This window comes from Microbulbifer mixtoriginis (SeqCode), from assembly GCF_052467235.1.
In genome coordinates this window covers 2854341-2907500 of the sequence record NZ_CP174305.1, presented here as the reverse complement: position 1 = coordinate 2907500, position 53160 = coordinate 2854341, and the positions used below count along the sequence as shown (strand labels likewise).

46 protein-coding genes (2 of these 46 running past the window's edge) are annotated in these 53160 nt (G+C 51.9%); 14 read left to right on the top strand and 32 right to left on the bottom strand.

Translation table 11 applies throughout. The features are described 5' to 3' along the window. The 3 genes in view from ilvC to ACJJIO_RS12805 are tightly spaced (at most 24 nt apart) and all read right to left on the bottom strand, a layout consistent with a single transcriptional unit that may run on beyond the window. Window positions 1–137, bottom strand: the start of a protein-coding gene (gene ilvC, locus ACJJIO_RS12815; RefSeq protein WP_444891386.1) for a ketol-acid reductoisomerase. It extends 889 nt beyond the left edge of the window; only the first 137 of its 1026 coding nucleotides appear in the window; its start codon is at window positions 135–137; the stop codon falls past the left edge of the window. Between the two features lie 24 nt (window positions 138–161). Then, on the bottom strand, window positions 162–653 hold the full coding sequence (gene ilvN, locus ACJJIO_RS12810) for an acetolactate synthase small subunit (protein WP_252084471.1): 492 nt from the start codon (window positions 651–653) through the stop codon (window positions 162–164). An 11-nt stretch (window positions 654–664) separates the two neighbouring features. After that, window positions 665–2401 (bottom strand): acetolactate synthase 3 large subunit, encoded by a 1737-nt coding sequence (locus tag ACJJIO_RS12805; protein WP_444883732.1) that lies wholly within the window; start codon window positions 2399–2401, stop codon window positions 665–667. A 459-nt stretch (window positions 2402–2860) separates the two neighbouring features. Here ACJJIO_RS12805 and ACJJIO_RS12800 point away from each other — a divergent pair, with 459 nt between their 5' ends. Next, complete coding sequence (locus ACJJIO_RS12800) at window positions 2861–3340, top strand: DUF4124 domain-containing protein (RefSeq protein WP_444908680.1); 480 nt, start codon at window positions 2861–2863, stop codon at window positions 3338–3340. A gap of 10 nt (window positions 3341–3350) precedes the next feature. Here the strand turns inward: ACJJIO_RS12800 and ACJJIO_RS12795 are convergent, their stop codons facing one another. Together ACJJIO_RS12795 and ACJJIO_RS12790 are read right to left on the bottom strand one after the other, a co-directional pair. Then, on the bottom strand, window positions 3351–4430 hold the full coding sequence (locus tag ACJJIO_RS12795) for a DUF4785 family immunoglobulin-like domain-containing protein (protein ID WP_444908679.1): 1080 nt from the start codon (window positions 4428–4430) through the stop codon (window positions 3351–3353). A gap of 19 nt (window positions 4431–4449) precedes the next feature. Beyond that, window positions 4450–5667: a hypothetical protein gene (locus ACJJIO_RS12790; protein WP_444903786.1), complete on the bottom strand. Its 1218-nt coding sequence runs from the start codon at window positions 5665–5667 to the stop codon at window positions 4450–4452. A 252-nt stretch (window positions 5668–5919) separates the two neighbouring features. Here ACJJIO_RS12790 and ACJJIO_RS12785 point away from each other — a divergent pair, with 252 nt between their 5' ends. After that, the gene (locus tag ACJJIO_RS12785) at window positions 5920–6984 is read left to right on the top strand and encodes an AraC family transcriptional regulator (protein WP_444908678.1); all 1065 of its coding nucleotides are present in this window, start codon (window positions 5920–5922) and stop codon (window positions 6982–6984) included. 20 nt (window positions 6985–7004) lie between these two features. On the opposite strand, the gene ACJJIO_RS12780 is transcribed toward ACJJIO_RS12785, so the two are convergent. The 5 genes from ACJJIO_RS12780 to rluD all read right to left on the bottom strand — a co-directional run bounded on the left by ACJJIO_RS12780 (window position 7005) and on the right by rluD (window position 16310). Next, window positions 7005–10076: an efflux RND transporter permease subunit gene (locus ACJJIO_RS12780; RefSeq protein ID WP_444908677.1), complete on the bottom strand. Its 3072-nt coding sequence runs from the start codon at window positions 10074–10076 to the stop codon at window positions 7005–7007. 18 nt (window positions 10077–10094) lie between these two features. Next, complete coding sequence (locus tag ACJJIO_RS12775; RefSeq protein ID WP_444908676.1) at window positions 10095–11192, bottom strand: efflux RND transporter periplasmic adaptor subunit; 1098 nt, start codon at window positions 11190–11192, stop codon at window positions 10095–10097. Between the two features lie 345 nt (window positions 11193–11537). Further along, window positions 11538–14141 (bottom strand): ATP-dependent chaperone ClpB, encoded by a 2604-nt coding sequence (clpB, locus tag ACJJIO_RS12770; protein ID WP_252084463.1) that lies wholly within the window; start codon window positions 14139–14141, stop codon window positions 11538–11540. Window positions 14142–14499: 358 nt separating this feature from the next. Beyond that, a complete protein-coding gene (gene pgeF, locus ACJJIO_RS12765) occupies window positions 14500–15273 on the bottom strand; it encodes a peptidoglycan editing factor PgeF (protein ID WP_444908675.1) in 774 nt (257 codons plus the stop codon). 80 nt (window positions 15274–15353) lie between these two features. Beyond that, the gene (gene rluD / locus ACJJIO_RS12760) at window positions 15354–16310 is read right to left on the bottom strand and encodes a 23S rRNA pseudouridine(1911/1915/1917) synthase RluD (protein WP_444908674.1); all 957 of its coding nucleotides are present in this window, start codon (window positions 16308–16310) and stop codon (window positions 15354–15356) included. A gap of 118 nt (window positions 16311–16428) precedes the next feature. Between rluD and ACJJIO_RS12755 the strand changes: the two genes are divergently transcribed. Then, entirely contained in the window at window positions 16429–17361 is a 933-nt protein-coding gene (locus ACJJIO_RS12755) for an outer membrane protein assembly factor BamD (RefSeq protein WP_444908673.1), read from the top strand. 58 nt (window positions 17362–17419) lie between these two features. Here the strand turns inward: ACJJIO_RS12755 and ACJJIO_RS12750 are convergent, their stop codons facing one another. Then, window positions 17420–19048 carry an NAD+ synthase gene (locus ACJJIO_RS12750; RefSeq protein WP_444883720.1) on the bottom strand — a complete coding sequence of 543 codons (1629 nt, stop codon included), beginning with the start codon at window positions 19046–19048 and terminating at the stop codon, window positions 17420–17422. A gap of 89 nt (window positions 19049–19137) precedes the next feature. On the opposite strand from ACJJIO_RS12750, the gene ACJJIO_RS12745 reads away from it, so the two are divergent. After that, the gene (locus tag ACJJIO_RS12745; protein ID WP_444908672.1) at window positions 19138–20718 is read left to right on the top strand and encodes a sensor histidine kinase; all 1581 of its coding nucleotides are present in this window, start codon (window positions 19138–19140) and stop codon (window positions 20716–20718) included. A gap of 131 nt (window positions 20719–20849) precedes the next feature. After that, window positions 20850–22256: a sigma-54-dependent transcriptional regulator gene (locus ACJJIO_RS12740; protein ID WP_444908671.1), complete on the top strand. Its 1407-nt coding sequence runs from the start codon at window positions 20850–20852 to the stop codon at window positions 22254–22256. 58 nt (window positions 22257–22314) lie between these two features. Here ACJJIO_RS12740 and ACJJIO_RS12735 read toward each other — a convergent pair whose 3' ends face one another. Genes ACJJIO_RS12735 through ACJJIO_RS12710 form a run of 6 tightly spaced genes read right to left on the bottom strand, consistent with a single transcriptional unit; the run spans window position 22315 to window position 29068 of the window. Continuing rightward, a complete protein-coding gene (locus ACJJIO_RS12735) occupies window positions 22315–22755 on the bottom strand; it encodes a type IV pilin protein (protein ID WP_444908670.1) in 441 nt (146 codons plus the stop codon). 10 nt (window positions 22756–22765) lie between these two features. Next, window positions 22766–26347, bottom strand: coding sequence for a pilus assembly protein (locus tag ACJJIO_RS12730; protein WP_444908669.1), 3582 nt, complete (start codon window positions 26345–26347; stop codon window positions 22766–22768). A 23-nt stretch (window positions 26348–26370) separates the two neighbouring features. Then, window positions 26371–26919 (bottom strand): pilus assembly PilX family protein, encoded by a 549-nt coding sequence (locus ACJJIO_RS12725; protein ID WP_444908668.1) that lies wholly within the window; start codon window positions 26917–26919, stop codon window positions 26371–26373. A 14-nt stretch (window positions 26920–26933) separates the two neighbouring features. Next, window positions 26934–28067, bottom strand: a complete 1134-nt coding sequence (locus tag ACJJIO_RS12720) for a PilW family protein (RefSeq protein ID WP_444908667.1) — start codon at window positions 28065–28067, stop codon at window positions 26934–26936. Window positions 28068–28070: 3 nt separating this feature from the next. Further along, window positions 28071–28499: a type IV pilus modification protein PilV gene (gene pilV, locus ACJJIO_RS12715; RefSeq protein ID WP_444908666.1), complete on the bottom strand. Its 429-nt coding sequence runs from the start codon at window positions 28497–28499 to the stop codon at window positions 28071–28073. 11 nt (window positions 28500–28510) lie between these two features. Continuing rightward, window positions 28511–29068: a GspH/FimT family pseudopilin gene (locus ACJJIO_RS12710; protein ID WP_444908665.1), complete on the bottom strand. Its 558-nt coding sequence runs from the start codon at window positions 29066–29068 to the stop codon at window positions 28511–28513. Window positions 29069–29276: 208 nt separating this feature from the next. Here ACJJIO_RS12710 and ACJJIO_RS12705 point away from each other — a divergent pair, with 208 nt between their 5' ends. Next, complete coding sequence (locus ACJJIO_RS12705; RefSeq protein ID WP_444908664.1) at window positions 29277–29789, top strand: GspH/FimT family pseudopilin; 513 nt, start codon at window positions 29277–29279, stop codon at window positions 29787–29789. Between the two features lie 27 nt (window positions 29790–29816). On the opposite strand, the gene ispH is transcribed toward ACJJIO_RS12705, so the two are convergent. From ispH to murJ, 6 genes are all read right to left on the bottom strand, one after another. Then, a complete protein-coding gene (gene ispH / locus ACJJIO_RS12700; protein ID WP_444908663.1) occupies window positions 29817–30749 on the bottom strand; it encodes a 4-hydroxy-3-methylbut-2-enyl diphosphate reductase in 933 nt (310 codons plus the stop codon). A 51-nt stretch (window positions 30750–30800) separates the two neighbouring features. Further along, on the bottom strand, window positions 30801–31241 hold the full coding sequence (locus ACJJIO_RS12695; RefSeq protein ID WP_252084449.1) for an FKBP-type peptidyl-prolyl cis-trans isomerase: 441 nt from the start codon (window positions 31239–31241) through the stop codon (window positions 30801–30803). Window positions 31242–31247: 6 nt separating this feature from the next. Continuing rightward, window positions 31248–31775, bottom strand: coding sequence for a signal peptidase II (lspA, locus tag ACJJIO_RS12690; protein WP_444891400.1), 528 nt, complete (start codon window positions 31773–31775; stop codon window positions 31248–31250). Continuing rightward, window positions 31768–34572 (bottom strand): isoleucine--tRNA ligase, encoded by a 2805-nt coding sequence (gene ileS / locus ACJJIO_RS12685; RefSeq protein WP_444908662.1) that lies wholly within the window; start codon window positions 34570–34572, stop codon window positions 31768–31770. The genes lspA and ileS overlap by 8 nt, the downstream gene beginning before the upstream one ends. A 49-nt stretch (window positions 34573–34621) precedes the next feature. After that, complete coding sequence (ribF, locus tag ACJJIO_RS12680) at window positions 34622–35605, bottom strand: bifunctional riboflavin kinase/FAD synthetase (protein WP_444908661.1); 984 nt, start codon at window positions 35603–35605, stop codon at window positions 34622–34624. A gap of 112 nt (window positions 35606–35717) precedes the next feature. After that, complete coding sequence (murJ, locus tag ACJJIO_RS12675) at window positions 35718–37328, bottom strand: murein biosynthesis integral membrane protein MurJ (RefSeq protein ID WP_444908660.1); 1611 nt, start codon at window positions 37326–37328, stop codon at window positions 35718–35720. A 4-nt stretch (window positions 37329–37332) separates the two neighbouring features. Between murJ and ACJJIO_RS12670 the strand changes: the two genes are divergently transcribed. The 5 genes from ACJJIO_RS12670 (at window position 37333) to rpsT (ending at window position 41883) form a co-directional block, all read left to right on the top strand. Next, window positions 37333–37641, top strand: coding sequence for a hypothetical protein (locus tag ACJJIO_RS12670; RefSeq protein WP_444887970.1), 309 nt, complete (start codon window positions 37333–37335; stop codon window positions 37639–37641). 152 nt (window positions 37642–37793) lie between these two features. Further along, complete coding sequence (locus tag ACJJIO_RS12665; RefSeq protein WP_252084444.1) at window positions 37794–38480, top strand: OmpA family protein; 687 nt, start codon at window positions 37794–37796, stop codon at window positions 38478–38480. A gap of 220 nt (window positions 38481–38700) precedes the next feature. Continuing rightward, the gene (gene pdsR / locus ACJJIO_RS12660) at window positions 38701–39390 is read left to right on the top strand and encodes a proteobacterial dedicated sortase system response regulator (RefSeq protein WP_252084443.1); all 690 of its coding nucleotides are present in this window, start codon (window positions 38701–38703) and stop codon (window positions 39388–39390) included. 49 nt (window positions 39391–39439) lie between these two features. Further along, window positions 39440–41473, top strand: coding sequence for an ATP-binding protein (locus ACJJIO_RS12655; protein WP_444908659.1), 2034 nt, complete (start codon window positions 39440–39442; stop codon window positions 41471–41473). Window positions 41474–41616: 143 nt separating this feature from the next. Then, window positions 41617–41883 carry a 30S ribosomal protein S20 gene (gene rpsT / locus ACJJIO_RS12650; protein ID WP_020411431.1) on the top strand — a complete coding sequence of 89 codons (267 nt, stop codon included), beginning with the start codon at window positions 41617–41619 and terminating at the stop codon, window positions 41881–41883. 70 nt (window positions 41884–41953) lie between these two features. On the opposite strand, the gene proB is transcribed toward rpsT, so the two are convergent. From proB to rplU, 4 genes are all read right to left on the bottom strand, one after another. Continuing rightward, window positions 41954–43090: a glutamate 5-kinase gene (gene proB / locus ACJJIO_RS12645; RefSeq protein WP_444887968.1), complete on the bottom strand. Its 1137-nt coding sequence runs from the start codon at window positions 43088–43090 to the stop codon at window positions 41954–41956. Window positions 43091–43211: 121 nt separating this feature from the next. Then, the gene (gene cgtA / locus ACJJIO_RS12640; protein ID WP_444908658.1) at window positions 43212–44417 is read right to left on the bottom strand and encodes an Obg family GTPase CgtA; all 1206 of its coding nucleotides are present in this window, start codon (window positions 44415–44417) and stop codon (window positions 43212–43214) included. A 200-nt stretch (window positions 44418–44617) separates the two neighbouring features. Continuing rightward, the gene (gene rpmA / locus ACJJIO_RS12635; protein WP_067086922.1) at window positions 44618–44875 is read right to left on the bottom strand and encodes a 50S ribosomal protein L27; all 258 of its coding nucleotides are present in this window, start codon (window positions 44873–44875) and stop codon (window positions 44618–44620) included. A gap of 17 nt (window positions 44876–44892) precedes the next feature. Next, window positions 44893–45204, bottom strand: a complete 312-nt coding sequence (rplU, locus tag ACJJIO_RS12630; RefSeq protein ID WP_252084438.1) for a 50S ribosomal protein L21 — start codon at window positions 45202–45204, stop codon at window positions 44893–44895. A gap of 247 nt (window positions 45205–45451) precedes the next feature. On the opposite strand from rplU, the gene ispB reads away from it, so the two are divergent. Next, window positions 45452–46414 (top strand): octaprenyl diphosphate synthase, encoded by a 963-nt coding sequence (ispB, locus tag ACJJIO_RS12625; RefSeq protein WP_444908657.1) that lies wholly within the window; start codon window positions 45452–45454, stop codon window positions 46412–46414. A gap of 142 nt (window positions 46415–46556) precedes the next feature. Here the strand turns inward: ispB and ACJJIO_RS12620 are convergent, their stop codons facing one another. Continuing rightward, window positions 46557–47906: a phosphohexomutase domain-containing protein gene (locus ACJJIO_RS12620; protein WP_444908656.1), complete on the bottom strand. Its 1350-nt coding sequence runs from the start codon at window positions 47904–47906 to the stop codon at window positions 46557–46559. Continuing rightward, on the bottom strand, window positions 47907–48755 hold the full coding sequence (gene galU, locus ACJJIO_RS12615) for a UTP--glucose-1-phosphate uridylyltransferase GalU (protein ID WP_444908655.1): 849 nt from the start codon (window positions 48753–48755) through the stop codon (window positions 47907–47909). Window positions 48756–49032: 277 nt separating this feature from the next. On the opposite strand from galU, the gene fabA reads away from it, so the two are divergent. Next, window positions 49033–49557 (top strand): 3-hydroxyacyl-[acyl-carrier-protein] dehydratase FabA, encoded by a 525-nt coding sequence (gene fabA / locus ACJJIO_RS12610; protein WP_444883698.1) that lies wholly within the window; start codon window positions 49033–49035, stop codon window positions 49555–49557. A 65-nt stretch (window positions 49558–49622) separates the two neighbouring features. After that, complete coding sequence (gene fabB, locus ACJJIO_RS12605) at window positions 49623–50846, top strand: beta-ketoacyl-ACP synthase I (protein WP_444887964.1); 1224 nt, start codon at window positions 49623–49625, stop codon at window positions 50844–50846. 65 nt (window positions 50847–50911) lie between these two features. On the opposite strand, the gene ACJJIO_RS12600 is transcribed toward fabB, so the two are convergent. The 3 genes from ACJJIO_RS12600 to ACJJIO_RS12590 form a co-directional block, all read right to left on the bottom strand. Continuing rightward, entirely contained in the window at window positions 50912–51760 is an 849-nt protein-coding gene (locus ACJJIO_RS12600) for a sugar nucleotide-binding protein (RefSeq protein WP_444908654.1), read from the bottom strand. A 14-nt stretch (window positions 51761–51774) separates the two neighbouring features. Then, the gene (gene ssb / locus ACJJIO_RS12595) at window positions 51775–52362 is read right to left on the bottom strand and encodes a single-stranded DNA-binding protein (protein WP_444908653.1); all 588 of its coding nucleotides are present in this window, start codon (window positions 52360–52362) and stop codon (window positions 51775–51777) included. Window positions 52363–52523: 161 nt separating this feature from the next. After that, a protein-coding gene (locus ACJJIO_RS12590; protein ID WP_444887961.1) for an MFS transporter crosses the window boundary here: on the bottom strand, window positions 52524–53160 show its 3' portion. Its footprint extends 545 nt past the window's final position; the window shows 637 of its 1182 coding nt (coding positions 546–1182); its start codon lies beyond the right edge, outside the window; it ends in the stop codon at window positions 52524–52526.

Sequence of the window (53160 nt, the reverse complement as noted above, 5' to 3'; positions counted from 1 at the left end):
CCGACAACAATATTTTCTACACCGGAATCCTTGAGGTTATTGGCGTGGGCATGCCCCTGAGAACCGTAACCGATAATCGCAACATTTTTCCCGCGAATTAAAGACAGTTCACAATCTTTATCGTAATAAACTTGCATGACTAAATTCCTATTTCCTGCTATCTAAACACTTAATACTTTTTCACCGCGGGCAATTCCAGAAACCCCGGAGCGCACGACTTCCATAATGGTGTGCTCTCCCAATGCCTGTAAAAATGCATCGAGTTTTTGACCTGTGCCGGCAACCTGAACCGTGTACATACTGCTGGTAACATCCACTATCTGCCCACGAAAAATATCTACACTTCGTTTGACCTCATCGCGCTGGGCTCCATTGGCGCGCACCTTTACCAGCAATAATTCCCGCTCAATGTGAGAGCCTTCAGTAAGGTCAACCAGCTTCACCACATCAATTAATTTGTTGAGGTTTTTTGTTATCTGCTCGATCTTGTGATCATCACCTATGGTCACCATGGTGAGACGTGACAAAGTGGCGTCTTCTGTAGGCGCCACAGTCAAGCTCTCAATGTTGTAGCCGCGCTGGGAAAACAATCCCACAACTCGGGATAGTGCTCCCGGCTCGTTCTCCATCAAAACCGAAATAATTCTCCGCATTTCCCTAACCCCTATGTCCGTTCGGTTTTGCTCAGCCACATATCACGCATGGAACCACTCGGCATGACTTGCATCGGGTAGACATGCTCAGAGGGATCGACATAAACATCGATAAACACCGTGCGGTCTTTATGCGCAAAGGCCTCCTGCAGTTTTTCATGCAGGTCTTCTCTTCGCTCAATCTTCACACCCAGGTGGCCATAGGCTTCTGCAAGCTTGACGAAGTCCGGCAGAGACTCTTCGTAGACACTGTTGGAAAGGCGCCCTTCGTACTGCATTTCCTGCCACTGCTTCACCATGCCTAGTGCCTGGTTATTGAGACACAGAATCTTAACCGGCAGATGGTATTGAGTAGCGGTGGACAATTCCTGAATACACATCTGGATACTGCCCTCACCGGTCACACAGACAACTTCTTTATCTGGGTGGGCAATCTTCACCCCCAGGGCAGAAGGCAGACCAAAACCCATGGTGCCGAGCCCGCCGGAGTTAATCCAACGGCGCGGCTTGTCGAAATGGTAATACTGGGCGGCAAACATCTGGTGTTGTCCAACATCAGAGGTCACGAAGGCATCGCCCTCGGTGATATCGTAAACCGCACGAATGACCTCCTGCGGCATGATCAGGGCGCCGTCAGTTTTGTATCGCGGAACGGTATAGAGGCCGTGACGTTCACGCCAGTCGTCTATCTGACGCCACCAGTCAACGATTGCTGACTGGTCCGGCTGTTCCTCACTGGATTTAAAGGCTTCCAGCATATCAGCCAGTACTGACTGCACAGTACCAACGATGGGAATATCGGCGACGATGGTTTTGGAAATAGAAGCCGGGTCCACATCAATATGAATAATCTTGGCTCCCGGACAAAATTTGCTGGGTGTATTGGTAACGCGGTCATCGAAACGCGCTCCCACCGCCAGAATGACATCTGCATGATGCATAGCGGTATTAGCCTCGAAGGTGCCATGCATGCCGAGCATACCGAGAAAACGTTTATCGCTACCGGGAAAAGCGCCGAGTCCCATCAAGGTATTGGTCACGGGATAATTCAAATGGCGAGCCAACTCAGTGAGCAGTTCGGAGCCATCCCCCTGAACCACCCCACCGCCAGCGTAAATTACCGGTCGCCGCGCCGATAGCAACAACGCCACCGCCTTGCGAATTTGTCCACTGTGGCCCTTGCCCGCCGGAGTATAGGAGCGCATGCGCAGCTTATCCGGGTAGCGATAGGGAAAGCGCTCGGCGGGGTTGGTTACATCCTTGGGTACATCAATCACCACAGGGCCAGGGCGGCCAGTCGTGGCTATATAGAAAGCTTTCTTAACGATCTCGGGAATATCCTCGGCGTTCTTCACCAGGAAACTGTGCTTTACGATTGGCCGCGAGCACCCAACCATATCGGTTTCCTGAAAGGCATCTTCACCGATCTTATCGCTGGGCACCTGACCCGAAATCACCACCATAGGAATCGAATCCATATAGGCGGTCGCAATTCCGGTAATCGCATTCGTGGCCCCTGGACCCGAGGTCACAAGTACAACACCCGCCTTGCCTGTTGAGCGGGCATAGCCGTCTGCAGCGTGGGTAGCACCCTGTTCATGCCGCACCAAAATGTGTTTGATGGACTTCTGCCTAAAGATGGCGTCATAGATATGCAGTGCCGAACCGCCCGGGTAGCCAAAAATCAGATCTACCCCTTCATCCTGCAGCGCGCGAACCAACATATCGCCGCCGGAAAGTAATTCCACTTGAGTCTCCTCAATTCACCTAGTTGGTAGGATAGCCATCATCAAAGAACCGCTAACCGAACGAACAACAAGAATGTTGAACGGCAATTGTAAAGGAAAATGATGACAGATATCAGCCTGTTGCGTGTTTACATGCCGATTTTTAGGATGAGAGCATCGCGCGCAGTAAAACACCCAGCCTGAAACCGACACGGCGGTGTCCGAATTGCAGGCTAGCAGGCCTCCAGGGGTAGGGAGAGCCTCTCGGCGGAATTGCGGCGGAGGGGTGGTCCACCTGTGCTAGTGTCCTGGCCGCGGGTGTGCGGAGACGACTACTCGCCGAGGAAACAGTCGATTTTGCCAATCCAACATTGACTGTCAATAGACATGACTGAAAGTGTTAAGAGAGTTACAGGAAAGTCCACCGTTACCGGTACAATATGTCGGGTAAGGAAAGATACAACGATGAGGGGTAATCCGATGCGCATCGCACTCGCAATGCTATTCTCCGGCCTGGCACTGGCCGCTCAAGCCAACGGCATCTACAAGTGGGTGGATGAGAACGGCGTGGTGCACTTTGGGGAGCAGCCACCCAGTAGCACTGAAGTTGAAGTTATAAAGAAGCCGAAGTCGGAGCGCTACAAACAATGGGAAGCGGAACAACAGGCTGCGATAGCTGCAGAAAAAGCCAAACAAGTGGCTGCCAAGCCCACTCCCGAGAGAAAAAATACCACAAAACAAGAAGCCCTGGGCCCCTCAAAAGTGGATGAGCAAGTAGCCCGCGCCCAGGCAGCAGCACGCGCACAACGCTGTGAGTCCTCCCAGAAAAACCTAAAAGCCCTGACTACCCACGCTCGGGTACGTGAAATCGACGAAGAGGGCAATCACCGTATGCTGGGAGAAGATGAACGCCAGGAACGCATTACCAAGGAAAAACAGAGTATTCGCGATAACTGCTAAGCCCTAGCTTTTAAAGCTCTTTATAAGGCGTTTCGTTAAACTGCTCCAGGCTGTAACGCTCGGTGTAATAGCCGGGTTCAAACAGCCTATCTGCCCTGGGCACCGTCACCCGCGCAATACTCAGCTGCTTAACCAGATAGGGGCCATCCTGATCGGCATCGCGGATCATCAGACCGTAAAATTCGAAGGGGATCCAGTGGCGCCCTGGAGAAAGCTCAACCGCATATTGGGTGCTGCCAATGGGCGTCTGCTCATCGTTGTAGAGGGAACCACGGAAGTAAAAACGGCCCTGTTGCAATATTTCCACTTCGGCTTCCACTAGTAAATTACCCTCATTGGTAAGAGAGTCCCGCAAGTTGCCGGTATAGCTGCCCGTATCCTCTGACAGTGTAAATGCCGCTGCATCGCGCAGGCCATCGATATCCGTATCCACGATAATCTTATAAATACCCGTTGGCAGCGACTGCCCTTGGTAAGCTCCCGCCTCTATCTCCGCCTCGTAAACCAAGTCCCCGTTGCCATCTTCAAAGGTCAGTGAACCCAGCACATGTTGGTCATCCAACACCATTAGGGCGGTCAGGTCCGCTGGTACCTTGACACCATCGCTATCGGTCTGAAAGGCGAAGACACGCACGGTATCACCATACAGATAGAACTTCTGATCAGTCCACAGGGTCAAGGTGTCTCCATTGTCACTGTAGGTAGTGCGCTGGTCTGGGGCATGGGTCTGGGAAATCGGATCCTGCGAAGCGCTCTTGATCGCGCGATTTTCCGGTGGATAGCGGTGAAATTTTGCCAGATCAGAGAGCAGTGACTGGTGCAATTCGGTCTTGACCGGCCGCGCCTGGATCTCCTGCCAAACCTGAACAGATTTATCCTCGACCGGCTTCTCTTCAACCAGCGCTACCTCTTGAAGCTCGGCCCTCTGTGGCTGTGGGGCATGGAGCCCCCCAGCTTCCGCCTTGGCAACAACCGCTGTGGATACTTCCCCACCCTCACCAGTGAACCAATAAGCCACGGCTGCGGCGATAAAGACAATGGATCCCAGGATGGCTAAGCGCCCCTTGAGGCGATTGTTGCTGACGGACATGGGCTAGCTCCCGCAAAAATTACTGAGTACAGGCGGCAATTCGGCCGGCGCTGTTTTTACCAACCCCACAATTCAAACCATCGGGAATGCCATCGTAATCCGGAGACAAAATACCGCCATTGCGCTGAGCATCGTGATCGGTATAAATGCTGGCCAGATTGTAGGAACGAGCCGTACCCTTATTGTCGTTGTCACAGGAGAAGGTGGCACTGCCGTAGGCAATACCCATGAAGGTGTCGTACTGCTTGAGGTTTGACCAGAGGCTTCGTTTGCCGGAACCAGAGCAGTTCATCTGGGAGGCGAGATTAATGTAACCATCATCTTCACCATTCAGCAGTGCAGAGGAAACGCTTTCTGCACCGGGAAAGCCCGCGTAGCCGCCAATGGTGTAGACAGGCGCACCCAGATTAGTGCCCACGTAATTACGCACGGTATAAATATCGTTGGTCTGCATATAGCGCACCGCGGCACACTCCCTGCCAAAGAAGAGGTCATTGATCACCTCGTCATACCAAGTGCCATTACAGATACGATCCACGCCCTCGGTACCGGTGATTGCTCCACCAGTGGTGAAGATCGCAGCCACTCCGCTAATCGCACTATCAAAATCCACAGTAACCGCGTTGGCATCACTCAGGCTGGCAACCTGCACTTCCTCAGAAACGGTTTTACAGCTCTTGCTGCCCCACCAAGTTGTCGAGCACTTCTTAACATCCTGTACTTCAGTATCAGTGTCGTACTGATTGTAAGCACGGTTGTAGTAAGGCGATCCTTCAACAGCGTTGCCAGCGATATACATCATCTGCGCAGCGCCCTGGCTGTGGGAAATAATCCAGAAGGTATCATCGGCAGAACACTGGTTTTCGTGTTCGAACCTGTCTCCGGCTCCACTGCGGATCTGAATAATTTGCCGTGCAATTTCACCGGAGGTTTTATCGTGCCAGTAGGGCAGCTCACCCTCATCGGTAGAGTTGTACCCCACTACTCCGTAATTGCCGCCGCTGACTAGCAGCTGGTCGATAAAACTGCTGTTTTTATATTCATCGAAATAGGTTTCGCTCCAATAGTCCAGTGCCGGTTGCACTAAACTCCCATCGCTCGCTGTACTGGTTGTATGCCCCTCGACTCCATGTCCATGGACCAGGATGTAGCAGTTCTCCGCTACCGCCGCAGAAGTGCCTACCATCGCAGCAAAAAAAACAGACAGGCCTGCGCCCAGTCGTTTAGACAGTGTCATGGTGATTGACCTTTATAATTTTATAAGTGGATATTTACTGACCGCAGAGTCTCGAGGTATCCGTTTCGCAACACACTGCAGACCCCTGCAACTTATCTGCTGAGGTGGGTGCCGCAATAGGATTTATGGCGCCACAGGATGATCAAGTGCGCCACATGAGGCGACCGGTTCGTCATAATTCACATTATTGTTTTCTTAGATTGATACGCCTTTGCTATGATCGAATTAACGCCACCCGGACGGCAAAGAGTCATGAGAGACCAGAATAAAAATATGTCCGGCCATGCCGGCGTGCCTAAAATATTTGCACCCTATTTCGTTACAGCTGCTGCGCGGCTGGGTATTCCTATTGGTACTCTAATTGAGCGGCTGCCTTTCGCATTTAGCTGGAATCCCCGCGAGAACGAGCGACTGAGTTACAGCGAGTTCAATGCACTGATTGAAAACCTGGTAGCACTTTCCCCAGTTTCTTCACCGGGACTCAGTTTCAGTCGCTTTCCTATTATCTTGTGGCTGGAAGAAACCATTATCGAGGCGCAACCCTCCCTGCGGCGGCCACGGGAAATACTGCGTCCTGCGGAAATTGTTTTATCGCAAACCCTTGCGCCGCTACTAAGATTCGAAACAAGACAAGAAAAAGAATGTGAAGTCCTCACTCTGCAATGGCGCTTAGAATTATTTAGCGAATCGGTAAACCATTTCTTTGCCGAAATGTTAATGGCCCGAATCGCGGAATTATTGCGTACGCTGAACCCCCAGTTTACTGAGGTATGCGGTGTTAAGTTGCGCAGGCCAAAACCCGAGGATGATTCTATTTATGCCCGTATATTCCAAAGCCCAGTAGAATTTGACTGTGATACCAACGCCATTATTCTTGGCTCTGAAACACTGGATTTTCCTATCCCCAGCTACCACAAGTTACTGCGTAGCCAGAGCCGAAATGTTTTAAAAACTGTTTTACACAATACGCTATCGAGTTACAACTTAGCTGCGAGCCTGCGCTCATGGCTGGAAAAACACATTCTCCGCGAGGAAGTCACCATTAAACAGGCCGCCGCTCACTTTCGCACCAGCGGCCGCACCCTGCAAAGGAGATTGAAAGAACAGGGGGTTACTTTTCAGGAGCTAAAAGACAGTGTCACCCTGGCCCTGACCAAACGTCTACTGCTGTCCTCCAGTGAATCTGTCGAGAGTATCGCAATAAAGCTGCATTTTGCCGAGCGCGCGGTATTTACCCGCTTCTTTAAAAAACACGAAGGGGTTACTCCCAGTGAATTCCGCCGTAGTAACACCACAAGGGGTATCCTCGACGCTTAAAAGTATCATGCACGAGGCCATTAATTGCCCTGCACTTGTGCCCTTATCTTTTCGTAATCCCGCCCCAAATAAAGATACATGGCAGGCACCACAAAAAGGGTAAACAATGTGCCAATCGTCATACCCGAGGCGACGACCAGCCCCATGGCAAAACGGGCCCCACCACCGGGCCCTGAAGCAATCAGCAGTGGCACCATTGCCAGCACCAGTGATGCCGTTGTCATCAATACCGGCCGCAGACGAATAGAAGTGGCCTCCTCTATAGCGATACGCTTATCCACTCCCCCCATTTGTAGTTTATTGGCAAACTCCACAATTAGAATTCCATGCTTGGAGATAACGCCGATTAAAGTCACCAGTCCCACCTGGGTGTAGATATTAAGTGTGGTTAGACCCAGGCTTACAAAGATCATAGCGCCGCACACACTCATCGGGACAGTCACCAGCATAATTAGAGGGTCGCGCCAGGACTCAAACTGAGCCGCCAGCACCAGATAAATTACTATCAGTGCGAAGAAAAATGTTATGACTAATTCAGAACCTTCCGTTTTGAATTGACGGGATTGACCGGAGTAGTCCACAGAATACTCGGCTGGCAGTATTTGCCTCGCCGCATTTTCCAAAACGTCCAACGCTTCACCTAGGGTGACACCCGGGCGCGGCACCCCGGATATCGTAACCGCATTAAGTTGCTGGAAGCGTTTTAATTGTTGTGGCTCAACGATTTGGCGCAGATTAATCAGGGTATTAATAGGAACCAGGTCCCCGTTAATCGCCCGGATATAATATTGCTTCAACTGGGCAGGAGTCAGGCGATCAACTCGCTCGACCTGAGGGATCACCTTATAACTACGATTATCAAGTGAAAAGCGATTAACATAAGCACCGGAAAGCATTGCCCCCAAGTCACGACTGAGGTTCACCATATCCACCCCCATAGTCGCAGCCTTCTCTCGGTCTATTTCAATAACGACCTTAGGCTTATCAATTTTCAGGTCGGAGTCCAGAAAAATAAACTTCCTGCTTTGCAAGGCCTTTGCCATAATCTCACTGGCAACATCGGCGAGATTCTCCACTGGCTCTGTTGCCCCGATAACAAATTCCACCGGCAGTTGACCACCTGCAGTGGGCAAGCTCGGCGGCACAACCACAGCCACTTTAAGACCAGCGATGTTGCGCACATCCTCACTGATTAGTTCCTGCATTTGTGCAGTGTCACGTTTACGCTTTTCCCAGGGCCCTAATACAAAGCCCGCCGTAGCATTATTGACACCACTGCTAAAAGTACCGGCGCCATTGAGCAGGAAAATATTTTCCACCTCAGTATAGAGATCAGCAATATCCACCAACTCCCCTGTATATTGCTCAACATAATCCAGTGTTGCATAAGCATCTGCTGTGGATATAGTGAGGACCAAACCCCGATCTTCTGTAGGCTCCAGCTCCTGCGGTGAAGTAATAAAAAGAAAATAACAGCTCACCAAAACAATCAAGCCGAAAAGTAAAATAACGCTGCGTTCCTCTAATGCGTTGTGCAAGCGCTTTTCAAAACCCTTCTGTAAATTCGCAAAGCGCCGCTCCAACCAGGCCTCCAAGCGTGTCCCCCCACCGTCACGCGGCTTCAGTATCCTAGAGGCCATCATTGGTGAAAGTGTTAGCGCGACCACACCCGATAGCAGCACGGCACCGGCGAGAGAAAACGCAAACTCGATAAATAGAGTTCCGGTAAGACCACCGAGAAAGCCAATAGGAATATACACGGCGATCAACGTGGTAGTCATAGCTACTACTGGCCATGCAAGTTCTCGAGCCCCTACAATGGCAGCTTCGCGTGGCGTGAGCCCCTCTTCAATATGGCGGTGCACATTTTCCAAAACGATAATCGCATCATCCACGACGATGCCAATAGCCAGCACCATACTTAACAGAGTTAGCAAGTTGATGGAAAAGCCCATCAACAGCATCAGAAACATTGCACCCACTAAGGAAAGAGGAAGCGCGATGGCAGGAATCAAAACACTGCGCAAAGACCCCAGAAACAGATAGATGACCACGATAACGATAATCACTGCTTCAACAATGGTACGCACCACTTCAGAAATAGAGTCCTGAATATACTCAGTACTGTCATAGGGAATTTCTCCCCGCATCCCCTCCGGTAGCTGGGGAAAAATTTCACTCTCCAGCTTTTCCCGTACATGTTTGATGACATCCAAGGAGTTTGCATTGGGGGCGACTTCAATAGCAATAAAAGTTGCAGACTGCCCGTTAAATGTCACCGAGCTATCGTAAGTCTCCGCTCCCAACTCAATATCCGCTACATCTCTAAGTCTTACCAATTGATCGCCGCTCGCACGCACCACCAGATTTTGAAAATCCACTTGGCGGGAAATATCCGTGTCTGCACGTATTTCTATTGCTACTCTAGAGCCCTTGGTGGCCCCCGCTGCAGAAAGGATATTGTTATTGCGCAGGGCATTGGCTACGTCTTCAGGTGTCACCTCCAACGCAGCCATTTCTTTAGGCTTCAACCAGGCGCGCATAGCAAAAGTACTGTCTCCAAGCAAACGTGCACGCTGTACCCCGGCTATAGTGGCCAGCTTGGGCTGCACAACCCGAACTAAGTAATCGGTAATTTGATTGTTAGCGAGGATCTCCGAGGAAAAAGAAAGGTACATGGCAGCGGTTGTTTCCCCCTGCTGCATCTCCACACTGGAATCCTCAGACTCTTCGGGCAAGTCGCTGCGCAATTTATTTACCTTTGCAACAATTTGAGTCAGCACCTCGTTGGGGTCGTAATCAAACCGCACATAGGCATTGATGGTCGAGAGCCCCTGTACGCTGGTAGATACCATGTAATCTATGCCATCCGCCGTTGCAATCTCCTGTTCAAGCGGCGTGGTAATAAATCCCTGTACAAGATCGGAGTCTGCTCCCACATAGACAGTAGTGACTGTAATAACTGCATTCTCCAGTTCCGGATACTGACGAATATTTAATTCAGTTATTGAGCGCAAGCCCAGTAGAAAAATAAATAAACTGACTACTGAAGCTAATACCGGTTTACGAATAAATATCTCTGTAAAATTCACCGCAACACCCAGTAGAAATTAACTGTTTTCAGGAGTGGGAGATGGGTCCTCTGGCGGCTTGTTCTCATTGTTGATTACCGCAGCCTCACCATTGCGCAATTTAAGCAAGCCACTGCTGGCCACCTCATCGCCCTGCAGCAATCCTTCTACAATTTCCACCAGATCACCGCGCTCCTCACCGGTTTTAACAAAGCGTTTGTTTACGGTGACACTGTTGTCAGAGGCTTCCGTTTCCAACACAAAGACCGATACGCCATAGGGAGCAAACAACAGGGCCGTTCGGGGGACCACAAGTACTCGGCGGCTGGCTTCAATTTTTACAGAAACCTGGGCAAACATACCTGGGCGCAGGTGCTTCTTGGGATTTTCGAGCGTAGCCTGTATCAGGAAGTTGCGGCTGGCTCTATCTACTCTGGGGTCTACTGCGGTAATTCTCCCCCGGTAGGTTTTACCGGGAAAAGCATCGGTAGTCAGGCTGATAGGCATCCCCTCCTTAACCAGAGAGTATTTCTGCTCTGGCAGGGAAAAGTCGACAAAGATAGGCGTGAGCTGTTGAAGAGTGACTACCGCGTCCCCCGGGCTGACATTCTGCCCAAGATCAATACGGCGTATTCCTAGAACACCATTAAAAGGCGCCAGCACTCTACGCTGATCCACCCTGGCGCGCTGTACCTCGATATTGGCCACCACCTGATCCAAGGTGCTACGTGCACTATCGAGCTCTGCTTCGGTGGTCACACCACGAGCGGTAAGCGTTTTAATTCGTGCATAATTGCGCCTTGCCAAACGCAGCTCAGCATCCAGAACCTGCAGCTGTGCTTTCTCCGGCTCGGCGAATATTTCTACGAGAAGGTCGCCTTTGTGTACATACTGGCCGGACTTGAAGTGGATAGCACTAACCACACCCTCGGCCTCTGTCGTAACCTCAACACCATTGACGGCACGGACTGTACCAACCCCGCTTAAATCCTCTGGCCAATTTTGCACCTGCGCTTTCGCCGAGGTCACTGTAGGAGCCGGCAAACGCATATTGTCCAGAAATTGATTCACCATACGCTGGACAATAAATTTATACGCAAAAATACCGCCAAAAAGTACCAGGCACCCGAGCAGCATTAGCACCATGCGTTTACTGATAATTTACCCCCGATCATTCACAACAATGCCGCGGATCGACAAGACGGAGGTCTGACTCTGGGAGCCACCAACTAAACAGACCACCAGATTTAGTTTATAAAGAAAATCCCGTGCGTATTGTTAGACTCTCATTGGATTAGCCTGAAAAGATATTTGAACGCCATGGAAGGGACGGAAGTGACGATAATGGTGGAAAGATAGGTACCTGCACCCAATTTTGAGCGAGATAAAGAAGGAGGAAGAAAACGAAATATCCTACTCTAAAAGTCGATGAAACAGATGTATAACTAGCTGTTTCATCGACAGAGAAACGAATAATACCGACTAGCGGAATACCGCCCGATCACCCTCGACATCCGCGTGGATAGTGGTGCCGGGAGTAAATTTACCTGCGAGCACATCTTGCGCCAGTGGGTTTTCCAGCCAGATTTGTATCGCCCGTTTCAGTGGCCGCGCGCCATAGACCGGATCAAAGCCCACCTCAGCAAGCTTATTCAACAGGCCCTCGGAAACCTCCAGCTTCAGATCACGCTCGCTCAGACGGCGGCACAATTGTCGCAACTGAATTTCCGCAATGGAGCGCACTTCCGCCTTATCCAGCGGGTGGAATACCACTACCTCATCAATACGGTTAATAAATTCTGGGCGGAAGTGATTGCCCACCACTTCCATCACCGCATTTTTCATCTGTCGATAACGAATTTCGGCATCCAAGTCATCACCACTCTCGGCGCTGGCAAACTTTTGGATCAGGTCCGACCCCAGGTTGGAAGTCATCACTACAACAGTATTGCGAAAGTCCACGGTGCGACCCTGGCCATCGGTCAAGCGACCATCATCCAGCACCTGCAGCAGGATATTGAATACATCCGGATGTGCCTTTTCCACTTCATCGAGCAACACCACTGAGTAGGGTTTACGACGCACCGCCTCAGTCAGATAGCCGCCCTCCTCGTAACCCACATACCCCGGAGGTGCGCCTATCAGGCGGGCCACTGAGTGCTTTTCCATAAATTCCGACATATCGATGCGCACCATGGCATCTTCGGTGTCGAAGAGAAATTGTGCCAGCGCCTTACAGAGCTCAGTTTTACCAACCCCGGTGGGGCCCAGAAATAGGAAAGAGCCGTTGGGGCGATTAGGATCGGCGAGACCCGCGCGGGAGCGCCGCACCGCATTGGCGACAGCTTCCACCGCTTCACCCTGGCCTATAACACGTTTGTGAAGCTCGTCTTCCATACGCAGTAATTTTTCCCGCTCGCCCTCCAGCATTTTGGAAACCGGGATACCTGTCCAGCGAGAAACAACTTCGGCTACTTCTTCATCGGTTACCCGATTGCGCAACAGGCGCGGCTCTTCACTTGCCTCATGGGTTGCAGCAGACTTCAACTGTTGTTCCAGCTGTGGGATAACACCGTACTGCAGCTCCGACATTCGGGTTAAATCACCGGCGCGACGCGCCGATTCCATATCCAACTTGGCCTGTTCCAGTTTCTCTTTCAGGTCGTGGCTACCCGCAAGCTGGGATTTCTCCGCTTTCCAAACTTCCTCGAGATCGGAGTATTCCTTTTCCAACTGGTGAATTTCCTCCTCCAACTTGGCTAACCGCTTTTGTGTGGCCTCGTCATCTTTATCTTTTTTGACTGCCTCGCGTTCGATTTTAAGTTGGATTAAACGGCGTTCCAGTTTATCCATCGATTCCGGCTTGGAATCTATTTCCATGCGGATACGACTGGCCGCTTCATCGATCAGGTCGATCGCTTTGTCCGGCAGCTGACGATCGGTAATATAACGCTGGGACAATTTGGTGGCAGCAATGATGGCCGAGTCGGTGATATCCACGCCGTGGTGCACTTCGTAGCGTTCTTTTAATCCCCGCAATATGGCAATGGTATCTTCCTCGGTGGGCTCATCCACCAGTACCTTTTGGAAGCGACGTTCAAGGGCCGCATCTTTCTCGATGTACTGGCGATATTCATCCAGGGTTGTGGCGCCAACACAGTGCAACTCACCGCGCGCTAGAGCCGGTTTAAGCATATTACCGGCATCCATAGCGCCCTCGGCTTTGCCCGCCCCCACCATGGTATGCAGCTCATCAATAAACAGAATGATCCGCCCTTCCTGCTTGGAGAGCTCATTGAGAACAGCTTTTAAGCGCTCTTCAAATTCTCCACGGAACTTGGCGCCGGCTAGCAGAGCGCCCAAGTCCAATGACAACAGACGCTTGTCTTTGAGGCCCTCGGGAACCTCACCGTTCACAATTCTCTGAGCGAGCCCCTCGACAATCGCGGTTTTTCCCACACCGGGTTCACCGATCAGTACCGGGTTGTTTTTAGTGCGGCGCTGCAATACCTGTATCGTACGACGAATTTCATCGTCACGACCAATCACTGGATCCAGCTTGCCGGCTATCGCGCGTTCGGTCAGATCCAAGGTGTACTTATCCAATGCCTGACGTGCCTCTTCCGCATTGGGATCGTCAATTTTTTCATCACCACGCACTTTTTGTATCGCTGCCTCTAATTGTTTTAAGTCGCCATTGGCATTGAGTATTTTGGCAATTTCCCCTGCAGCAGAATCAAACGCAGCGAGTAAAACTGTCTCACTGGAAATAAAACTATCACCATTTTTTTGCGCTTTTTTATCCGTGAGGTTCATCAGGCGCATCAGCTCCTGCGACATACCCACGTCCCCAGTGGGGGAACTGATAGTTGGCAGGTTATCCAGCCTTTTAGCCAGATCATTGCGCAGACCATTTAGATTAAATCCGGCCTGCGACAAAAATGCAGGCACGCTGCCGTTATTTTGGTTGAGCAGCGCAAGCAACAGGTGCTCTGGATAAATTTGGTTGTGATCTCTGCCAACGGCCAGAGATTGTGCATCGGCAAAAGCTGCCTGCAGCGGGTTTGTCATTCTGTCTATACGCATGAATGCAACCTCTCCTACTCGGGGATTTTTGTAGTACTGGGTCGATAGCAGCCAAGCGGCGCCACGCTTCAGTGTAGTGTTGGGAAATAAAATAGGGGCGGGAGGAAGGTTTTCAATGATTTAAATCAATTGGTGGGAATTCCTAACGTAAATCACTAATGCGCAAAATAATTTTTTCTTAAATCTAGTTTTAAATCCACACCTGAAGCTTGATTTTTGCGCTTAAGACCCCAATAGAAGTCAAAGGAAAAAGTGGTTCACTCTGCCATAGCCTTACCTCAACTCAGGCAAAGGAAGCGAAAGCGAAGTAAGACATAGAAAGCACAGCAAAAATCACTCGCCTTTCTTTACTGTGTTCTCAGCTTTCATCATCCGCCAACCAGATTAATGAAGCCATTCGTCCGGTAGTTCTTTCCCTGCGGTAAGAAAAAAAACGTTCGGCTTCATTCACTGTACAATATTCTCCCCCGTAAATATTTTCTACGCCAAGTTCAGCCAATTCAGCTCGCGCCAGAGCATAGATATCAGCAAGAAAGTGCAAGGGTTTCTTACTGTGGGGACGGAAACACTGAGCAATCGCCTCGGTATGCATGCCACTTTGCGCATGCTCGAAAAAGGCTTCTAAAACATCGACGCCCGTTTCAAAAGCTTCGGGGCCAATCGCAGGCCCCAGCCAGACTAGTAATTCTTTTGGGTCGCAATCAAGCGCAGTAACCGTGTTACGCAAAATGCCCTCGGCCAAACCGCGCCACCCCCCATGTGCTGCAGCTACCCTGGTGCCCGTCTTGTCGCAGATAAGCACCGGCAGACAGTCGGCTGTGAGGACCGCGCAAGCAGCGCCACCGCCAAGGTTAAAGCTGGCATCAGCGGTACGCACAAGCCCATCGCTCTGTGCCTCAATGACCTTGTCACTATGAATCTGCTCCAGCCACTGAGGCACCGCCGGCAGCTTCAATTCCTCCGACAACTGCTGCCGGTTGGCCATTACTGCAGGTTCCTCATCCCCCACATGGGCGCCAAGATTGAAGCTGCTAAAAACTCCGGTGCTAGCACCGCCATTGCGCAAGGTAGTGACGGCACGCACCCTGGCTGGCGCCGGCCAAGAGGGGGTCAGGTAATGATCGAGGGACATAGTTTTTCTGCTTTATATCGATGTTGCGGAGCGGGCCGTGACTGCACACTCCACCTCAAGTGAAGATATAGTCACAGATTTCACTCACTCCGATCCCTATTGAGGAGCTCGAGCAACTGAAGCATATCCGTTGGCATAGGAGCACACCAGTGCATATTTTCCCCGGTGCGCGGGTGAACCAGGGCCAACTCTGCAGCGTGTAGGGCCTGACGGGGAAACCCCTGTAGTGCCTCAACCAGCTCCCTGTTAGCCTCGGCGGGCAATTTAGGCCTCCCACCATATAGCGGGTCGCCGACCAATGCATGACGAATATGGGCCATATGCACTCGAATCTGGTGGGTACGCCCGGTTTCCAGCTTGCAGCGCAACAGGGTGTGGGCACGGAAACGCTGATGCACTTGATAATGCGTGATGGCTTCTTTACCACCAAAATCGAGTACCGCCATTTTCAGTCGATTCTGGCGATGGCGACCGATAGGCGCGTCAACGCGACCGGGGCCGGTGATATAGCCTTGTACTAAAGCGTCATACTGCCGACTGACCGTCCGCTGCTTCAATTGGTCTACAAGGTGTACCTGTGCCGGTAAAGTCTTGGCGACAACCATCAGGCCACTGGTGTCTTTGTCTAAACGGTGCACAATGCCAGCACGGGGAATCACCTCCTGATTTGGGCAGTGGTGTAGCAAGCCGTTTAGCAAAGTGCCATCAGGATTACCCGCAGCCGGGTGAACCACTAGACCTGCAGGCTTATTGATCACAATGAGACTATCGTCTTCATAGACAATATTCAGGTCCAGGGCCTGGGCGCTCCAGCTTCCCTGAGCCTCCAATTCCGCGCGTAGACTGAGCTGCTCACCGCCAAATAGCTTATCCTTAGGCTTGGCAACAGCACCATTCAAGGTGAGCTGGCCGCCTTTGATCCAGGATTGCAGGCGAGCACGGGAGTAATCGGGAATTAATTCGGCTGCTGCCTGGTCTAATCTTCGACCAGCCATACTGGCCGGAACTTCAATATTGAGTTTTAGGTGGTCATTCATCAAACAATTGCAAATACTTTGGGCAGCTCCGGGACTGTGTTTAAATGTCTGGAGCGCCAGATTAATCTTGGCGGATAGTTTAATAAGGTAGAGTGTGAGAATGATAGAGCGAGGGGCTATGCAAGCCTGGAAAATGCTGTCGCTGGCCTTGGTGTCGGTATTATTGGTTGCCTGTGCCAACACCGATGACTCAGAAGAGGGCCTGCCCACTGGCAACCGCACAGAACAAGCCTTCTACGAGGCTGCCCAGCGGCAACTTCGCACCAGCCAGTGGGATCTGGCGATCAAGAACCTGCGCGCCCTGGAAGACAACTTCCCCTTCGGTAACTATGCAGAGCAGGCCCAGCTGGAGCTGATCTACGCCTATTACCGCAACTATGAAAACGATGCTGCCATCGCCGCAGCGGACCGTTTTATCCGGCTGCATCCGCAACACCGCAATGTCGATTACGCCTATTACATGAAGGGACTATCCTCCTTCACCGAGGGCGCCGGCCTGTTTGAGCGCTTTATGCCTACCGACCTCACCAACCGAGATCCAGGTGCTGCACGCGAATCCTTCGCCTACTTCTCTCAGTTGATGGCCCGCTATCCGGAAAGCCGCTACGCCGCAGATGCGCAGAAACGCATGATTCACCTGCGCAACCTGCTGGCTCGCTATGAGATCCATGTGGCCAACTACTACTTCAAGCGCGGCGCCTACCTCGCCGCTGCTAACCGTGGCCGCTATGTTGTGGAAAACTTCCAGCAGACTCCGGCCGTACCCGATGCACTCGCAGTGATGGTACAGGGCTACCATCTGATGGAGATGCCGGAGCTGGAAGCCAACGCCCTGAGCGTGCTGCGCAACAACTATCCCAAGCATCCAGCGTTCAATGAAGATGGCACTTTCAACTATGACTTCTTCAAAGGCGCCAGCGGCCGCAGCCTGGTACACCGTGTTACCCTCGGGTTGTTTGAAAAGTCTGATCCCGAAGGTTTCGATAGCCGCGAACTGTATAACCCCGAGTACAACCGCGATGAAGCCCCTCTCCCTCCGGAGCTGATGTAATACCCCTTGCTAAACATAAAACAGCGCCTTTCGGCGCCGTTTTATGTTCTAGTCCAGCTTACTCGCCGGCCTTCCAACCATTGGTTATCGGGTAGCGCCGATCTCGGCCAAAACCCCGCTCTGAAATCCGCACACCCACGGCAGCCTGGCGACGCTTGTACTCATTGCGTGATACCAGGCGCACCACACGCTCCACAATGCTGCGCTCAAATCCCTGCTTAACAATTTGCTCGGCACTGAAGTCTCTGTCGACGTAGAGATTCAGAATCTCATCCAACACTTCGTAGGGAGGCAGACTGTCGGTATCCGCCTGATCTGGGGCCAACTCAGCACTTGGCGGTCGTGTGATAACAGTTTCAGGAATGACTTCCGAGACCGTATTTCGATAGCGCGCCAACTCAAACACCAGTACCTTGGGCACATCTTTTAGCGCGTTGAAGCCCCCAACCATATCTCCGTAAAGAGTCGCATAACCGACTGCCATTTCACTCTTATTACCGGTGGTCAGTACCATGGCCCCCTTCTTATTGGAGATCGCCATAAGCAATACTCCGCGAGCCCGCGCCTGCAGGTTTTCCTCGGTGGTATCTCTCGCACTACCAGCAAATTCTTCCGCCAATGCCCCCATGAAGGCATCGAAAATGGGCTCGATTCCAATTTCCCGATAATTCACGCCAAGGCGCTGCGCCTGATCGGCGGCATCAGTCTTACTCAGATCTGAAGTGTAATGGAATGGCATCATCACTGCTTCCACCCGATCTTTGCCCAATGCATCCACGGCAATCGCCAGGGTCAAAGCCGAGTCAATGCCACCTGAGAGTCCCAGTACCACACCGTTAAAACCATTTTTATTAACATAATCGCGTACTCCCAGTACCAGCGCCTGATAAACCGATGCCAGATCCCCCATAAGAGGCGCCACCTCACCGGGTAATAGGGTTACTCTTCCACTCTGCTGGGAAACCGATACGGGCAGTAACTGCTCGGCAAATTCTTCTGCCCTGGCGCAGATCTGTCCATCGGCATCCACAGCCATTGAACCCCCATCGAAGACCAGCTCATCCTGACCACCACACCAATTCACATACACAATTGGTGTTTCCGCTACACGTGCCTGAGTGGATATCAACTCCTGTCGCTGAAGAGATTTACCGCGATGAAAGGGAGAGGCATTGATATTCAGAATCAATTTGGCCCCTGCCTCTACGGTCTGCTGTATGGGTTCCCGATGCCAGATATCCTCGCAAATGCTAAAGCCTACCGAAATACCCTTGATATCCACGACACAAGGTTGATCACCTTTGGTGAAATAACGCTTCTCATCGAATACTTGATAGTTTGGCAATTTTTGCTTGGCATACTCCGCCACCAACTCTCCGTTGGCAATCAGGCCCGCCATATTAAATAGCTTGCCGTTTAGATGACGGGGATAGCCGATCAGAATTGCACAGGGCAGTTGAACAGCTTTCAATGCTTCCAGTGCAGCCTCAACTCGAGTTTGCATACTGGGACGCAGCAGTAAATCCTCTGGAGAATAGCCACACAAAGTCAACTCGGGAAAAAGGACCAGATCGGCACCCAATTCTCGGTGAGCCCTGTTAGCCACCTCAATTACTCGAGCGGTGTTACCTGGGATATCTCCTACGAGAGAATTGATTTGTGCCAGCACTAGCTGCAAAGTAGACATGGTTAAACCTCGGACAAGACAGGCCGCCATTGTAACCCCTGTGGGCTCTAACGGCAGCGGTCACCATAACAACATACCGGGAAACCACCTTGAGTAGTGCCAACGACACCAGTACAACCTCCTCTTTTCAACACCATGAGCTATTGCGAATTTGCGCAATTTATCGGCTATCTATCGCCCTAGTGTTACTTGGAATTTTCTATTCGGATATAGGAGCCGGCGCCCTTGGAGATACTGCACCGCTACTTTTCTTATATACAAGCGTGGTGTATTCCCTACTTAACTTTGGCTGGTTAATTTTTTTACGCCAGCAGGCCTATCAAGTAGGCACAGGCCAAATTGGTATCATTCTGGCCTGCGATATTCTGGTTTTCCTTCTTTTAATTGAATCCAGTGGTGGCTTGAACTCCGGTCTCGGCTATCTACTGCTAATCAATTGTTCAATCGGATCTATTCTTTTAGACCGCCGAATGAGTGCCTTCTTCGCGGCGCTGGCAAGTCTCGGGGTCATCGGCCTAGAGTTGTATAATTTGATCTCAGGTAAAGGCACTAGTCAGGATATTGTTGCCGCAGGAAGCTTAGGCCTGTTGCTATTCGCCACGGTGAGCGCATTACAGTATTTGTCTGTACGTATTCGTAGTGCCAATATTCGCGCCGACCAGCAAAGCCGCCAAGCTGCACACCTTCAGAGGCTGGCGCAGCTGATTATTGAGCGTATGGGCACCGGAGTACTGGTAATGGGCCCTACTGGCCAGCCCGAGCTGATAAATCAGGCAGCCCGACGGCTCTTGGGAGAGCAGTTACACGCTGAAAGCCTCGCAGGGAGCTCAGTACTCCAGTCGATTCGCCAGTGGCGCGATACTAAAGGACCCGATACTTCACTGCTACAAGGGGACAATGGTAGAGAACTGCACCTAAACTTCGCGAAGCTCGAGCATGAAAGCGGCAACAGTACACTGGTATTCGTAGAAGATAATCGCAAGCTGGCCGAAGCTGCACAGAAATTGAAACTTGCCTCTCTCGGACATCTCACCGCCTCCATCGCCCATGAGATTCGCAACCCTCTCTCGGCTATCAGCCATGCTGCCCAACTGTTGTCTGAATCCTCCCAATTGGCAGAGGAAGATCACTATCTCACCGAGATCATCTGTAGGCAGAGCCAGCGGGTTAATCAGATCGTCGAAAATGTTATGCAACTCTCGCGGCGCCGGGCAGGCGATCCGCAGGAACATGACATCAGTAGCTGGCTACAACAGTTGATCCAAGACTATAGCGCCGGATCCATTGGGGCAGATCAAGTTGAGCTCGACTTACCTGAGAACCCCCTCAAAGCCAGGTTTGACTCGGCTCAAATGGCCCAGGTGATCACCAATTTAACCGACAATGCCCTGCACCACTCTCAAGTAGCCTCCGGCAAGAGACACGCTTCAATTAGCGTGTACTACAATCCTGAGCGCGGCTGTACTCAATTGGATGTGAAAGACCAAGGATCAGGGGTTCCACAGGAACACCAAGACAAGGTTTTTGAGCCCTTTTTCACCACCGGCAACCGCGGCAGTGGTCTGGGTCTTTATATTGCCCGAGAACTCTGTGAAACCAATCAGGCCAATCTCTACCACTGCCGCAGCAGGGATGATATGAGTTGCTTTAGAGTTGAATTTGCTCACTAAAAGAATGTGACTTGATTCTGCTCAGGAATATTTCCCAAAATGTATGAGAATATTCGTAAAGAATTTCTGACATAATCAGAATCGGCACCTTTGCCCACAATCTCCACAAAACAAGAAAAGACAGAGAATTGATGCTACCTCTGGCCCTGGTTGTCGATGACGAACCGGATATCTGCAAACTAATCACACTCACTCTGCAGCGCATGGATGTGAACTGTCACACCGCCGCCAGCTTAGCGGAGGCAACACGCCTGCTTAAAGAGAACCACTACGATTTTTGCCTGACCGACCTGCGTCTACCAGATGGCGATGGTCTACAGCTAGTCGAGCATATCCAGAGTGGTGTTCTTCGAGACTTGCCCACCGCAGTGATTACCGCGCACGGCAATATGGATACTGCCATTAAGGCGCTAAAGCTCGGCGCATTTGACTTTGTCAGTAAACCGGTCGATTTAGAGCGGCTGCGCAACCTTGCTCAGCTGGCCCTACGCCTGAATAGAGAGCGAGATCCACAACAGAGCAAGAGCGCGAAACAGCTGCTTTTAGGCGAAGCCCCCAATATGCGCAAGCTGCGCGAACAGATAGCCAAAGTAGCGCGCAGTGATGCCCCGGTTTATATCAGTGGCGAATCGGGCTCAGGCAAAGAACTGGCTGCCAGGGCCATTCATTCCCAGGGAGCCCGTGCCGACAAACCTTTCGTCCCCATTAACTGTGGAGCCATTCCCGCTGAACTTATGGAGAGCGAGTTTTTTGGGCATAAAAAAGGCAGTTTTACCGGCGCACATAAAGACAAAGCAGGTCTACTACAGAGCGCTCAGGGCGGTACTCTATTTCTCGACGAAGTTGCCGACCTACCTCTGGATATGCAGGTCAAGCTTTTGCGTACGATACAGGAAAAACGCATTCGGGCTATAGGCGCAAGCCAGGAAACCCCTATCGATGTACGTATCCTCAGCGCTACTCACAAGGACCTGGCCAAAGAGGTCAGCGAAGGGCGCTTTCGCAGTGACCTCTATTACCGCATCAATGTAATCGAAATATCCACACCCCCTCTACGCGAGCGCAGTGAAGATATACCCTTATTGGTCGATGCCATTATGCAGCGTATTGCCCAGAATTCAGAGATAATGCTCCCAAGTATCTCTACCGATGCCATGCAAGCCCTACAGGCTTTCCCCTTCCCCGGTAATGTTCGCCAACTCGAAAATATCCTCGAACGCGCCTTTACCCTATGCGATCATCAGGAAATATGCCTTGATGACCTGCTACTGGAGAGGGATGAGCAAACGCGTGATCGAGAAGCTTCCTCTACCAGCACTAAAGGTGAAGCCTTAAATAGAAACCAATCGGAAGAAAAAAATCGCTTTGATCCCAGCCAGTACAACTCCCTAGATGAATTCCTGCAGGATATTGAAAAAGAAGCGATTGAAAGCGCACTCACCAAGACTCGCTGGAACCGTACCGCCGCAGCTCAAAAACTGGGTATCAGCTTTCGCTCACTGCGATACCGGTTGAAGAAGTTGGGGTTGGAGACTTAAAAATAAAAGAGAGCCGAATTATAACTATCCGGCTCTTCTCAATTTTTTCAATTATACACTACCAGCAATTTCCGGCTGCTTTACTAGAGTTGTCTTTTGCACTTTTCCCACCGGCCTGGTTCAAGGTGAAATTCGCACAATCACTATCCCCACCCTGAACTGACCCGGAAACAGTAGCAGCTGTCAATGTAAAGGTAGTTGTAGTCAATGCCCCGGATATCGAATAATAGCCATTCTCCGAATTTAAAGTCTTACCACCCGTTATTTCCCCTTTCACTGCACAGTTATCATTATTATAAGAACTATAAGCGGTAAAGCAGCGCTGTAAACGCTGCGCCACATCATTGAGGGTTGCTTTTGCTTCCGCACGATTACTCTTGCGTACGGACTCCATATAAGAGGGATAGGCAATAGCAGAAATGATACCTATTACAGCTACAACAATCATTAGCTCTATTAAAGTGAAGCCACGATTTTTTTTTAGGTTTACTATCGTCATTGTAGACACTCTAAAATTTTCTCCAGGACAAGCGCGCAGAAGGGGTAGAAATGCCGCCAGTATGATTTCCGTATTCTCCAGAAGTCTCTGAATAGGGAATATAAACTTTGCGCCCCGCAGTAATATAGCCTGAATACCCTGTACTCGCGCTTGTTTGTTTTGTATTAGGATTATCTAAAATACCATAGTTTATAAAACGGGCATCACCAACACCCACTAACTCCATAGTCCAACCAGTAGCACCATAATCACAGGGATCACTAGAGGTAATCAAAGTCGGGAAGATCAGTCTATCTCGCACAAGTAGTGGCTTACTGATAATACGTTCTCCAGTACTACCTTTATCCTCGCCATCTCCGTTAGCAATAGCACCAAAATCCAGGAACCAACCCTTTTTATTTCCCAGGTCATCCCCCCACCACTCATCCTTATCTTTTGAGATTGTACGAGAATTTCCTGACTCAACGATCTTTTTCTCCATCAACAAACCGGTTCGTTTATCTATAGGATTACCATCTGTGTCCTCAACAGCCTTGAACTCAAGCCTTTCCCCAATATCCTCGAAACCATAGAAACTATTGATCACCGTACCGGCAGCATTATCGCTACTCGCCATATATTGCCCTGTGCCGAAATACACCATAATTGAATCACTGGACCTTGGGTTAGCGCCCAGAGTAGGGGCTGCTGTAATAGGTTGTGGGTTTCCATTAACATCTGTGGCGGTAAATAGAGAAAGTCGTGCAGCATCATCACCATCACCGTCTCGAAATGATACGTCCCATTTGTCACTGTCACTGTCACTGAGATCAAACTTCCACAGATTCCCCAGAAGGTCACCAGCATACGCAGTGTTAACCAGCCCCTTCGCATCAATCAACAAAGATGGCTCAGCCAAACCATTGCCGGTACTATTAGAAGTTGGGATCACTTCTATGTCAGAGGGATTTGACAGATCAACTATTATCAGGCTCGCTTTATCCGTTGATGATTTATAACCATTTCCAAAGATGAGCTTCCAACCCGCTTTAGTAGGTACAATTAGAGGACGACCTAATATATTACCGATATTAGATCCAGCTACAGCGGAATCCAACTCGAAAAGCACCTCAGGGCTACTTGGGTTGGTTACATCTAACACAAATAAACCCTTGGCACCGGCACCATAGGTACCGACCAGGATATTCATCCACTTTGCATTACCGGCATTATTCTTTTTGAAATAAGCATCACCCACAAACAGGGGGCCATCTACAAAATACTGATGCGGATTACTCTCAGAACCATAGTCACTAGCTGCCAAATATTTTAATTTGTCATAGATACCTGTTGGAACATAGGCAAAAAGCTCAGCGCCATTACTGATATTAAAACCATGTAACATACCATCGTTCGCACCTACATAAAGCACCTCAGTACGGCTACTAGTTTTAGTATTACTTAAATAGTCTGCATAACTACTCCCCCCCAAGCTAGCCGGTAATAAGGAGTAATATTGATCACGGTTATCGGCAAGAACCGGTGTACTATTTACTATATCCCCGAGTAATTTAGACCTAATGCGCAAACCATCAATCGTCTGTCCTGCAACCCAATTTAAGCGCTGCTGAGCAACCGTCTCATCATCCCCTCCTTTGAGCGCCGCTTTTTGCGCATCATTCAAAGAGTCCCAGGCAAAATCAACCATACTGGTTCCAGTGGCGGAGTTCGGATTATAAGTCTTAATTTTTCTAGCACTGGTGGGTATTTTTCCGGCCTCAGAAGTATTCCAAGTAGCAATGCTCTTTAGAGTACCATCTTCATTCATTTTGATAGAACGAACTTCACCACTCCAATCATTGGAATCGAAGAGTGCCTGAAAAATCGCAGTATCGGTTCCCAATCGCGTGGAGTTGGCCGCGACTGCCGAGGCTGAGCCGGATCTACCACTAATATCGGTGAGTACAGCAGTAAGCTGGTTAGCAAAGCTAGTAGGATCCCCCGCGCTGTAAAAACCTCCGCGGCTATTGACCGATGCATGTAACAAGTCATCTAGCTTACTGGCATTACTAGAGTTAGAATTTGTCGGATTAGGCCAACTTTGAACTTCCTTTTTGAGAATCTTATCGAAGACACTATCTGTATCGCTGATTGTCCCTGTAACACCAAGAGCAACCCCAAAAGTGACCATATGCTGGTGCTTGGCCGTATCCAATGCTCCCTCTCTAACAGGCAGGTGATCGGCTAGAGTTGGGTGTAAATCCTCTTCATAGTACTTCATCGCGATATCTGCCAGAGTACCACTGTAGGAGTCTGCGAAGGGAGCGCCATTGTTACCATCATAATTATCAGCCGATACAGATGAATAATCATTTCCATAGCCATCAGTCATTAAGATGGTATAGGCCGCTCTACAAGCTATCTGGGGAGTACTGTCATTAGTATCGCCTGGATCTCCTGACCACGGACCTTGATTACCTGTACGTCGATAATACTTGCCTGCATTATCTAACGCAGTTAAGAGTGGGGTACCTGCCCTTGGTATATCTAAACCGTAGAGCGTATCAAAAAAGGTGGCGCGGTCATCGCCCGCAAAAGCTCGCACCCCTTTTCTTATCGTTGCTGTACTTTCACCATCGACTGTCCTACTCGAAGAATTAAGACTCCCAAAGCCAACTCTGAGCCCCTCTCCCTGTGCAGCAAAGGCCTTACCAATACCCGCACGAGACATCAAAATTCGTGAGCGATAATAGCTGTACCAGTTGGCGAAGTTTTTGGACTCTTCTTCAAAGGTACAATACCCCTCGGCTGCACAGTCAGTCCGAGCACTACTGCGGGGGTAAGTATTTCTACTCCTTGTAATCTGTATGCGAGAATAGCTATCAATATCGTTTATATCCCCACTGCCATCGTACTGAAAGTAAGTGGCAGGATAAAAATATTTCAAACTGTCTCGGTTGCCACCTTCGCAAAGCCCCCAAAAACCATTTTCATATCGTGTAGTGGAATTTTCACTGGCATCATTAGCAATCCAGCAAGCACTCTGATAATTTAACTCGGTTAAATTTCTCCAACCTTTTTCTCTATTTTGGGGATTATGATATGCCTTTGTAGGTTCAGCATCAGGCCATTGCTTACCATCTTTATCAACCCAAGGAACGTAGCGAATATTGGGATTGTAATAAGTTTTGTTATTATGAGAAGATCTAAAGTAAGCAGCCCAACGATTGTTTTTACTAAAAGATGGGATCAGCCTACCATAACCTCCATCCCAATAATCACAACTATTAGTTTTACCCTCAGCATAAGGGCAGCCTGGAAAGCTGCCATTCGAGTTTAAGTCACTGTTCGGGTACACATACATTACTGTTCTATAAGGCCAGTGATTACTTGCATTTGGGTCGAAAATATATGCAACCTCTGAAGGTGTAACTTCAAATTGCATGGACCCTGAATCATCCAGTATAAACATTATATTAGGGTCGGCAGAAGTCTGTAAAAAAAGCGGCTGCTGGGCGAGATCCATTGAAAACACCGAGTGTGTCATCCCTATGGTTAACATAGCTGAAATCAACACGGAGCTCTGTTTTATATATTTTTTAATATTCAACATAACACTTTATCCGAGCACAGAAATTAGAATGGCTGAAAATTTGACTGTAAGATTACTATTGCGGTATCCGTACCGCCCACCCCACGACTAGTTACTCGATAATACTGTTTTAGACCCCTACTAGGATTGAAATCTATTGCACCACCATCGGCACCGGAATTTCTAACTTGCTCTGTGATTCTTTCCACCAAATAAACCGGCTTACTCTTCACGCCCTTCAAAGTAATATCTGCGACAGTAGTTTGTGACCAATCATAAGTCAGCCAGTAGCCAGTATTCGAAGAACCATCTAACTCATCCTTATATCCTTTATTCGAACCATCAAATCGGGTAGTTACGGCTTTAGCTATTTCGACAGCCAAGTCTTCTTCTGCAATCCGCAGCCCTGCCTCGGCGGCCTGGAATGCCAACTGCCGATCGCGCATATTACCGGCCATTAGTTCCTGCATGCCGCTGCCACGAATAGCAGCGAGGCCTATAAAAGTCATTAACAATAAAATAACTAGGCCAACCAGAAGGGTAGCTCCCTGCTGGCGTATTAATTTTCTGGGGGCAACTACTTTATGTCGCATTGTTGAAAACTCCATTAGGGCATACGTCCACGTATCGCAATCGTACTGGTAAATACTTGACGCATCCTCCGATCTTTTGCGCTAACCAGACTTCCGTTAAACGTATATTTCTGGGGCTCATCTAAAACGTTGTCATCCGTAGAAACTACTAACAGCTCAACTTTGATCGCAGTAACTTTATTCCAGTCACTTGCTGGGATATCCTTTGCATCTACAAATTCATCGGGGGCGCGGTCATTATTGGTATCCCGGCCATATTTCAACTGCATATCCTCGACACCAGTCATTAATTCCTGTACATCGCCATTGACCTCACGAAATAGGCCTGGACGGCCACTAGCAGTATTATTGGCAATATAGTAAAAAGCGGTATTTACCCTCAGTAATTGAGAGTCACCTCCAAAGGATTCACTCCCTTGTTCAACCTCCCACTCAGCTTTAATATTACCTGGCTTAAAGCCATCTATTGCCTCGTGATAAATTGCTATGTACTTCGCATTTTTACCCGCTGTTTCCTCATCCCCTTCCTGCTGTGTTGTTTCTTGCGGAGTAGTTTCCGAAAGGTCATCAGTTGGCAGTTTATTCGCGAACTCAAATTTTGTCGCTTGAAAGACAATTCCTTTTGAGCAACTAGCAACTACTACGATATCACCCTCACAGAACCCACTATATTTATCCTTATCATTAGGGCAGGCTTTTTCTTCGAAATCAGTATTTTCTATATAAATACGGTCAGCGGTATTTGTCCCCTGCAGTCCCATCGTATTGCTATTGGCGCTACGTAATATCAGTGCATCGGTACTACTCAGGCGGCCAGCTGGGTAGCTTTTATCAGTAATCCCCTCGTCAACACCTTCAATAGGGGACTCAAAACGATAAATCAGCGCTGTTGTATCTTTAAGGTGATTATCAAGCCTGGTCACAGAAAAGTCCGCGCAGCCCATATAACCCGCCATTCGCAGATCCTCAGCAATAAAATCCATTGCCAAACGCCCAGTTTCCTGAACCCGGGCAATAGCGCTTTGGCTATTAAAAGTCACCTTACTGGCCAGAAAAAGTTGCACCACACCCGCCATTAATACCAGGCCCACTGTGATCGAGACCATTAACTCGACCAGGGAAATACCCCTCTGCTTGAGTAAATTCATTGCTTAAATCCGTGTCATGTATTCAAAACTGGTCGTGCCATCAGAAGCAGTAGAGTCTTGCTCTCCCCAGTTAATAGTTGCCGTACAATTACCATCGCTATCACAGGTAATTCCTCCGGTTCCATTTGGTAGTTGGCGACCCAACAGTTGCCTCCACTCAATTAGGTCCCTTCCAGCCAAGCTCGAGCTGCTTGTTGGCGTGCTTGCCGTCACAGCCAATTTATAATCTGCAATTTTTTTACGGTTGGCCCTAACTCGATCTAAAATGTCATAGGCCAGAATATTAGCCTGAGAGCGCATATAGGCGCTGTGGTTGTACTGCAGAGCCTTATTTTGCAGTGCAGCTAGTCCGAGTAATGAGGTTGATAAGATCAACACCGTGACCATAACCTCAATAAGACCAACACCGCGCTGCTTATTTATTAATTGCATTGAGATATCCCTTAGCAACTGGATTTGGATACGTTAAGCATGCCGGAACCTGTAATTGCTAGTGTCCGTGCACTAGTGCCCGTGCAACCCGTTACTTTTGTGGTAACCGTAGTGTCATTAAAGCGCCCCAAAGTACCAAGGGTGGTGTAACGTAAGAAATTAGTATTAGCAGCACCCTGCTTAACGGTGATAACGGCATTGTCATCAGCCTCCCAGGTACGCAATATCTGCGATATTCCGAAATTTGTACTGTTATCTGTCGCTGCTGTATCCACAAATACCATCCAGCCCTGGGACCAGGTATCAGCTGCAGTACAGTTCGCCCCATCTGCGCTCGCGCAAATAGATACCCGTCCAGCGCGCTTAATTGCCTCCGAGCGAGCGTAGCTTAGGGCTCCTGTAAAATTCTCTGAAACAGCAACGGCACGATTGTTGTTAATCATGTCTGTAAAACTCGGTGCTGCGATACTTACCAGAACGGCCAGCACTACGAGAGTAACCATCAGCTCAATCAGGGTAAAACCTCGCTGCAGCAAACAGCGTTTGTGTTGGCTCTGCTTATACCGCATGTATTCCTACTTAATATGTAATTTGTACCAATAATTTTGAGTTTCCTCAGCCGCCACGCGCCTAGAAGAAGGATTCACCTAGAGTTATATTCGCGAAAATAGCACTGCCGCCATCACCATACCAATAGGGCTCGACAAGCGGCGATTTCAGCAGATTCAATGGTCGAGAAATTGAGACCTGTGTCTAAACAACCCTAGGAGAAGGGGCATGACTCAGCAGGGCTTTACACTACTCGAATTGATAATCACCTTGGCGCTATTATCGATACTTCTTTTAATCGGTCTGCCAAGCTTTACACAATTACTAGAAAACACCCGTCTGCAAACCTCTACCGAGGAGTTCTTTACTGCTGTACAGCTTACCCGAACAAACGCCATCATTCGCAACCAGCGGGTAACAATGCGAAACCTGGGAAGCTGGGAACAAGGCTGGGAAATTTTTGCCGATAGCGATAATAACGGAGAACGGGGAGACAAAGAGTTATTGATTCTTAGTAGTGCAGCCCTAGATAAAGTCCTTATTAAAACGAACAGTCCAGTTGAGGATTACATTTCCTTTATAAGTACCGGGGAGAGCCGTAAGGCAGGCTCTCCAGAAGGGGCTCTGCAGATGGGAACACTACATATATGTAGCCAGGAAAATAACCGAGGGAAGGCCTTTATTTTATCCAGCGGCGGACGAATGCGGATTGAAGAGGCGGACGAGAATGATTGTTCATAATCGGCATTCAACTTAAATATCTAGGATTTAGCGGAGCTCCTTGGGCAGAGAAAAACGGATATTTTCTTCACACCCATCCATCTCTTCAGGCACGGTGGCACCAAGCTGTTGCAATTTGCCAATCACCTCTTGCACCAACACCTCTGGAGCCGAGGCCCCGGCGGTGATGCCAATGGATTTTTTGCCCGCGAGCCAACCGGCATCAATATCAACAGCGCCGTCGATTAATTTGGCATCGGCACCACAGCGCTCAGCCAGTTCGCGCAGGCGGTTGGAGTTGGAGCTATTGGGGCTACCCACAACCAACACCAGGTCGCTCTCCAGAGAAAGCTGGCGAACAGCGTCCTGGCGGTTTTGGGTAGCGTAGCAGATATCATCCTTGCGCGGGCCGCGGATGTTGGGAAAGCGCTGTCGCAAGGCATCGATTACCCGGGCAGTATCATCCATGGATAAGGTGGTCTGGGTAACATATGCGAGATTATTCTCGTTATTCACCTTTAGCTTGGCCACATCCTCCTCGTCTTCGACCAAGTAGATAGCACCACCAGCGGTGCCATCATACTGACCCATAGTGCCCTCTACTTCCGGGTGTCCGGCGTGGCCGATTAGTATGCACTCGGCGCCATCACTGCTGAATTTGCTGACTTCGATATGCACCTTGGTAACCAGTGGGCAGGTGGCATCGAATACACGCAGGTTGCGATCTTCTGCTTCCCTTTGCACAGCTTTGGATACACCGTGGGCACTGAAAATAACGATAACATCATCGGGCACTTCCGACAGCTCGTCCACAAACACGGCACCGCGCTCGCGCAGGCTTTCCACCACAAACTTATTATGTACCACCTCGTGACGTACATAGATGGGCGCACCAAAGACATCTAAGGCACGGTTAACAATATCAATCGCGCGGTCGACGCCGGCACAGAAGCCACGGGGATTAGCCAGTCGGATTTGCATTTTTACTTCAGCACTCTTTCGATAATCTATTCAACGGGTGAAAAATTGCCCTTATTGAATCGAATCCACTGCGATAATTTTTACGTGGAAGCTCAGTGTCTGCCCTGCCAGAGGGTGGTTGAAGTCAACGGTTACTTCATCCTCCTCAATCTCGCGAACTACACCGGGTAATTCACCACTTCCATTATCAAAGGAAACTACCAAGCCAGGCTCCAGCTCAATATCCGGAGCGAAGCTGTCGCGGCGCACCTTTTGCATATTGGCCGGATTACGCTGACCGAAGCCCAGCTCAGGGGGGATTTCGATTTCCGCCTCATCGCCAGCTTTGAGACCGAAGAGGGCTTTTTCAAAGCCTGGCAGCAGGCTGCCATCCCCCACACTAAAAGAAGCGGGATCACCTTTGAAAGTGGAATCCACTTCGGTACCGTCATCCAGCTTCAGGCTGAAATGCAGAGTTACGCGGCTGTGCTCGCCGATAACGCTATTACTCATGGTTCGTTAAACTTCCGCGTTATTTTTTGTCTTGTCGCCGTCTTTTTCTGCAAAGAAAAGCAACTCTATAACCAGCATGGCCGCGCCGATACTGATACCCATATCCGCCACATTAAACACTGGGAAATGCCAACTGCCGTAGTACACGGAAATAAAGTCCCGCACATATCCCAGCAGAATGCGATCCCACAGATTTCCGAGAGCACCACCCAAAATCAGGGCCAGGGCACAGGGTTCCCAGCGCTTTAGTGCAGGCAAACGCCACAACCAGATAATGACAACAATGCTAAACACCATTGCGATCACACCAAAAAACCAGCGCTGCCAACCACCCGCATCAGACAGGAAGCTGAAAGCTGCACCATAGTTTTCCGCATAGGTAAACTGCAGAAACCCCGGAATAATTTGCACCGCTGGGCCGTACATAAATTCGCCCACAGCCCAGACTTTGGTGGCAACATCCAGAACCACCACAGCCAGTGCCAGCCAATACCAGCGCCAGGGGTGGCCGAATAGCAGATTAGTCTTAGGCATAGTGCCTTACCTCGCCTTCACCAGCCACATTCTCTACACAGCGACCGCAAATATCCGGGTAATCACTGTTTTCACCCACATCTGCACGGTAGTGCCAGCAACGCTCACATTTGGGGTGATCCACTTTGCTCACACCAATTTTAAGACCTTCAAGCTCGGTGCTTTCAGCACCCGCCGCATCACTGAGAGGCTGCACTGAAGTGGAAGAGCAAATCAATACAAAACGCAGTTCATTCTCCAACTCGAGCAATTTCTCGCGCAGATCATCATTGGCATACAGAGTAACTGCCGCCTGCAGAGACCCACCAATTGCTCCAGCAGCGCGCTGCTCCTCCAATACCTTGTTTACCGCCGTTTTCACTTCGGCCATTACAGCCCAATAGGCCGCACCTTTATCAGCTTCGGCTGACAGTTTGGGCAGCGGATACCACTCTTCGATAAACACGCTATCGGCATTATTACCAGGAATAAACTGCCACAACTCTTCCGCAGTGAAGCTGAGGATTGGGGCAATCCAGCGCACAAATGCCTGCACAATATGGTAGAGCGCGCTCTGCGCAGAGCGACGCGCGACACTATCTTCCTTGGTGGTGTACTGGCGGTCCTTGATGATATCCAGGTAGAAACCACCCATTTCAACCACGCAGAAGTTATGCAGCTTCTGGTAAATCTGGTGGAACTGGTAATTATCGTAGGCTGCCAGGATCTCATCCTGCAGGTGTGCAGCCTTATCCAGCGCCCAGCGATCCAGTGCCAGCAACTCTTCCTCCGGCAACAGGTCTTTTTGCGGATCGAAACCGGCTAGGTTAGATAAGAAGAAACGGGCGGTATTGCGCAGGCGACGATAAGAATCGGCAGTGCGTTTAAGAATTTCATCGGAGACAGCCATTTCACCGCTGAAATCAGTGGCCGATACCCACAAGCGCAGTACATCTGCACCCAACTTGTTAATTACATCCAGGGGAGCAACGGTATTGCCGATAGACTTCGACATCTTGCGCCCCTGCGCATCCACGGTGAAACCGTGGGTGAGTACCTGCTTATAAGGCGCGCAACCATTAATGGCGATAGAAGTCTTCAGAGAAGATTGGAACCAGCCGCGATGCTGGTCGGACCCTTCCAGATATAGATCGGCGGGGAAGCGCAGCCCTGCGCGGCGCTCCAACACCGCGTAATGGGTCACACCTGAGTCGAACCAGACATCGAGGGTGTCGGTAACCTTCTCGTAATGTTCCGCCTCATCACCAAGAAGATCCCGGGCATCCAGGTCAAACCAGACATCCATACCCTTTTCGTCAACCAGGGCCGCCACTTTATCCATCAAGGCAGGAGATTCCGGATGCAGCTCGTGGGTCTCTTTGTTCACGAACAAAGCAATAGGCACCCCCCAGGTGCGCTGGCGGGAAATACACCAGTCCGGGCTGCCATTGAGCATGGAGTCGATTCGGGCCTTACCCCAGCCGGGGATCCACAATACGTCATCGGCGGCTTTTTGCGCCTGATCCAGCAGGTCATTTTGCCGCATGCTGATAAACCACTGAGGAGTCGCACGGTAGATCAGCGGTGTCTTAGTGCGCCAGCAATGCGGGTAGCTGTGCTCCAGCTTGCCCTTGTGCAGCAGCACACCGCGCCCCTCAAGTAATGCAACAATCTTGTCGTCCACTTTGTAGACATGCTCGCCAGCAAATAGCGGCACACTGTCGCGATAAACACCGTTATTATCAATGTAATTGAGGGTCTCAATACCGTAACGTTTGCCTACCTGGAAATCGTCCGGACCGTGGTCTGGGGCTGTATGTACACAGCCGGTTCCAGCATCGGTAGTGACATGATCACCCAGGACAATGGGCAGCAACTTGTCGTAGAAGGGGTGATGCACTTTCAAGTGCTCCAGGGCCGCGCCGCGAATGCGACCCACAACTTCCCCTTCGAAGCCTGCGCGGGCCAGTACCGCATCCTTTAAGGCTTCTGCGATCAACAGGCGGCGCTTGCCTGCCTGCACCACCACATATTCCAGCTCACCGTTTACGGAGACCGCCTGGCTCGAGGGTAAGGTCCAGGGTGTTGTGGTCCAGATCACCACCGACAGTGGGCCTTCTCCAGCATGGCCACCAGAGGCATCGGCTATGGCCAGATCCGCCTCTTCACTCACCGGGTAGCAAACGTCAATGGAATAGGAGACTTTATCTTGATACTCCACTTCCGCTTCCGCCAACGCAGAACCACCCACCACACTCCAGTAGACCGGTTTGAAACCGCGTGCAAGATGGCCATTTTTCACCACACGGCCAAGGGCGCGAATAATATCGCCCTCAAACTGGAAATCCATAGTGCGGTAGGGGTTGTCCCATTCGCCAAACACTCCCAGGCGTACAAAATCTTTCTTCTGCCCATCCACCTGCTTGGCGGCATATTCACGGCACTTCTGACGGAAAGTCTTATGGTCCACCTTGCTGCCAGCTTTGCCAATTTTCTTCTCTACGCGGTGCTCAATCGGCAGGCCGTGGCAGTCCCAGCCAGGTACGTAGGGAGCATCGAAACCACTCAGGGTTTTCGACTTGATAATGATGTCTTTGAGAATCTTGTTAACTGAGTGACCAATATGAATATCGCCATTCGCATAGGGAGGACCGTCGTGCAGGATAAATTGCTCGCGCCCGGCACGCGCCTCGCGAATTTTTTCGTAGAGCTTGTTGTCCTGCCATTTTTTCAGAATTGCCGGCTCACGCTGCGGCAAATTGCCGCGCATGGGAAAATCGGTCTCAGGCAGATTCAGGGTCGCTTTATAATCAGTCATTGGGTGTCTACTTCAGCTCTAGTAGAAAAATAAATTAGGTCGTCTCAGTTTATTGGTGCGGTCTAGGATTTTGTTTAAACCACTGCCGGGCATTTTCAATATCCTCGGCGATACGAGCCTTGAGAATATCCAACGAGGCAAACTTCTCCTCGTTGCGCAACTTGTGGCAGAACTCCACTGCAAGCTCTCGCCCATAGAGATTGCCATTGAAATCAAACAGGTTCACCTCCAGCAGGGGGCGCGCGCCCTCGCCCTCTACAGTGGGACGAAATCCCACATTGGCCACGCCATCTATGTCTTGGCGCCCCGTAGCAAGCTCAGAACCATCTGTGGCAGTGGTGCGCACCGTATAAACGCCAACTAACGGGGAGCGGTAGCGCTGCAGGCGCACATTGGCCGTGGGCGCGCCCAGCTGACGACCGAGTGAACGCCCAGGCGCCACCCTGCCGGTAATCTTGTAGGGCCGCCCCAAGAGGGCCTCGGCCAGCTCAAAATCACCATTCTGCAGGGCTTCGCGAATACGGGTACTGCTCACCCTGGAGCCGCGTATTTCCATAGTCGCGGTATCTTCCACGGTAAAGCCATGCTGGGTGCCCATCGTTTGCAGGAAGCTATAGTCTCCACTGCGGTCGCAGCCAAAACGAAAATCATCGCCCACCACCAGATGGCGAATGCCCAGGCCATCAAGCAGTATCCTCTGGATAAATGCCTCAGCACTGAGGCCGCGCAAGGTATCGTTAAACTGCAGGCACAAGACTCGCTCCACGCCCACATCGAACAGCGCCAGCACTTTTTCCTTAAAACGCATCAGCCTCGCGGGAGCCTGCTCGCCAGAGAAGAACTCGTGAGGCTGGGGTTCAAATATAATGGCTACCGAAGGAAGGCCCTGCTCAAGCGCACGCTGTTGCAACTGGGCAATGATCGCCTGATGACCAAGATGTACGCCGTCGAACGAGCCGATCGTCGCCACGCATCCTCGGTGGCGGGGGCGCAGGTTGTGCAACCCGCGAATTAGTTCGCGTTCCTGGGCCAAAACGATCTTCCCATCCTCATAAAATCGAGCCGCACAGTATAGCGGATTCCCACAGGGCGGCCAGTAGCGACTGGCCGCATACAATTCATGCCATATTGGCGTCTATTCAGAGTTAACTGGTGGCGCGGAAGTGACGTGGGCGCAGGCCTGACACAAACAGGGTAAACAGGTAGGCCAAGCCCCCTGCGGCCACCATTACACCCATACGCCAGGCCCGTTCAAACCAGCCCCAGGCACTCCAGCTTTCCCAGACGTGAAGGAGCCCCATCAACACAACGACCATCGCCAAATTCGCCGCTATCAACCGCAATAGGAATCGCCCCCAACCAGCCTCAGGCATGTAAACGTCATCCCGGCGCAAACCCTTGTACAGTAACCAGGCATTGATTGCCGCCTGGCAGGCGGTAGCCAGCGCCAGTCCCATATGGCCGAGTTTAAAATAATGATTCAGCGGGATAACAAACAGAAGGCTCAGCACCATCTTGGCCGAAATTGCGATCAAGCCGAAACGCACCGGTGTATAGGTATCCTGACGGGCAAAATAGCCCGGCGCTAGCACTTTGATCAACATAAAAGCCAACAACCCCAAGGCGTAAGCTCGTAGGGACCAGGCCGCCATCTGCATATCTCTGGGCTGCATCTGGCCGTATTGGAATAGCGTGGTCAACAGCGGCTCAGCTAATACCACAAGGGCTACCGCCGCAGGCAGGGAGATAAGGGTAACGCTGCGCAGCGCCCAGTCGAGGGTATGGCGAAAGCGGCGCGGGTCTCCATCGCTGTGCAGACGAGACAAGCTCGGCAATATCACCGTTGCCACAGCCACACCAAACACCCCCAGCGGTAATTCGGTCAGGCGATCGGAAAAATACAACCAGGAGACACTGCCACTGGGCAGGAATGAAGCCAGCAGCGTATCCAATACCAAACTGATTTGAGTGACCGAGACTCCAAAAATTGCCGGAGCCATCAGGCGCAGAATTTTGCGTACCCCCGGGTGGCTCCAATCCCACTTGGGCCTTGGCAATAACCCCTCGCGCGCCAGAAAAGGCAGCTGAAACAGCAATTGCACCACTCCGGCCAAAAGCACACCCCATGCCAAGGCCAGTATCTCTGGATCGAACCAAGCCGTACCTATAGTTGCCGCACCAATCAACACCAGATTCAACATAATTGGCGTCAGTGCCGGAATCGCAAATCGATCAAAGCTGTTCAGAATAGCGCCGGTGAAACCCGCCAGGGAGATCAACATCAGGTAGGGGAAGGTAATTTGCAACATGCCGGTGGCGAGCTCAAACTTTTCCCTTTCGCTGCCATCCCACCACCAGCCAAATGCAAAGATCCCCGTCACCAGAGGCGCGCACAATACGCCAAATAAAGTAACCAACAACAAAACACCGCCGAGTGCTCCCGCGACGCGATCATTGAGCTCTCGTGCTGCAGCAATGCCCCCCTTTTGGCGGTACTCCGCCAACACCGGCACAAATGCTTGGGCAAAGGCGCCCTCAGCAAACAAGCGGCGGAAAAAGTTAGGGATTTTAAACGCCACGAAAAAAGCATCGGCGGCATCCCCAGCCCCGGCAAAGCGCGCCAGGGCCATATCCCTGGCCAGGCCGGCAACCCGGGACAACATCGTTGCGGCCCCCACCACCGAGCTGCCGCGCAGGAGTCTGGATGTACCGGTTTTTTCGACGGGCTGGTCTTGGGTGGGCGGCGACTGGGGCAACGCTGTGACTCCTGGATTTGGGCGATATCTGCTGGCCGGCAAGTCTACCGCAATTCCACAAAAGTCATTGAGGGATGGATATCTTTATGCTCCTACGACCTGGAGCCCACGAGCCTATACTAGCTGTGAATTAGTGACGCGTCCCACGGAATCGGTGGCGCGGGGAGAAGACAGGATGACCATTAACGCTTTGATTATTGCCCTGGCACTGGCGATTGTGCTTTACATTGCGATAATGCGTGGCCCCCGCCCCCAGCGTGTGCGTGTCCGCGTAGATTCGCCCCGCGACCGGCGCTACCACCGCCTGAAATAACAGGACACACCGGTTGCCATCTTTCGCCACAATTGCGCAGCGATTTGCCACCACTGCGCCACGCCAGTGCCTCCTTGGAGCTTTTTAATAGCACTCAAACGGGCCACACACAGCCCCACCGAGTAAAAGAAAGCCTCCAAGGAGAGTAAGCAATGAAAAAAACATTAATGGTTGCAGCCCTGACTTCCCTGATCGCCTCTGGTACCCAGGCGAATGAACTCAACGAATCGAAACTGACCCCGGCCAAGCAGGCCACGGTCTTTACCACGGCAGCCGTTGCCGGTGCCGCTGTAGGGGGCCCTGTCGGGTTTATCGCCGGCGCAATCGGTGGAGCCTGGCTCGGCGAACAGGTCAAGCAAGCAGAAGAGGCTGATATGCTGGCAACACAACTGACAGAGAGCCGTGCAGAGCTCAGCAACCTGGCACAGCAACTGGATGCGGCTCGACTGTCCGCGAATGATGCCAGCCAAGTGGCACTGGATTCATTACAGTTCCAGATGCTATTCACCACCGGGGAAGACGAACTCCAGACCACCCAGCTTCAACAGCTGAATGCCATGGCAGACTTCCTGAAACGCCATCCCCACCTGCAGATTCAACTGGAGGGACACGCGGACCCACGGGGCAGCGATGGTTACAACAACGTGCTCTCTGACCAACGTGCCCTAAGTGTTGAACAGGCACTGATCTCTCTGGGCATTGACGCCTCCCGCATCAGCCGTCGCGCTATGGGCTCCACCTATTCGGAGGCCCCCAAGGGCGATGTCGACGCTTACGCCATGGAGCGCCGTGTTGATATCCGCTTTTCCCTACCGGAATCCATGGCCGGACACTTCTAACAACTGCTAAACAGCCGCGATGGACTGCAAATCCTCGCGGCTGCGCAAGGTGACTTCAAATCGCTATTGCGCCTGTGGACTGATTAAAAGTATGGCCACAAACTCTCCTCCGTGAAAAAAACCCTGTTGTGCTTGCGGGCCATTTGCGCCCGCCTTTTTGCCAATAAGCTGCTATTTCGTGCATGATTCTCCGCCACAAAGGAAGCAGCCGGAATCAGCCATGAGTGCAACTATCGCTATTGTCGAAGACGAGCGCGCCATCGCCGAAAATTACCGCGATGCATTGCGCCGTAGCGGTTATCGAGTCGATCTCTACAGCGCAAGGATTGAAGCCATGGAAGCTTTCCGGCAGCGACTGCCAGACCTGGCGGTAATCGACGTCGGGCTCGGCAGTGAAGTGGAAGGCGGTTTTGAGTTGTGCAGGGAGCTGCGCGCTATGGCCCCCAGTCTGCCAATCCTGTTTCTCACCGCCAGAGACTCCGAACTGGATATTATTTCGGGACTACGCCTCGGCGCCGACGACTATCTCACTAAGGATATCTCCCTGCCCCATATGCAAGCGCGTATCAACGCGCTGCTGCGACGGGTCAGCGTACTGCGCGACCAGAGCGATGAAGGGGAGAGCCTTACCCAGGGCAAGCTGGAATTGGATATTTCCCGGTTGCATTGCCACTGGGACGGAAGGGTAGTTGATCTCACTGTCACTGAATTCTGGATTGTCCACGCTCTAGCCAAGCGCCCCGGGCATGTGAAGTCCCGCAGTCAGCTGATGGAGGCCGCTCGGGTAGTTCTGGATGACAACACCATCACCTCCCACGTAAAGAGAATCCGCAAAAAATTTCAGGCCCTGGATAATGAATTCAACGCTATAGGTACAGCCTATGGCATGGGCTATCGCTGGCAGCTCTGATTGCCTCGGCAACATAGCAGCCGGTCTACAGCTTTTCGGGGACCCGTAGATGAAACTTCGCCGACAACTCCTATTGGTGAGCCTTGTGGCGCTGGCTCTGCCCTGGGCCGGCTGTCAGTATCTCCGTCAGGTGGATGCGGCACTGGCGCAGGGCCAACTACAGGCCCTCGAGGCCACAGCTGCAGCAATTGCCGCGCGCCTGGCCAGCGCACCAGAGTTAATCGCTCCCGATCCCGCACGCCATGCTAGACCGCCTGGAAGCCAGCTCTACTTAAATCCCCTCTCCCACCCTCCAGTTGTAGATGGTTACGGGGACGATTGGCGTCCCTGGGAGCTTACTCCCCGAGAACTGCTCAATGAGCAGCACATGCCCCAGGCCCAGATCACACTCGGCCAGTATGCTGATCAGATCTACCTACTGCTAACAGTCAGTGATGAGACCCCAGCCTACCGGGACCCTCGCACAAACCTGCTCGCCGGAGGGGATACCGTTCAGCTGTTTACCAATGGGCGCCATTATCTGTTGCCGGTGGCGAGCCGGGGGCCTGTCGAGGCCTTTTGGCACAATCCACGCGAAGGCAGCTACCAACGCGAATTGCGCCTACGCGGGCGCTGGACCGCTTCACCGAAGGGGTATCAACTAGAGCTCAGCCTTCCCTACACACTCACACGTGGCAGCCTGTCCATTCAAATACTCGACCGCACCAGTAGCAACGGTTCCCCACCAGTTCACAGTACCAGCACCCTTCCCGCCGATGGCCTGCCGGGGCACTTAGTTGCTCCACTGCCCAAGCTGCAGGGGGAATTGGACCACTTTGCCCGCCCAGACCTGCGCTTGGCAGTCGTAGACAGCGAAGGATTCTTGCTCGCCAGTAACGGCCAACCACAGGTGGCCAATGAGGAGCAGAACACACCGCGGCCCTGGCTGCGCAGTTGGATTTATCGCAAACTGCTTGCCAGGGAAGAGCTACCAAAGCTACCCCAAAATGAACTGCCGCTAAGCAGTGGCATTGGACGTGATACAGCCGAGCAGTGGTTTGGCGGGCCACTACAGTCGCGTATAGGAGCAGTCAGTGTGCCCGTGATAACCCGGGCTGACGAAGTCGTAGAAAGGCCTCTGCTGGGACGAGTGCTTGTGTTGCAGTCCGCTGAGGCTATGCAGTCGATGACCGATAGCGCCGCACACAGGTTATGGTTGATTAGCTGTGCGGCAGCAGCAACCGCACTGCTGTTTTTGCTCGGCTACGCCAGCTGGCTATCTTGGCGCATTCGCAAGCTGCACCGCGCTGCGCGCAATGCGGTCGACAGCAGTGGCAAATTGCGTGGCAACTTTCCCCTCTCCTCTGCCAGAGACGAACTGGGCGCACTTAACCGTGCCTTTGCCAGTCTGCTGGGCGAGCTAGATCAGTATCACCAATACCTGCGAACCCTCGCCAGTAAATTGTCCCACGAGTTGCGCACGCCTCTCGCGGTGGTGCACTCTTCACTCGATAACCTCTCCACCGGCAAACTGGATGAAGACAGCCGCCGCTATGCCGAACGCGCACTGGATGGCAGTGCCCGCCTATCCGGCATCCTCAACAGCCTCTCTGCGGCTAGCAACCTGGAAGCCAGCATTCATCAGGCAGAGCGCGAGCGCTTTGACTTGGCGGACCTGCTGGAAGTTATGGTGCAGTGCTATGGCGACGCCCACCCCCGCCACCAATTTTCTCTGAAAAAGCCTAATGGAGAGCTTCGCTGTGAGGGCGCGCCGGAGCTATTGGCACAGCTTTTAGATAAGCTGGTAGACAATGCCTGTAGTTTCGCCCCAAAGCACAGTGAGATTCAGCTTGCAGTCTACAGCGAAAAGGACGGATACCTAATTAGTGTGAGTAACGACGGTCCATTGCTACCCAATGGCTATGCACACAAGCTGTTCGATTCCCTGGTATCTGTGCGTAAGGAAGGTGACAACGCTGGGCATTTGGGCCTTGGATTGCATATCGCTAAATTGATTGCTGACTTTCACCGAGCCCGCTTGGAGGCTCGAAATCGCACAGATAATAGCGGTGTGGAGTTCAGCCTAAAACTGCCGACCCGCTAATCACGCACCAGCACCGGCAGACAAAGCGCAAGCTATCTGCCCAGATGGTTGACAAACAACCAGCTGTGGGGATAATGTCGCGTCCCGATCGGGCCCCAGGGCCTGTTAGTTACAGATTTATAGATTCCAGACAGGAGCAACCGGTGGCCAACTCACCTCAAGCGAAGAAACGCGCGCGCCAGAACGACAAGCGCCGCATGCATAACGCCAGTCTGCGCTCCATGGTGCGCACCTACATTAAGAAGGTAGTTGCGGCCATCGATGCAGGCGACGCTGAAAAAGCAAAAACTGCATACGCAGAAGCGGTTCCCGTTATCGACCGCATGGCAGACAAAGGCATTATTCACAAGAATAAAGCCGCTCGTCACAAGAGCCGCCTGAACGCTCAGGTTAAAGCTCTCGCCGCCTAATTCTTTAGGTAGCAGACACAAAAAACCCCGCAATGCGGGGTTTTTTTATGCCTGAAAGCCAGTACTTCTGCTAGAGCAAGATAAGGTTATCTCTGTGTATCAACTCATCGTCATCACGATAGCCGAGCAACTCAACAAAGTGCTCCGATGACTGCCCGAGAATCCTAGCACTCTCGCTGCTGTCATAATTTACAAGACCACGGGCGATCTCATGTCCCGCACCATCAAGACAGGAAACCAAGTCTCCCCGGTGAAAACGCCCCTGCACCGCGGTCACCCCCACCGATAGCAAACTCTTACCACCATCGCGCAATGCCCTCTCAGCACCACTATCGAGAGTGAGACTACCGCGCGCCTGTAGCTGCCCGGCAAGCCAGCGCTTCCTCGCCGCCAAGGGGTCCGCTTCCGGAAGCAGGAGAGTTCCCAAATCCTCACCCTTCCATACCCGCGTTACCACTCCCTCTCTGGCACCCCCGGCAATTACAGTGCAGGCACCGGAACGAGCCGCCAGTTGTGCCGCACGTACTTTGGTGGTCATACCTCCTCGTCCCAGACCACTGCGGGAGTCCCCCGCCATCCCCAGCAGCCTCGGATCCCGCGCCGAGGCCTCACCAACGAGCTCCGCATCGGGGTTATCGCGAGGATCTTCGGTAAAGAGCCCATCGGCATCAGTCAAAATCAACAGGGCATCCGCCTCGACAAGGTTAGCCACCAACGCCGCCAAGGTGTCGTTATCACCGAAACGTATTTCATCGGTTACGACGGTATCGTTTTCATTGACGATCGGCACAGCCCCCAAGGAGAGTAGTGTTCGCAATGTACTGCGCGCATTGAGGTAACGAGTGCGGTTGGAGAGATCATCATGATCCAACAAAATCTGCGCGCTGCGTATATCGAAGCGACCGAAAGCCTGCTCATAGACCTGCACCAAATGGCTCTGCCCTATCGCAGCTGCGGCCTGCAACTGATGGATCGACTCCGGTCTGCGGTTCCAGCCGAGACGATCCATACCCGCGGCTACTGCCCCAGAAGAAACCAACACCACTTCAACACCCTGCTGGCGCAATTCGGCGATCTGCGCCACCCAGGCGCAGATCGCCGAATTATTGACGCCTCGACCGTTATCAGTAAGTAGGGCACTGCCAATTTTTACCACCCAGCGCCGCCCCTTAGAAAGCCCTCTACGGGACACTGATACGGAGCCCATACTTCCTCCCTGGACACCGGCCCCTAGGGGCCTATCGAATTATCATCACATTGCCGGTAAAGAGCCGGAGCTGACAGAAATTCTGCGCGGCAGCACAGATTTGCCACCGGAAACATACGATTCAAGAGCGATACTCAATATCGACATCGTGATCGTCATCATCCCAGTCTTCGTCATCATCGACATGCCCCTTGGCAGCCCTGCGCTTGGCGCGATGGCTAACCCGAAGCTCCTCGATACGCTCGCGGGCTTCGCGCTGCATCTGACGCTGCGCCTCCAATTCAGCCTCAGCCAATTCCGGATCGCGATCCTCCTGCTCTTGGCGCTCCTCCAGGTAATCCATCAAGCGGCCGCTAAGTACATCCGTACCCTCACCGCGAATAGCCGCCACCCGGAACACCGGCCCTTTCCAGCCCAGCGCATCCACAACCGACTGACAGCGCTCTTCCAGTTCAGCAGCAGGCACCAGGTCAGTCTTATTCAGTACCAACCAGCGCTCGCGACCCGCCAGAGTATCGCTAAAACTAGCCAGTTCACGCTCGATAGCGCGGGCGTTCTCCACTGGGTCCGAACCATCAAATGGCGCCAGGTCTACCAAATGCAGGAGCACCCGGCAGCGAGTCAAATGCTTGAGGAAACGAATTCCCAGGCCTGCTCCTTCAGCCGCCCCCTCAATCAAACCCGGAATATCGGCAATCACAAAACTGCGATGCCGCTGTACCTGAACCACTCCTAGGTTTGGCACCAAGGTCGTGAAGGGATAGTTAGCCACCTTGGGCTTGGCCGCCGATACCGCCCGAATAAACGTGGATTTGCCGGCGTTGGGAAGCCCCAACATTCCCACATCCGCAAGCACCTTCAACTCCAACTTCAGGCTGCGAAGCTCACCCTCGCTACCATTGGTGGTCTGGCGAGGGGCTCGGTTAGTGCTCGATTTAAAGCGCGTATTACCCAAACCGTGAAAGCCCCCCTGGGCGACCAGCAGACGCTCACCGGCTCGGGTCATGTCACCAACAGCTTCACCGGTATCCACATCGATTACTGTGGTACCCACAGGCACCTTAAGAACAAGGTCTTCCCCTTTGGCCCCAGTACAGTTACGCCCACGGCCAGGCTGGCCGCTCTCAGCGGCGTAACGGGGCTGGTAGCGGTAATCTACCAGAGTGTTGAGGGAATCATCGGCCTCCAGGTAGACGGAACCGCCATCACCGCCGTCACCGCCGTCCGGTCCCCCCTTCTCTACAAACTTTTCCCTGCGGAAACTCAGGCAGCCATTGCCACCTTTACCCGCCTGCACAAATATGGGCGCCTCATCGACAAACTTCATAATCACTCCACCGCCACAGCGGTTGTCTCATCCGGTGCGCACATACACACACCTACCATCATATTCATCATACCAGCCGACAAGCCGCCACTCGCAGGCATCTGCCGCCCCAACTTCCCACCACCCCTCTATTTAGGGCTGCCCCAACAAAAAAGCCCCGCAATAGCGGGGCTTTTTATGAAGCTAGGGCTTGCGACCGCTTAAGCAGTTTCGATAGAAACGAACTTGCGGTTGTTGGGGCCTTTAACTTCAAACTTCACAACGCCGTCCGCAGTGGCGAACAGGGTGTGGTCTTTGCCCATACCAACGTTAACACCAGCGTGGAACTTGGTGCCACGTTGACGAACGATGATGTTGCCTGCCGCTACAGCTTGGCCGCCAAAGCGCTTCACGCCCAGGCGTTTACTCTCGGAATCGCGACCATTTCGCGTACTACCGCCAGCTTTCTTATGTGCCATGAGTCGTTACTCCTCTCTTATGCCTTGATGCCAGTGATTTTAACTTCGGTGTACCACTGACGGTGGCCCTGGCGCTTCATAGAGTGCTTACGACGACGGAATTTGATGATCTTCACTTTCTCGCCGCGGCCGTGGCTTACCACTTCAGCAGATACTTTAGCGCCGTCTACAACGGGAGCGCCGATGTTGATTTTATCGCCATCAACGACCATCAGCACTTTGTCGAAATCGATGGTTTCGCCAGTAGCTACTTCCAGCTTTTCCAGGCGAAGTACTTCGCCTTCTTCTACACGGTGTTGCTTGCCACCGCTCTCAATAACAGCGTACATATTTCTATGCTCCGGTATGGACGACACGAAGCAGCGGGAGGACTATCGAGTCACTGCTCCGCATTTCGGGAGCTTGCGCCGTGTTGTTTAACATCTATTTCGCCGGCGGCACCAGCAACAGTAAAGCCGCGGAGCCCGCAATCGACGGGGCGCAGATTCTAATCAATTCGCCGGGTTGATACAATAGCGGCCCTCTGCCGCCCGAGCCTTCGGGGGCGCCTGTCTAGTCGTATTAAGGAACTCTCAAATGCTGCCTTTTCACCGGGTCGCCGCCGAAGACTTTGCCGCGGTCAACCAGCGTATTCTCGACCAACTGCACTCGGATGTCCCCCTGGTGGAAAATATAGGCCACTACTTGGTTGAGGCCGGCGGCAAACGCCTGCGACCCCTGCTGGTGCTGCTATGTGCCAGGGCCTGTAACTACCGAGATGAGGGCCATATTGATTTGGCCACCATTATCGAATTTATCCACACCGCCACCCTGCTACACGATGATGTGGTAGACACTTCCGATATGCGTCGCGGCCGCCTTACCGCCAATGCCAAATGGGGCAATGCACCCAGCGTCCTGGTGGGAGACTTTCTATACTCCCGTGCCTTCCAGATGATGATTGCCCTAAAGGACATGCGCATCATGGCAATCCTCTCTGACACCACCAATACCATTGCCGAAGGTGAAGTACAGCAGCTGGTAAACGCCGGTGACCCAGAGGTCAGCGAAGAAAACTACTTCAGTGTGATTTACAAGAAAACCGGAGCGTTGTTCGAAGCGGCCTGTGAGACCGCCGCCGTTTTGGCCGACTGTTCCGCCGAGGAACAAAATGCCCTGAAACTGTATGGACGCCATTTAGGCCTCGCATTCCAGCTGGTGGATGACGCCCTGGATTATCGAGGCAACCCGGAAGAACTAGGCAAAAATGTCGGCGATGATCTTGCGGAGGGCAAGCCCACACTTCCCCTGATCTACACCATGGCCAATGGCAGCCAAAACCAGGCGGCTCTGGTAAAGGAGGCGATTGAACAGCGCAGTGCAGCAAAGCTGGTAGAAATTGTCGAGGCTATTGAGGCCTGCGGAGCACTGGATTACACCATGGAGCGGGCCCGCGCTGCCGTGGAGAATGCCAAAACTCAGCTGGATTTCCTACCCGAGAGTGATCAAAAAACCGCCCTACAACAACTAGCCAGCTTTGCCGTGGAGAGAAATGTCTAGCAGGCTCGGAGTATCGTCCTAGCCCTAGATACGAGAAGGCCAGATGTCGTAAACCAGCACCCATAAAAAAAGCCCCATAAAATGGGGCTTTTTTAATTTCAAGGCGGCAGCTCATGAAGCCTATTCAGAGCTGATCAGGAAATCATGAACGAATCAACTTTAGTAGCTCTTCGGTCTTCTCACGCATCAAAGCCTTATCCCCGCGGGACTCAACATTGAGGCGAATCACGGGTTCAGTATTGGACATGCGTAAATTAAAGCGCCACTCGGCATAAGCCACACTCAGACCATCCACATGCTCGACACTGAGTGCATCTGCACCATACTTTTCCTCTGCAGCTTTAATAACCGCTGCCGCATCCTGCACCTTGGAATTGATCTCACCCGAGCAGGGGAAAGCTGCCATGCGCTCTCCGACCAACTGGGACAGAGTCTTACCACTTCGGCTGACCAGCTCTGCCACCAACAACCAGGGGATCATGCCACTATCGCAGTAAGCGAAGTCACGGAAATAATGGTGTGCACTCATCTCACCACCATAAATGGCATCTTCTTTGCGCATGCGCTCCTTAATAAAGGCATGACCAGTTTTGCTCTGGACTGGCTCACCCCCAGCAGCACGCACAATATCTTCCGTATTCCACAGCAGGCGGGGATCGTGGACCACTTTGGCGCCTTTGTGCTTCACCAGGAAGGCCTCGGCAAGCAGGCCGACCACATAGTAGCCCTCGATAAAATCACCGTTTTCATCGAAGAAGAAACAGCGGTCAAAATCTCCATCCCAGGCAATACCAAAGTCGGCGCCACTCTCACGCACCATCTCTGCAGTAGAGGCACGGTTTTCCGGTAGGATTGGGTTGGGGATACCGTTGGGGAAATTCCCATCTGGCTGATGGTGAACCCGCACAAACTCAAAAGGCAAGTGAGGGGCTAGCACATCGACAACTGCACCTGCACCACCATTGCCCGCATTCACTACCAGCTTCAAAGGCTTCAGCGCTTTACTATCAACATAACCCAATAAGTGCTCAACAAAAGCCGGTCTGTGCTCAAAGCTCTGCAGTTCACCGCGCTCTGCAACAGGAGCGAAGTGGTTTTCCTCTGCCAGGCGCTTGATTTCCAATAACCCGGTATCCCCACTAATCGGCCTACTACCCGCGCGAACAAACTTCATGCCATTGTAATCCATGGGGTTATGGCTGGCGGTAACACAAATACCGCCATCAAAATCACCATAGAAAGTAGCGAAATACACTTCTTCAGTACCACATTCGCCGATATGAAAAACATCGGCACCGGCATCGCGTAAGCCATTCACCAGGGCATCGGTCAGTTCACCACTGGTGAGACGAATATCGTGCCCAACGACTACCCGTTGTGCATCCAGGAATTGTGCGAATGCACGCCCCACCCGGTAAGCCACATCTGTGTTCAGTTCATCTGGCACACGACCGCGCAAATCATAGGCTTTAAAGCAGGTCAGTTCTGACACTTATTTTTTCTCCTCAGCTGCTTGCTCCGGCAGATACTTATTTTCATAGACATGGTTAGTAGCTTCAATAAACCCTTCCACAGAGCCACAGTCAAAGCGCCGCCCCTTAAAAGCGTAAGCAAGAACACAGCCTTGCCGCGCCTGGGTCAGCAATGCATCAGTAATTTGCACTTCCCCATTTTTGCCAGGCGGGGTATTGCGGATAAGATCAAAAATATCTGGGGTGAGAATGTAGCGCCCTATGATTGCCTTGTTACTTGGCGCATCTTCAACGGCCGGCTTTTCCACCATATCCGTTACCTGGTATAGGCCTGGCTTGATTTCATTGCCTGCAATCACACCGAATTTATGAATCTGCTCCATCGGCACTTCTTCGACGGCCACTATGCTGCAGCGAAACTGCTTGTAAAGCTGAACCATCTGCGAAAGTACGCCAAGGTCTTCATTCAGGCACAGGTCATCAGCTAGCACCACTCCAAATGGCTCATCTCCGACTAGACGGTGCCCCTGCAAAATAGCATCACCCAGTCCACGCATCTCTCCCTGGCGAGTATAGGAGAAGCTGGCACTATCAATTACTTTATGGACAGAATCTAGGTAGCGCTCTTTACCAGTTCCGGCAATTTGATGCTCCAGCTCGTAATTGGTATCGAAGTGGTCCTCAATAGCGCGCTTACCACGCCCAGTAACGAAACCTATCTCTGTGAGGCCGGCTTCAATGGCCTCTTCTACCCCATACTGCACCAACGGCTTGTTCACCAGTGGCAACATTTCCTTCGGCATCGCCTTGGTGGCAGGCAGGAAACGGGTGCCGTAACCGGCAACCGGGAATAAACATTTCTTAAGCATTGCGCTACCCCATAATCCAGATAAATAAGCGCTCTCCTGCGCCGACGGCAACCTAACACAGCTCAGAGGAGAGTTCACCTACAAAGGATGACGCCAAATTCCTCCAATGTGTCAGCGCTCAACACAAATGATCATATAAGATGTTGTGAAGGTAATTACTACGACAGTCACAAAAATAATTTTGACTGACTGGACAAGCGACACACAGCGCTTAGAATGCCCGCTCTTACAAAAACGCTCAACATGAGTTGCGTAACCACCCAAAGCCGGGGAGAAGATGAGTAATTTTGTTCAAAAAAGTAGCTACAACAGAGAGGAGCTACTGACCTGCTCCAGCGGAGAGATGTTTGGTCCAGGCAATGCACAATTGCCCGCCCCCAATATGCTGATGTTGGACCGTATCACCCATATATCAAAAGAGGGGGGAGCATATGATAAGGGTGAAGTCATCGCCGAGCTGGATATACACCCTGACCTCTGGTTTTTTGATTGCCACTTTCCCGGTGACCCGGTAATGCCTGGGTGCTTGGGGCTCGATGCTATGTGGCAGCTCCTAGGCTATTTTTTGGCCTGGAAGGGTAATCCCGGACATGGCCGTGCCCTCGGCTGTGGGGAGGTAAAGTTTACCGGTCAGATTTTACCTACCAGCAAGAAGGTAACCTACCACATTCAAATGTCCCGGCTTGTTGAACGAAAGCTGGTTATGGGTATTGGCGATGGCACTGTGTCGGTGGATGGGCGTGAAATCTACACTGCAAAAGACCTTCGCGTTGGTTTATTTACTCGTACTGATAACTTTTAACTTTATTAAGCTCAGGCGGGCAAAACTTTAAAGGCCTTTACTACCAAGTACTGTTGGAGATCACTATGCGTCGGGTAGTCATTACCGGGATGGGCATCACATCCTGTATCGGTACCAATACAAAAGAAGTTACCGATTCACTAAGAGCAGGCCGCAGCGGTATCCGCTTCCAGGAGGAGTACAAAGAGCTAGGCCTGCGCAGCCAGGTTGCAGGCCCTGTGGATATCGATTTCAAAGAGCATATAGACCGCAAGCAACTGCGCTTTATGGGAGATGCAGCAGCCTATGCTTACATCGCCATGCGAGAGGCAATCGAAATGTCCGGCTTGGAGGAGAAAGACATCTCCAACCCTCGAACCGGCATTGTGATGGGTTCCGGCGGCACCTCCACCCAAAATATTATTGATGCCGCACACACGCTCAAGGAAAAGGGGGTTCGCCGTGTCGGCGCCTACCGAGTTCCCCAGGTGATGAACAGCACCGTTTCAGCCTGCTTATCCACACCCTATAAAATCAAAGGTGTGAACTACAGCATCTCCTCCGCCTGTGCCACAAGTGCCCACTGCATCGGCAACGGTGCCGAGCTGATTCAGATGGGCAAACAGGATATTGTCTTCGCCGGTGGCGGTGAGGAACTGGCCTGGAGTCTCACGCACCTGTTCGACGCCATGGGCGCCCTATCGAGCAAGTTTAACGACGACCCCACTAAGGCCTCACGCCCCTACGATGCCGATCGGGATGGTTTTGTTATCGCCGGTGGTGGTGGCTGTCTGATTCTGGAAGAAATGGACCATGCACTCGCCCGCGGCGCAACCATTTACGCCGAACTCACTGGCTACGGCGCAACTTCTGATGGATACGATATGGTGGCCCCGAGTGGAGAAGGCGCAGTGCGCTGCATGCAGCAAGCCCTGGCAGGTATGGATGGCAAAGGGCTTCAAGGCGGTGTGGACTACATCAACACCCATGGCACCTCAACCCCGGTCGGCGATATCGCTGAGCTAAAAGCCATGAGCGAAGTCTTTGCCGGCAAAGTGCCCGCATTTGCCTCCACCAAGTCTCTAACCGGACACTCCCTCGGCGCTGCCGGCGTGCAGGAGGCCATCTACAGTCTGCTAATGATGCAAAATAACTTTATTGCCGCTTCCGCCAATGTGGAGCACCGGGACCCAGAAGCGGAAGGGATGGATCTAGTCACTGAATTGCGCGAGTGCGAGATTAAGCGTGCCATGTCCAACAGCTTTGGTTTCGGTGGTACCAACGCGTGCCTGATTTTCGATAAAGTTTAAAGCCGTTATCTTGATCCAAATAAAAAGGGCGCCACATTGGCGCCCTTTTTACAATCGCTCTAAAGCTATTCCTGCGTCTCCGCATCCAGACGCTCCAACCACAGCTCCACCTGCCTAGTGAGGCCTTGGCGCCAGCTATGCTGCTGTATGCCAAAGACATCGCGCAACTTACCACAGGCCAACACCACCCCCCGGTTCTGGTCCGGCCCGGTTTCCAGTGCGCTGAATTGTGCGAACCTGCCCTCGTCGTAGAGTGACTGGGCTCGCTCCACAACCTCAAGGGCAAACTCCACCGCAGTACAGTCATCCGAGCTGCCGTAGTGATAGATCCCTCTAGCCTCAGCGCCACTGGCTAGTTGCTGCGCCACTGCAACTGCAACACGAGCCAGATCCAGGGCCGTGACCGGGTTACCGCTATTGCAGCCATCCAGTGTGACCGGCTCACCCGTCACAAAACCCCTTAACACCCGCCCCAGCAGAGCATCCGGATTGCTATCCACCATCCAGCCAAAACGCAGAACTGTCAGATTCTCACATCCTGATAAGGCTTCCTCACAAGCCAGCCATTGCCGCCCACTGTGAGATTGAGGTGCAGCTACCTCATCCTCGTCATATTTCCTCGGTTCACCACCGGCAAAGACCGCATAGGAAGAGAGGTGAATAACATGCTGACAGGAGCACTGTGCCAATGACTCAGCAACCTCTAGGGCTTCCGGCATACCCTGGTCATCCGCGCATGCCGACGCATTAATGACAATTGAGGCGGGGCGCAACTTATCGAGTTCTGCGAATGAGAGCAGCTGTATACGGAAACCAGCACGCTGCAGGCGTTTCTGCAGCGCGCTATCGATATCGTTTCCGGCGCGAATCAGCGCAACCCGATCCGGCTTATATCCGGTATGTAGATCAGACACAGGACAGGCCTGTTTTAGAAGGGGATATCGTCGTCAAAGCTATTATCAAAACCACCGGCAGGGCCCTGGCTTTGCTGCTGCGCAGGTTGCTGTTGGTTACTGGGAGCCTGGCGCCCCTGATTACCCTGCTGATAGCTACCTTGCTGGAAACCGCCCTGCTGTTCGTAACCGCCTTGCTGACCGCCCATCTGGCTCCCCATAGCTGCACCTGCCGCACCCATTGCGGCACCGCCCATACCCTGACCGAAACCGCCCTGCTCTCCGCGACCATCCAGCATTTGCATTTCGCTGGCAACAATCTCCGTAGTGTAGCGATCCTGACCAGTATTCTTATCCTGCCATTTACGCGTGCGCAGCGAACCTTCTACATAGACCTTTGCACCTTTACGTAAATACTCACCGGCAATCTCTGCCAAGCGGTTGAAAAATACTACGCGGTGCCATTCAGTGCGCTCCTGCTGCTGGCCAGTCTGCTTATCCTTCCAGCTCTCGCTGGTGGCTAAGCTAATGTTGGTAACCGCACCACCGCTCGGCATATATTTGGTTTCCGGGTCATTACCCAGATTGCCAATTAAGATTACTTTGTTGATACCCCTGGCCATGGCCCTCTCCTCTCTTCGACCCGGGTCCCACCCGGAGCACTAATCATTCAATATTAAATTTCAGGTACGGTTTCACTCGTACTCTGAGTATGTAAGCACGCAGCCACTTACAGCTGCAGACAGTGTATTTTTATACAGCAGCATACAACAGACACCCACTGTTAGTAAGCGCTACCCTCACGGATATCGGAGAGCCGCTCGCGCAGAGCCCACCAAAGCAGTATCCAAATTGCCACTACAACAAAACCGAGCCCCGCCACCGCACTGGTGCCACCGAGTCCGTACAGATATCCGCCCAGACTGCCGCCGACAAAGGTGCCAAAAAACTGTAGCGTCGCATACAGGCCCGAAGCTGCCCCACGGGCATCCTCCGGGGCTTTGCGAGTCAACTGGGCCGGCAGTAAGGCTTCCAACAGATTGAAGCCCACAAAGAAAATACTCAGCAGCAGTACAACTGCTATTGTTCCATTCATCGGCAGTAACGCCGCGCTGCCAGCCACCAGAGCAAGCGCCGCCAGGTTCAGCGCAAGCGGCACTTTGCCAGAGCGCTCGGCCACACGCATTAAGGGCAGCATAATGATAAAGGTGCCCAGCATTAGCGGACCATAAAGTTTCCAGTGCTCATCCGCCGGCCAATCCAGGCGATCGACTAGCACCAGTGGCAATGCCACAAACAGCGCCGTCAATAGTAAGTGAGAAAAGAAGGCCCCGCTGACCAGGCGCCAGGTCAGGCCACTACCCAATACTTTGCGGAAACCGCCCTTAAATACCGCAGGGCGCTTTGCTACTTGAGGTGTT

What these genes read in the sequence shown, in the direction of transcription:
- ACJJIO_RS12795 (WP_444908679.1), bottom strand. Translation starts at nt 4,430, where the DNA reads ATGTCCGTCAGCAACAATCGCCTCAAGGGGCGCTTAGCCATCCTGGGA.
- ispB (WP_444908657.1), top strand. Translation starts at nt 45,452, where the DNA reads ATGCTGCCTTTTCACCGGGTCGCCGCCGAAGACTTTGCCGCGGTCAAC.
- ACJJIO_RS12720 (WP_444908667.1), bottom strand. Translation starts at nt 28,067, where the DNA reads ATGAATTTACTCAAGCAGAGGGGTATTTCCCTGGTCGAGTTAATGGTC.
- ACJJIO_RS12750 (WP_444883720.1), bottom strand. Translation starts at nt 19,048, where the DNA reads ATGTCTACTTTGCAGCTAGTGCTGGCACAAATCAATTCTCTCGTAGGA.
- fabA (WP_444883698.1), top strand. Translation starts at nt 49,033, where the DNA reads ATGAGTAATTTTGTTCAAAAAAGTAGCTACAACAGAGAGGAGCTACTG.
- ACJJIO_RS12695 (WP_252084449.1), bottom strand. Translation starts at nt 31,241, where the DNA reads ATGAGTAATAGCGTTATCGGCGAGCACAGCCGCGTAACTCTGCATTTC.
- fabB (WP_444887964.1), top strand. Translation starts at nt 49,623, where the DNA reads ATGCGTCGGGTAGTCATTACCGGGATGGGCATCACATCCTGTATCGGT.
- pilV (WP_444908666.1), bottom strand. Translation starts at nt 28,499, where the DNA reads ATGCAATTAATAAATAAGCAGCGCGGTGTTGGTCTTATTGAGGTTATG.
- ilvN (WP_252084471.1), bottom strand. Translation starts at nt 653, where the DNA reads ATGCGGAGAATTATTTCGGTTTTGATGGAGAACGAGCCGGGAGCACTA.
- ACJJIO_RS12705 (WP_444908664.1), top strand. Translation starts at nt 29,277, where the DNA reads ATGACTCAGCAGGGCTTTACACTACTCGAATTGATAATCACCTTGGCG.
- ACJJIO_RS12790 (WP_444903786.1), bottom strand. Translation starts at nt 5,667, where the DNA reads ATGACACTGTCTAAACGACTGGGCGCAGGCCTGTCTGTTTTTTTTGCT.
- ACJJIO_RS12735 (WP_444908670.1), bottom strand. Translation starts at nt 22,755, where the DNA reads ATGACGATAGTAAACCTAAAAAAAAATCGTGGCTTCACTTTAATAGAG.
- ACJJIO_RS12775 (WP_444908676.1), bottom strand. Translation starts at nt 11,192, where the DNA reads ATGCTGCTCGGGTGCCTGGTACTTTTTGGCGGTATTTTTGCGTATAAA.
- ACJJIO_RS12740 (WP_444908671.1), top strand. Translation starts at nt 20,850, where the DNA reads ATGCTACCTCTGGCCCTGGTTGTCGATGACGAACCGGATATCTGCAAA.
- ssb (WP_444908653.1), bottom strand. Translation starts at nt 52,362, where the DNA reads ATGGCCAGGGGTATCAACAAAGTAATCTTAATTGGCAATCTGGGTAAT.
- ACJJIO_RS12665 (WP_252084444.1), top strand. Translation starts at nt 37,794, where the DNA reads ATGAAAAAAACATTAATGGTTGCAGCCCTGACTTCCCTGATCGCCTCT.
- ileS (WP_444908662.1), bottom strand. Translation starts at nt 34,572, where the DNA reads ATGACTGATTATAAAGCGACCCTGAATCTGCCTGAGACCGATTTTCCC.
- lspA (WP_444891400.1), bottom strand. Translation starts at nt 31,775, where the DNA reads ATGCCTAAGACTAATCTGCTATTCGGCCACCCCTGGCGCTGGTATTGG.
- proB (WP_444887968.1), bottom strand. Translation starts at nt 43,090, where the DNA reads ATGGGCTCCGTATCAGTGTCCCGTAGAGGGCTTTCTAAGGGGCGGCGC.
- ACJJIO_RS12755 (WP_444908673.1), top strand. Translation starts at nt 16,429, where the DNA reads ATGCAAGCCTGGAAAATGCTGTCGCTGGCCTTGGTGTCGGTATTATTG.
- ACJJIO_RS12800 (WP_444908680.1), top strand. Translation starts at nt 2,861, where the DNA reads ATGCGCATCGCACTCGCAATGCTATTCTCCGGCCTGGCACTGGCCGCT.
- ispH (WP_444908663.1), bottom strand. Translation starts at nt 30,749, where the DNA reads ATGCAAATCCGACTGGCTAATCCCCGTGGCTTCTGTGCCGGCGTCGAC.
- ACJJIO_RS12655 (WP_444908659.1), top strand. Translation starts at nt 39,440, where the DNA reads ATGAAACTTCGCCGACAACTCCTATTGGTGAGCCTTGTGGCGCTGGCT.
- ACJJIO_RS12730 (WP_444908669.1), bottom strand. Translation starts at nt 26,347, where the DNA reads ATGTTGAATATTAAAAAATATATAAAACAGAGCTCCGTGTTGATTTCA.
- ACJJIO_RS12785 (WP_444908678.1), top strand. Translation starts at nt 5,920, where the DNA reads ATGAGAGACCAGAATAAAAATATGTCCGGCCATGCCGGCGTGCCTAAA.
- rplU (WP_252084438.1), bottom strand. Translation starts at nt 45,204, where the DNA reads ATGTACGCTGTTATTGAGAGCGGTGGCAAGCAACACCGTGTAGAAGAA.
- ACJJIO_RS12725 (WP_444908668.1), bottom strand. Translation starts at nt 26,919, where the DNA reads ATGCGACATAAAGTAGTTGCCCCCAGAAAATTAATACGCCAGCAGGGA.
- cgtA (WP_444908658.1), bottom strand. Translation starts at nt 44,417, where the DNA reads ATGAAGTTTGTCGATGAGGCGCCCATATTTGTGCAGGCGGGTAAAGGT.
- clpB (WP_252084463.1), bottom strand. Translation starts at nt 14,141, where the DNA reads ATGCGTATAGACAGAATGACAAACCCGCTGCAGGCAGCTTTTGCCGAT.
- galU (WP_444908655.1), bottom strand. Translation starts at nt 48,755, where the DNA reads ATGCTTAAGAAATGTTTATTCCCGGTTGCCGGTTACGGCACCCGTTTC.
- ACJJIO_RS12710 (WP_444908665.1), bottom strand. Translation starts at nt 29,068, where the DNA reads ATGCGGTATAAGCAGAGCCAACACAAACGCTGTTTGCTGCAGCGAGGT.
- rpmA (WP_067086922.1), bottom strand. Translation starts at nt 44,875, where the DNA reads ATGGCACATAAGAAAGCTGGCGGTAGTACGCGAAATGGTCGCGATTCC.
- rluD (WP_444908674.1), bottom strand. Translation starts at nt 16,310, where the DNA reads ATGAATGACCACCTAAAACTCAATATTGAAGTTCCGGCCAGTATGGCT.
- pdsR (WP_252084443.1), top strand. Translation starts at nt 38,701, where the DNA reads ATGAGTGCAACTATCGCTATTGTCGAAGACGAGCGCGCCATCGCCGAA.
- pgeF (WP_444908675.1), bottom strand. Translation starts at nt 15,273, where the DNA reads ATGTCCCTCGATCATTACCTGACCCCCTCTTGGCCGGCGCCAGCCAGG.